Source organism: Nocardia sp. NPDC006982 (genome assembly GCF_042869435.1).
Lineage (GTDB): Bacteria > Actinomycetota > Actinomycetes > Mycobacteriales > Mycobacteriaceae > Nocardia.
The window spans coordinates 1-57671 of the sequence record NZ_JBIAFV010000014.1; the positions used below are offsets into that span (position 1 = coordinate 1).

At 66.1% G+C, this 57671-nt stretch carries 50 protein-coding genes, 1 tRNA gene and 2 pseudogenes; 27 read left to right on the forward strand and 26 right to left on the reverse strand.

Annotated features, from left to right (window positions below; translation table 11 throughout):
* Nucleotides 1-415: 415 nt before the first annotated feature.
* Nucleotides 416-928, reverse strand: a complete 513-nt coding sequence (locus tag ACFYOW_RS37125; protein ID WP_387294741.1) for a hypothetical protein — start codon at nucleotides 926-928, stop codon at nucleotides 416-418.
* Nucleotides 929-1786: 858 nt separating this feature from the next.
* Here ACFYOW_RS37125 and ACFYOW_RS37130 point away from each other — a divergent pair.
* Nucleotides 1787-2986, forward strand: a complete 1200-nt coding sequence (locus ACFYOW_RS37130) for a cytochrome P450 (RefSeq protein WP_387294742.1) — start codon at nucleotides 1787-1789, stop codon at nucleotides 2984-2986.
* Here the strand turns inward: ACFYOW_RS37130 and ACFYOW_RS37135 are convergent.
* Entirely contained in the window at nucleotides 2933-3553 is a 621-nt protein-coding gene (locus ACFYOW_RS37135; RefSeq protein ID WP_387294743.1) for a TetR/AcrR family transcriptional regulator, read from the reverse strand. The two genes, ACFYOW_RS37130 and ACFYOW_RS37135, sit on opposite strands and share 54 nt — an antisense overlap.
* A gap of 119 nt (nucleotides 3554-3672) precedes the next feature.
* Between ACFYOW_RS37135 and ACFYOW_RS37140 the strand changes: the two genes are divergently transcribed.
* The 3 genes and pseudogenes from ACFYOW_RS37140 to ACFYOW_RS37150 all read left to right on the forward strand — a co-directional run bounded on the left by ACFYOW_RS37140 (nucleotide 3673) and on the right by ACFYOW_RS37150 (nucleotide 5083).
* A complete protein-coding gene (locus ACFYOW_RS37140; protein WP_387294744.1) occupies nucleotides 3673-4002 on the forward strand; it encodes an ArsR/SmtB family transcription factor in 330 nt (109 codons plus the stop codon).
* Nucleotides 4002-4706: pseudogene (locus tag ACFYOW_RS37145) on the forward strand (cation transporter). The gene ACFYOW_RS37140 and the pseudogene ACFYOW_RS37145 overlap by 1 nt, the downstream one beginning before the upstream one ends.
* A gap of 26 nt (nucleotides 4707-4732) precedes the next feature.
* Entirely contained in the window at nucleotides 4733-5083 is a 351-nt protein-coding gene (locus tag ACFYOW_RS37150) for a DUF3703 domain-containing protein (protein ID WP_387294745.1), read from the forward strand.
* A gap of 438 nt (nucleotides 5084-5521) precedes the next feature.
* On the opposite strand, the gene ACFYOW_RS37155 is transcribed toward ACFYOW_RS37150, so the two are convergent.
* From ACFYOW_RS37155 to ACFYOW_RS37170, 4 genes are all read right to left on the reverse strand, one after another.
* Nucleotides 5522-5596, reverse strand: a tRNA-Val gene (locus ACFYOW_RS37155).
* Between the two features lie 32 nt (nucleotides 5597-5628).
* Nucleotides 5629-6108: a peroxiredoxin gene (locus ACFYOW_RS37160; protein ID WP_387295019.1), complete on the reverse strand. Its 480-nt coding sequence runs from the start codon at nucleotides 6106-6108 to the stop codon at nucleotides 5629-5631.
* 71 nt (nucleotides 6109-6179) lie between these two features.
* Nucleotides 6180-6602 carry a DUF3052 domain-containing protein gene (locus ACFYOW_RS37165; RefSeq protein WP_040688342.1) on the reverse strand — a complete coding sequence of 141 codons (423 nt, stop codon included), beginning with the start codon at nucleotides 6600-6602 and terminating at the stop codon, nucleotides 6180-6182.
* Nucleotides 6603-6761: 159 nt separating this feature from the next.
* Nucleotides 6762-7319, reverse strand: coding sequence for a hypothetical protein (locus tag ACFYOW_RS37170; protein ID WP_387294746.1), 558 nt, complete (start codon nucleotides 7317-7319; stop codon nucleotides 6762-6764).
* Between the two features lie 297 nt (nucleotides 7320-7616).
* Between ACFYOW_RS37170 and aceE the strand changes: the two genes are divergently transcribed.
* From aceE to ACFYOW_RS37210, 8 genes are all read left to right on the forward strand, one after another.
* The gene (gene aceE, locus ACFYOW_RS37175; RefSeq protein WP_387295021.1) at nucleotides 7617-10436 is read left to right on the forward strand and encodes a pyruvate dehydrogenase (acetyl-transferring), homodimeric type; all 2820 of its coding nucleotides are present in this window, start codon (nucleotides 7617-7619) and stop codon (nucleotides 10434-10436) included.
* Between the two features lie 11 nt (nucleotides 10437-10447).
* A complete protein-coding gene (locus ACFYOW_RS37180) occupies nucleotides 10448-11782 on the forward strand; it encodes a CdaR family transcriptional regulator (protein ID WP_063040466.1) in 1335 nt (444 codons plus the stop codon).
* Nucleotides 11783-11910: 128 nt separating this feature from the next.
* Entirely contained in the window at nucleotides 11911-12825 is a 915-nt protein-coding gene (locus ACFYOW_RS37185; protein WP_040688301.1) for an ACP S-malonyltransferase, read from the forward strand.
* A gap of 123 nt (nucleotides 12826-12948) precedes the next feature.
* Entirely contained in the window at nucleotides 12949-13248 is a 300-nt protein-coding gene (acpM, locus tag ACFYOW_RS37190; RefSeq protein ID WP_063040462.1) for a meromycolate extension acyl carrier protein AcpM, read from the forward strand.
* A 10-nt stretch (nucleotides 13249-13258) separates the two neighbouring features.
* Nucleotides 13259-14509 carry a KasA/KasB family beta-ketoacyl-ACP synthase gene (locus ACFYOW_RS37195; RefSeq protein WP_387294747.1) on the forward strand — a complete coding sequence of 417 codons (1251 nt, stop codon included), beginning with the start codon at nucleotides 13259-13261 and terminating at the stop codon, nucleotides 14507-14509.
* Between the two features lie 126 nt (nucleotides 14510-14635).
* Entirely contained in the window at nucleotides 14636-16069 is a 1434-nt protein-coding gene (locus ACFYOW_RS37200; RefSeq protein WP_387294748.1) for an acyl-CoA carboxylase subunit beta, read from the forward strand.
* Nucleotides 16070-16226: 157 nt separating this feature from the next.
* On the forward strand, nucleotides 16227-17594 hold the full coding sequence (gene dctA / locus ACFYOW_RS37205; RefSeq protein WP_387294749.1) for a C4-dicarboxylate transporter DctA: 1368 nt from the start codon (nucleotides 16227-16229) through the stop codon (nucleotides 17592-17594).
* 59 nt (nucleotides 17595-17653) lie between these two features.
* Nucleotides 17654-18124, forward strand: coding sequence for a winged helix-turn-helix transcriptional regulator (locus ACFYOW_RS37210; protein WP_387294750.1), 471 nt, complete (start codon nucleotides 17654-17656; stop codon nucleotides 18122-18124).
* Between the two features lie 12 nt (nucleotides 18125-18136).
* Here the strand turns inward: ACFYOW_RS37210 and ACFYOW_RS37215 are convergent, their stop codons facing one another.
* Both ACFYOW_RS37215 and ACFYOW_RS37220 read right to left on the reverse strand, forming a co-directional pair.
* The gene (locus tag ACFYOW_RS37215; RefSeq protein WP_387294751.1) at nucleotides 18137-18604 is read right to left on the reverse strand and encodes a hypothetical protein; all 468 of its coding nucleotides are present in this window, start codon (nucleotides 18602-18604) and stop codon (nucleotides 18137-18139) included.
* Nucleotides 18605-18830: 226 nt separating this feature from the next.
* Entirely contained in the window at nucleotides 18831-19526 is a 696-nt protein-coding gene (locus ACFYOW_RS37220; RefSeq protein WP_387294752.1) for a nitroreductase, read from the reverse strand.
* 155 nt (nucleotides 19527-19681) lie between these two features.
* Here ACFYOW_RS37220 and ACFYOW_RS37225 point away from each other — a divergent pair, with 155 nt between their 5' ends.
* The gene (locus ACFYOW_RS37225; protein ID WP_387294753.1) at nucleotides 19682-19930 is read left to right on the forward strand and encodes a hypothetical protein; all 249 of its coding nucleotides are present in this window, start codon (nucleotides 19682-19684) and stop codon (nucleotides 19928-19930) included.
* Nucleotides 19931-19948: 18 nt separating this feature from the next.
* Nucleotides 19949-21949, forward strand: coding sequence for an Eco57I restriction-modification methylase domain-containing protein (locus ACFYOW_RS37230; RefSeq protein WP_387294754.1), 2001 nt, complete (start codon nucleotides 19949-19951; stop codon nucleotides 21947-21949).
* A gap of 1 nt (nucleotide 21950) precedes the next feature.
* Here the strand turns inward: ACFYOW_RS37230 and ACFYOW_RS37235 are convergent, their stop codons facing one another.
* The 4 genes from ACFYOW_RS37235 to ACFYOW_RS37250 form a co-directional block, all read right to left on the reverse strand.
* Entirely contained in the window at nucleotides 21951-22571 is a 621-nt protein-coding gene (locus ACFYOW_RS37235) for a TetR/AcrR family transcriptional regulator (RefSeq protein WP_387294755.1), read from the reverse strand.
* Nucleotides 22572-22718: 147 nt separating this feature from the next.
* A complete protein-coding gene (locus tag ACFYOW_RS37240) occupies nucleotides 22719-22904 on the reverse strand; it encodes a hypothetical protein (RefSeq protein WP_063040439.1) in 186 nt (61 codons plus the stop codon).
* Nucleotides 22905-23070: 166 nt separating this feature from the next.
* Nucleotides 23071-23586: a gamma carbonic anhydrase family protein gene (locus ACFYOW_RS37245; RefSeq protein ID WP_387294757.1), complete on the reverse strand. Its 516-nt coding sequence runs from the start codon at nucleotides 23584-23586 to the stop codon at nucleotides 23071-23073.
* A 64-nt stretch (nucleotides 23587-23650) separates the two neighbouring features.
* Complete coding sequence (locus tag ACFYOW_RS37250) at nucleotides 23651-24610, reverse strand: GlxA family transcriptional regulator (RefSeq protein WP_387294758.1); 960 nt, start codon at nucleotides 24608-24610, stop codon at nucleotides 23651-23653.
* 71 nt (nucleotides 24611-24681) lie between these two features.
* Between ACFYOW_RS37250 and ACFYOW_RS37255 the strand changes: the two genes are divergently transcribed.
* The 3 genes from ACFYOW_RS37255 (at nucleotide 24682) to ACFYOW_RS37265 (ending at nucleotide 28199) form a co-directional block, all read left to right on the forward strand.
* Nucleotides 24682-25449 carry an MBL fold metallo-hydrolase gene (locus tag ACFYOW_RS37255; RefSeq protein WP_387294759.1) on the forward strand — a complete coding sequence of 256 codons (768 nt, stop codon included), beginning with the start codon at nucleotides 24682-24684 and terminating at the stop codon, nucleotides 25447-25449.
* A gap of 76 nt (nucleotides 25450-25525) precedes the next feature.
* Nucleotides 25526-26641 (forward strand): alanine dehydrogenase, encoded by a 1116-nt coding sequence (gene ald, locus ACFYOW_RS37260; RefSeq protein ID WP_387294761.1) that lies wholly within the window; start codon nucleotides 25526-25528, stop codon nucleotides 26639-26641.
* 31 nt (nucleotides 26642-26672) lie between these two features.
* On the forward strand, nucleotides 26673-28199 hold the full coding sequence (locus ACFYOW_RS37265) for a serine hydrolase domain-containing protein (protein ID WP_387294762.1): 1527 nt from the start codon (nucleotides 26673-26675) through the stop codon (nucleotides 28197-28199).
* Nucleotides 28200-28237: 38 nt separating this feature from the next.
* Here the strand turns inward: ACFYOW_RS37265 and sigJ are convergent, their stop codons facing one another.
* Nucleotides 28238-29185 (reverse strand): RNA polymerase sigma factor SigJ, encoded by a 948-nt coding sequence (gene sigJ, locus ACFYOW_RS37270; protein WP_387294763.1) that lies wholly within the window; start codon nucleotides 29183-29185, stop codon nucleotides 28238-28240.
* Between the two features lie 307 nt (nucleotides 29186-29492).
* Between sigJ and ACFYOW_RS37275 the strand changes: the two genes are divergently transcribed.
* A complete protein-coding gene (locus tag ACFYOW_RS37275; RefSeq protein ID WP_387294765.1) occupies nucleotides 29493-30410 on the forward strand; it encodes a cobalamin biosynthesis protein in 918 nt (305 codons plus the stop codon).
* A gap of 163 nt (nucleotides 30411-30573) precedes the next feature.
* Here ACFYOW_RS37275 and ACFYOW_RS37280 read toward each other — a convergent pair whose 3' ends face one another.
* Both ACFYOW_RS37280 and ACFYOW_RS37285 read right to left on the reverse strand, forming a co-directional pair.
* Nucleotides 30574-31434, reverse strand: coding sequence for an SURF1 family protein (locus ACFYOW_RS37280; RefSeq protein WP_387294766.1), 861 nt, complete (start codon nucleotides 31432-31434; stop codon nucleotides 30574-30576).
* Between the two features lie 215 nt (nucleotides 31435-31649).
* A pseudogene (locus ACFYOW_RS37285) lies at nucleotides 31650-32111 on the reverse strand (low molecular weight protein-tyrosine-phosphatase); the annotation flags it as partial.
* A gap of 44 nt (nucleotides 32112-32155) precedes the next feature.
* On the opposite strand from ACFYOW_RS37285, the gene cobC reads away from it, so the two are divergent.
* The 8 genes from cobC (at nucleotide 32156) to ACFYOW_RS37325 (ending at nucleotide 48543) form a co-directional block, all read left to right on the forward strand.
* Nucleotides 32156-33193, forward strand: a complete 1038-nt coding sequence (gene cobC / locus ACFYOW_RS37290; protein WP_387294767.1) for an Rv2231c family pyridoxal phosphate-dependent protein CobC — start codon at nucleotides 32156-32158, stop codon at nucleotides 33191-33193.
* A gap of 43 nt (nucleotides 33194-33236) precedes the next feature.
* Nucleotides 33237-34358, forward strand: a complete 1122-nt coding sequence (locus ACFYOW_RS37295) for a Nif3-like dinuclear metal center hexameric protein (RefSeq protein WP_387294768.1) — start codon at nucleotides 33237-33239, stop codon at nucleotides 34356-34358.
* 104 nt (nucleotides 34359-34462) lie between these two features.
* Nucleotides 34463-35107 carry a hypothetical protein gene (locus ACFYOW_RS37300; RefSeq protein ID WP_387294769.1) on the forward strand — a complete coding sequence of 215 codons (645 nt, stop codon included), beginning with the start codon at nucleotides 34463-34465 and terminating at the stop codon, nucleotides 35105-35107.
* A 256-nt stretch (nucleotides 35108-35363) separates the two neighbouring features.
* On the forward strand, nucleotides 35364-36101 hold the full coding sequence (locus ACFYOW_RS37305; protein WP_387294770.1) for a zinc ribbon domain-containing protein: 738 nt from the start codon (nucleotides 35364-35366) through the stop codon (nucleotides 36099-36101).
* 82 nt (nucleotides 36102-36183) lie between these two features.
* The gene (locus ACFYOW_RS37310; protein ID WP_387294771.1) at nucleotides 36184-37449 is read left to right on the forward strand and encodes a bifunctional RNase H/acid phosphatase; all 1266 of its coding nucleotides are present in this window, start codon (nucleotides 36184-36186) and stop codon (nucleotides 37447-37449) included.
* Between the two features lie 315 nt (nucleotides 37450-37764).
* Entirely contained in the window at nucleotides 37765-40239 is a 2475-nt protein-coding gene (locus ACFYOW_RS37315) for an FAD-dependent monooxygenase (protein ID WP_387294772.1), read from the forward strand.
* Nucleotides 40240-40416: 177 nt separating this feature from the next.
* Nucleotides 40417-47643, forward strand: coding sequence for an amino acid adenylation domain-containing protein (locus ACFYOW_RS37320; RefSeq protein WP_387294773.1), 7227 nt, complete (start codon nucleotides 40417-40419; stop codon nucleotides 47641-47643).
* A gap of 201 nt (nucleotides 47644-47844) precedes the next feature.
* Nucleotides 47845-48543, forward strand: coding sequence for a S1 family peptidase (locus tag ACFYOW_RS37325; RefSeq protein ID WP_387294774.1), 699 nt, complete (start codon nucleotides 47845-47847; stop codon nucleotides 48541-48543).
* 100 nt (nucleotides 48544-48643) lie between these two features.
* Here the strand turns inward: ACFYOW_RS37325 and ACFYOW_RS37330 are convergent, their stop codons facing one another.
* A complete protein-coding gene (locus ACFYOW_RS37330) occupies nucleotides 48644-49141 on the reverse strand; it encodes a GNAT family N-acetyltransferase (protein ID WP_387294775.1) in 498 nt (165 codons plus the stop codon).
* Between the two features lie 306 nt (nucleotides 49142-49447).
* Nucleotides 49448-49855 (reverse strand): hypothetical protein, encoded by a 408-nt coding sequence (locus ACFYOW_RS37335; RefSeq protein ID WP_387294776.1) that lies wholly within the window; start codon nucleotides 49853-49855, stop codon nucleotides 49448-49450.
* Nucleotides 49856-50089: 234 nt separating this feature from the next.
* Here ACFYOW_RS37335 and ACFYOW_RS37340 point away from each other — a divergent pair, with 234 nt between their 5' ends.
* Entirely contained in the window at nucleotides 50090-50509 is a 420-nt protein-coding gene (locus ACFYOW_RS37340; RefSeq protein ID WP_387294777.1) for a pyridoxamine 5'-phosphate oxidase family protein, read from the forward strand.
* A gap of 4 nt (nucleotides 50510-50513) precedes the next feature.
* Here ACFYOW_RS37340 and ACFYOW_RS37345 read toward each other — a convergent pair whose 3' ends face one another.
* The 9 genes from ACFYOW_RS37345 to ACFYOW_RS37385 form a co-directional block, all read right to left on the reverse strand.
* A complete protein-coding gene (locus tag ACFYOW_RS37345; protein WP_387294778.1) occupies nucleotides 50514-51092 on the reverse strand; it encodes an NUDIX domain-containing protein in 579 nt (192 codons plus the stop codon).
* A 36-nt stretch (nucleotides 51093-51128) separates the two neighbouring features.
* Complete coding sequence (locus ACFYOW_RS37350; protein ID WP_387294779.1) at nucleotides 51129-51413, reverse strand: hypothetical protein; 285 nt, start codon at nucleotides 51411-51413, stop codon at nucleotides 51129-51131.
* Nucleotides 51414-51456: 43 nt separating this feature from the next.
* On the reverse strand, nucleotides 51457-52449 hold the full coding sequence (locus tag ACFYOW_RS37355) for a YncE family protein (RefSeq protein WP_387294780.1): 993 nt from the start codon (nucleotides 52447-52449) through the stop codon (nucleotides 51457-51459).
* A gap of 37 nt (nucleotides 52450-52486) precedes the next feature.
* The gene (locus ACFYOW_RS37360; protein WP_387294781.1) at nucleotides 52487-53005 is read right to left on the reverse strand and encodes a TrmH family RNA methyltransferase; all 519 of its coding nucleotides are present in this window, start codon (nucleotides 53003-53005) and stop codon (nucleotides 52487-52489) included.
* 352 nt (nucleotides 53006-53357) lie between these two features.
* Nucleotides 53358-54242 (reverse strand): helix-turn-helix domain-containing protein, encoded by an 885-nt coding sequence (locus ACFYOW_RS37365; RefSeq protein WP_387294782.1) that lies wholly within the window; start codon nucleotides 54240-54242, stop codon nucleotides 53358-53360.
* The gene (locus ACFYOW_RS37370; RefSeq protein WP_387294783.1) at nucleotides 54200-54721 is read right to left on the reverse strand and encodes a DUF6879 family protein; all 522 of its coding nucleotides are present in this window, start codon (nucleotides 54719-54721) and stop codon (nucleotides 54200-54202) included. Before ACFYOW_RS37370 ends, ACFYOW_RS37365 begins: the two co-directional genes overlap by 43 nt.
* Entirely contained in the window at nucleotides 54702-55031 is a 330-nt protein-coding gene (locus ACFYOW_RS37375; RefSeq protein WP_387294784.1) for a hypothetical protein, read from the reverse strand. The genes ACFYOW_RS37370 and ACFYOW_RS37375 overlap by 20 nt, the downstream gene beginning before the upstream one ends.
* Before the next feature lie 376 nt (nucleotides 55032-55407).
* A complete protein-coding gene (locus ACFYOW_RS37380; protein WP_387294785.1) occupies nucleotides 55408-57177 on the reverse strand; it encodes an RNB domain-containing ribonuclease in 1770 nt (589 codons plus the stop codon).
* A gap of 17 nt (nucleotides 57178-57194) precedes the next feature.
* The gene (locus tag ACFYOW_RS37385) at nucleotides 57195-57527 is read right to left on the reverse strand and encodes a hypothetical protein (RefSeq protein WP_387294787.1); all 333 of its coding nucleotides are present in this window, start codon (nucleotides 57525-57527) and stop codon (nucleotides 57195-57197) included.
* Between the last annotated feature and the right edge of the window lie 144 nt (nucleotides 57528-57671).

Genomic DNA, 57671 nt, shown 5'->3' on the forward strand with positions numbered 1-57671 from the left:
TTCTCGGCGGCGTGGGGGTGGGGCAGATCGGTCAGGGTCAATCCGCCGATGCCGGCTTCGCGGTCCCGGACTGTGACGGCTCGCATGAAGGTCCTTCCAGGTTCATCGATGAACGACGTCGGAATTCGCTGGCGTAGCCATGACCCTAGCTCGACGCTATCGGTTGCAGTTGTCACCCGATCCGAACGATTCACAGGCGGCATGTGCGAATGTTCGCGGCTGGTGCTCTCAGCCGATGTGGAGATCCATTATCGGCGCTGGTTGCGGGCCTGGTGTTTCAGGGGCGGGGTTATTGACGCTGCCCACCACCACGATTCGGGCCATACCGCACGGTAGCCCGCCACGGTAGCGGGGACGCCGGCTGCCGGGCGGCTCGGTTGGCGGAGGCGAAGCCCTAGCCGACGGAGGGGAAGCCCTAGGCGATGAGCTGGCCGATGATCGCACCGACCGCACAGCCGATGATGGCACCCACCAGGAAGAACCAGATTCCGATGAGAATGCCGATGACACAACCGATCATCTCGCCGACCTCGACGACGGCGAAGTTTCCCAGTGCCTGGTGCAGCCCGGGCACGGGGGCCGACGCGGGGGTCAGCGTCAATTCCGTGCCGGTGTTGTCCAGCGCCGGCGTGAGGTTGAATGTCTGCCCGGTCTGGGCCTGCAACGTCGTCGGAATGGTGCCGACGACGGTGCCGTCGTCCGCGGTCACAGTGACCGCGTCGGGGCCGAGTGTGAATCTGCCGGAGGCCAGCCGCACCAGCGCGCTGGTGTGATCGGCTGCGAGGGCGGTGGTGTAGGCGATGGGACCGGCGTTCGCGCCGACGGTGATGTCCGAGGCCACCCCGGCCTGCCCGTTGGCCATGACGGTGGTTGTGGCGGTGGCCGCGATGGCCAAGCTCGCAGTCGCCAGGAGCTTCTTGATCTTCACCACACTTCCATCCGTTCCGATTTTTCGACCTTCACAGACGAACGGCACTGACTGGGATCGCTCCCGGCTATCTTCGCGCCTTCGGACAATATCGCATTTCAGAGCAAATCGTTGGCCTACGTACCGCTTGATAGCTATTTTGTCGCAATCATTCGTCGGTGCGCGACGGCCCGTCGACGGGCGGCGTGGAATGCCGCCATGTCGCCCCATCGCCGTTGTTGTCCGGTTTCGGTCGTTTTCGACACGACATCGAGACCCGCCGAAGGAGGCTGGCAAATACGCTGTGCGGTGCCGAGAACCGCTACCTCGAGTTCGACCTTCGGTTGGCTACCTTCGCCCGGGCGAAGGCGTCCGATAGGAATCGGTCTCTACCTGGATGTTCTTCGGTGGGTGCAGAGGGGTGCGAACCCACGACCGCTCGTGTGTAAATCCAGCACAGCCGACAATCCCTGCGCGAGCCCCTGACCACTGCGGATGCGTTCATAAATCTGTGCAGGCCAGCGTATTTCGGCGAGTTGGGTAGTCGACAGTCAACGACACGAAACGACAGGCTGAAACATGCGCCTGCTCCACGCTGCTGTTGGTCTGCTCCACGCCCGTCAAGGTGGAATGTACCCAGGAACACTCGACCGCAGGAAACAATCCGATCCGTCCCGTGCGACGACCGAACGCCTTCGATCCGGACCGTTGCTGCGGCTGCGCGAATTCTCATCGTGAGAAACAATCCGCTCGCCGTCGGCGGGTTCGTGCTGGTCGGAGCGGCGCAGTGAGGTCCGGTTCCGGGGCCGCACGATGGTGGGTCTCGCAGGTTCGGCGGGCGGTGTTGACCCTGGTGAGAGGCCGGTTCAAGGTGGGCGTATGGCGGTTGTCGATGAGGCCCTGGAGTTGTTCAGCGCCGAGGGTGTACAGAATCCGTATCCGGTGTACGACCGGTTGCGTGCGGCCGGTCCAGTGTCGCGTCTGGGCCGTTCGTCGTTTCACGCGGTGTGTGGTTGGGACGCGGTCGTGAACGCCGTCGGACGCTGCGAGGATTTCTCCTCGAATCTGACCGCCGCGATGGTGTTCCACGACGGGACCCTGTCGGAACAGCCGATGATCCCGCTCGACGCCGCCGCACAGGTGCTGGCCACAGCGGACGATCCGCGGCACCAAGTCCACCGCAAGATCATGCTGCCGCACCTGTCGGCTCGCCGCATCGGCCAGCTGCGCACGTTCGCGGCCCAGACCGCGGGCAGGCTGTGGGATCAGGGGGTGTGTGGTGGGCGGATCGAGTGGATGAGCGCGGTGGCCGACCGGCTGCCGATGATGGTGGTTGCCGAGTTGCTCGGCGTGCCCGCCGTGGACGTCGATCAGCTGATCCGCTGGAGCTACGCCAGCGTGGGGGTGCTCAACGCCATCGTCACCCCCGACCAGCTGACGGCGTCTGGGGTCGCGGCCCTGGAGCTGAGCGGCTATATCGCCGGGCACCTCGACCACGCGGACTCGGGGCTGCTCGGGGATCTGGCGACCCGCTGCGCCGCCGGTGAGCTGGATCAGCTCCCCGCGCTGGCCATGATGGTCACCCTGTTCAGCGCGGCCGGGGAATCCACCGCGTCACTGCTGGGCAGTGCGGTACGAATTCTCACCGAGTTGCCCGACGTTCAGCGGCGGGTCCGCGAGGACCGGAACCTGCTGGGGCCGTTCATCGAGGAAACGTTGCGTTACGAGCCACCGTTTCGCGGCCACTACCGGCACGTACTGTCCGATACCACCCTCGCGGGCACCGATCTGCCCGCCGGGTCGCATCTGCTGTTGCTGTGGGGCGCCGCCAACCGCGACCCGGCCAAATTCGACGCGCCGCACGAGTTCCGCCTCGATCGGCCGGCGGCCAAGAGCCACCTCGCGTTCGGCCGAGGCGCGCACTTCTGCGTCGGCGCGCCCCTGGCCCGCCTGGAAGCCGAAGTCGTGCTGGGCATGCTGCTGGAGCGCACCACCTGGATCGAGGCCGCCGAGGTCGGGCCGTGGCTACCCAGCATCCTGATCCGCCGGGTGCAGAGCCTGCACCTGAGCATCAGCTAGGGCATCGCGGGGTCCGGCGGACCCGGCCAGGACCGGCCCGAGGAACTCGCGCACCATCCGCTCTTCGAGCTCGGGATCTGGCACCGGCCAACACCACAACGCCATGACCACCCGCACCAGCCACTGCGCCGCGGCCGGATTCGAGCGCTGTGCGCCGATCATCTCCGCCGCCAGAGCCTCCACCACCGGCGAGGTCACCAACGATCCACCACGGCCGTCGCGCACCCCGCTCATCATGATCGGGCCCAGCGGATCGGACCGGATCCGCCGCAACGCCACCACCACCGCGGTGACGATACGGTCACCACCGTCCAGATCGCGGATGCTCTCACGCACGCCATCGACCACCCGCGCCGCGAACATAGCGAGCACGGCCTCCCGGATCACCGCCTTCCCCCCGGCGTGCCGATAGATCGTCGCCGGTGAGCAATGGATCTTCGCCGCCAGCGCGTCGATGGTGAACCTGTCGTACCCGTCCCGGGCGATCAATTCCGCTGCCGCAGCGTAGATGCGCTCGGATGCCACGGCGCCCCGATCCCTCCCGATCAGCCAATCACCCGACACCACACCACATCCTCTGATAAAGGAAACACTGCCCTCCTCATGATGAAAAATTCTATCTACTTCTTCTCACCGACCAATGATCCAGATCTAGCTGAATACAGAAACGGATGTATTATCGGTTCATGGAAACCGCGCTGCACAGCGACGCGCTGGCCCGCTTCGGGCACGCGTTGTCGGATCCGACCCGCACCCAGATCCTGCTGAACCTGCGCACCGCGCCGGGCTATCCCTCGGATTTGGCCGAGCGGATCGGGGTGTCACGCCAGATCCTGTCCAACCATCTGGCCTGTCTGCGCGGGTGCGGGCTGGTGGTCGCGGTCCCCGAGGGGCGTCGCAGCCGCTACGAGCTGGCCGACGCCCGCATCGCGTCCGCGTTGGAGGACCTGCTCGGGCTGGTGCTGGCCGTCGACCCGGCCTGCTGCCCGGCCTCGGATGCCGAAGGGTGCTGCTGATGGCCTCGCTCGGCATGCCCTCGCCGCCGGCGGCGGTGGCGCTCGGACCCGACCCGGGCCGCAAAGCGGTGTTGGCGCGGCGGATCCGCTGGCTGGTCGCCGCGACGATCTCCTACAACGTCGTCGAGGCGATCATCGCCCTCACCGAGGGCACCCGGGTGTCCTCGACCGCGCTGATCGGGTTCGGGCTGGACTCGGTGATCGAGGTGTCCTCCGCGGCGGCGGTGGCTTGACAGTTCGCCGGCCGGGACCCAGAAGCGCGGGAGAAGATCGCGCTGCGGATCATCGCGTTCTCCTTCTTCGCCCTCGCCGCCTACGTCACCGTCGACTCGATTCGCGTCTTGCTCGGCCTGGGCAAAGCCCAGCATTCCCCGATCGGGATCGGGCTGGCCGCAGCCAGCCTGGTCATCATGCCGGTGCTGTCGGCCGCACAGCGCCGCGCCGGGCGAGAACTCGGATCCGCCTCCGCGGTCGCCGATTCCAAGCAAACCCTGCTCTGCACCTACCTCTCGGCGGTGCTGCTGGTCGGGCTGCTGCTCAACAGCCTGTTCGGTTGGTCCTGGGCCGACCCGATCGCCGCGCTGGTGATCGCGGTGATCGCGGTCAAAGAAGGCCTCAACGCCTGGAAAGGCGACGCCTGCTGCCCGACACCGGTCGCGATCGGCGCCGCCGGGCCGACCGCCGGACACGACTGCGGCTGCTGAGACCACCCCACGGAAAAGGACCGCTGATGCCCAGCCTCCCCGACACCGCCCGCGCCCGATATCACGAGGAAATGCAGGCCGCGAAGGCCGCGGCCGCCGCCGGTCAACGGTGGGTCCACCTCGAGCGCGCGCACATTCTGTCGCAGCCCGACCCATGGCTGCACACCCGCAACCACCTCGCGATGTTCTTCCTGGCCGTGCAGCAGCGCGACCGCCGCGAAGCCATCGGCCAGGTCATCCGAATCATCGTTGCCGCCCCTGGGTCGCTGTCAGGCCGCTACCCCGAAGGCAACACCGGCCGCGCCCGCGTCGGGCTGCGCCAGCCGATGCCGACTCCACCAGATCTCTCGGCCCTGCTGCACCCCGAGGCCGCCTGACCCCGGCCAGCCCGACCGAGTCGACACAACCAGTACCAGTAACCCCAGTGCGGTGACGCCAGAACTGACCGATCGAACGACCGCCACAACCTCCCGCGGCAACTACTGCACCACACCTGTGGTGATCTGTTACAGTCGGCGCGAAAGCCACTGAGCTGCAGATACTCCTTCGATTCGGCGGTTGAACACCCCGCGAAACCCCAGAGAAGTCACCCTGCGCCAATGGGTGCCAGGGGATCCCGTCAGGCTGCCGGAGGCAAAAGCATCGCCAGCCCACCGTTGAACGGATTTATCGCTCGTGGATCTATCTAGTTGCTACTGCGGCAAACGAGGCTCGCTCGGATGTGATGTAAAGGACCTGCTCCACGTTTGCTCCACGGAATGAGCGTGGAGCAAACAGGGCGGGCCAATGAAACCGTTGTCTAGCTGCATCGACTTTGGTGGGCGCAGAGGGGTTCGAACCCCCGACCGCTGGTGTGTAAAACCAGAGCTCTACCACTGAGCTATACGCCCGGGATCCGTCGGTGGGTGACCGACGGGCCGGTCTAGGACTCTAGCGCGGCGAGCGCTTTCTCCCAAGCCGCCTGGTCACGGGGCTCGCCGGGGCCATTCATTTCGGCGAAGCGGATGACGCCGTCGCGGTCCACGACGAAGGTTCCGCGGTTGGGGTAGCCGGATTTCAAGTTGAAGACGCCGAAGGACTGGGCGACGGCGCCGTGCGGCCAGAAGTCGGACAGCAGCGGGAAGACGTAGCCCTGTTCGGCGGCCCAGATCTTGTGGGTGGGCGGCGGGCCGACCGAGATGGCGAGGATTTCCGCGGCGTCGTTCTGGAATTTGGGCAACTCGTCGCGGACCTTGCACAGCTCGCCCTGGCAGATGCCGGTGAAGGCAAGCGGATAGAACACGATCAGCACGTTCTTCTTGCCGCGGTAATCCGAGAGCGTGACGTCCTGGTTGTTCTGATCCTTGAGTGTGAAATCCGGCGCGAGCGTGCCGACTTCCAGCGGGCCAACCTCGACTGGCATCACTGATCCTCCATCGTGTCGGGCTACACCGGGCGGTGAAACACCGCCCGGCGAAACCATAGCGAAAGCGGTCAGCGCTGTTTCGAGGGTGCCTTGGGCTGCACGAGGCGGCTGCCGGACCAGGCACCGAGGCTGATCGCCGAGGTTTGCGTCAAACCCGCGGTGGGTGCCGCTTCGGCGATATCGCTCGGATCGACATGACCAGGTTGCCCGGTCTTGGGAGTGAGCACCCAGATGAAGCCTTCGTCGGCCAGCGGACTGATGACTTCCATCAGCTCATCCGCCAGATCGCCGTCGCCTTCTCGCCACCACAGTAGGACAGCGTCGACAACCTCGTCGGAGTCTTCGTCGACCATCTCCCCACCGCTGGCCTCTTCGACATCGGCCCGCAGGTCGTCGTCGGTGTCCTCGTCCCAGCCCAGCTCCTGGACAACCATGCCGTGTGTAATGCCAAGCTTCTGAGCGTAGTTCTGCGCGTCCGCCGCGGCGACCACGGTGGTGTCCTCCTCAACTCCAGACAATAGGTAGTTGCAAGCGAACATGGTTATCGCCTCGAGCGCAAGCTGATCGGACGAAATACCCATGGAATGTCGCGTTGCAACCTCGTGTCATTGGCCGATTTTCGCCACCCGACCCGGGTTCGTGGGACGAATTCAGCGTTTCGGGCAGGCGTCCTTGACCGCGTTGCGCGCGTCGTTGACCCGCTTGCTCGCCTCGTTGAGTGCGCCGACCGGGGCGGTGTAGGTCATCTTGCGGGTCTCCGCGGCGAGCTGGCGTGCGGCGGCGACGTATTCGGCGAATTTGGCCTGCAGATCGGCGGGCAGCGCGCCGTTGGCGTTGTTCACTCCGGTCTCGACTTTGGTCGCGGCGTCCTCGAGCGTCTTGGCGGCGGTATCGCGCTTGGCGTTGTAGTCCGCGGCGTTCGCATCGTGCGCATCCACGAATTCGTTGTACTTCGAAACCCCGACGCCTGTAGTAGTGGGGAATTGACCGCAGTTGTCGCTGATCGCCTGCGCCTGGGCCGCGGCCTTGCGCGAGGAGGTCGCCGCGGCGGAGGAAGCGGCCGCCTCGGTCTTGTAGGCGGCCAGCTCCGAGGCATTCGGATTGGCAACGCCGTCAACGTGTTTCGCGCATCCCGCGATGGTCAGCCCGACCACGACCGCCGCTGCCGCGCACACCGCTCCGAACCCGCGTGGGTCCAGCACCTTCATCGTCCTCCGTGCCTCTCTGTGTCACCGGCGGTCCTCGACTCACGTTCCCTGCGGAACCGTACTGCAGTTGCCCCTGACATGATGACCTGGGCCACAACTTCCGCAAGGATGGAGGTGCGCCCGAACCTTTCGTAAAACGGGTGGTCCGCCAACCAAGTGTGCCGCCCGGGGAAACAGACGCCTATCAGCTTGTCCACCCCTGTACGAGGAGCAGATTTGACCGACCTGATCCACTCTTCCGCGCCAGCGAAATCCGCCGGCACCGACTCCGCGCCGCGTGATCCGAATGGATCGCAGGTGCCGCCTACGGGCGGGCGGGTGCGGGTTATCCGCGAAGGGGTGGCGTCCTATCTACCGGACATCGACCCGGAGGAAACCTCCGAATGGCTCGAATCGTTCGATGACATGCTCGACCGGGAAGGTCCGGGCCGCGCGCGTTACCTCATGCTCCGGCTGTTGGAACGCGCCGGTGAGCGTAGGGTCGCCATTCCATCCCTGACCTCCACCGACTACGTCAACACCATCCCCACCGAGAACGAGCCGTGGTTCCCCGGCGACGAAGAGGTGGAGCGGCGCTTCCGCGCCTGGATCCGCTGGAACGCGGCGATCATGGTGCACCGGGCGCAGCGTCCCGGTATCGGTGTCGGCGGCCATATCTCGACCTACGCGTCCTCGGCGGCGCTCTACGAGGTCGGCTTCAACCACTTCTTCCGCGGCAAGGACCATTCCGGCGGCGGCGATTCGATCTTCATCCAGGGTCACGCCTCGCCCGGCATCTACGCCCGCGCATTCCTCGAGGGCCGGTTGAGCACCGACCGGATGGACGGTTTCCGGCAGGAGTACAGCCATGGTGGCCCGGGCCACGGCCTGCCCTCGTATCCGCATCCGCGGTTGATGAACGACTTCTGGGAGTTCCCGACGGTGTCCATGGGCCTAGGCCCTATGAACGCCATCTACCAGGCGCGGTTCAACCACTACCTGCACGATCGCGGCATCAAGGACACCTCCGATCAGCACGTCTGGGCGTTCCTGGGCGACGGCGAGATGGACGAGCCGGAATCGCGCGGCCTGATCCAGGTTGCCGCCAACGAGGGGCTGGACAACCTGACCTTCGTGATCAACTGCAACCTGCAGCGTCTCGACGGCCCGGTGCGCGGTAACGGCAAGATCATCCAGGAACTGGAGTCGTTCTTCCGTGGCGCGGGCTGGAACGTCATCAAGGTCATCTGGGGCCGGGAGTGGGACGCGCTGCTCGGCGCCGATCGCGACGGCGCGCTGGTGAATCTGATGAACACCACCGCTGACGGCGACTACCAGACGTACAAGGCCAATGACGGCGCCTACGTGCGCGACCACTTCTTCGGTCGCGACCCGCGCACCAAGGCCCTGGTTCAGGATCTTTCGGATCAGGAGATCTGGAACCTCAAGCGCGGCGGTCACGACTACCGCAAGGTCTATGCCGCCTACGCGGCCGCGATGGCGCACAAGGGTCAGCCGACGGTGATCCTGGCCAAGACCATCAAGGGCTACACCCTCGGCAAGCACTTCGAGGGCCGCAACGCCACGCACCAGATGAAGAAGCTGACCCTGCAGGATCTCAAGGACTTCCGTGACCTGCAGCGGATTCCGATCTCCGATGCCGAACTGGAGAAGGATCCCTACCTGCCCCCGTACTACCACCCGGGCATGCAGGCGCGCGAAATCCAGTACATGCTCGATCGCCGCAAGGCGCTCGGCGGTTTCCTGCCCGAACGGCGCGCCGCAGCAAAGCCGCTGCAACTGCCCGGAGACGAGGCGTACAAGTCGGTGCGCAAGGGTTCCGGCAAGCAGAACGTGGCCACCACCATGGCCCTGGTTCGGCTCATGAAGGAGCTGCTGCGGGACAAGGAGATCGGCAAGCGGATCGTGCCGATCATTCCGGACGAGGCCCGTACCTTCGGTATGGACTCGTGGTTCCCTTCGTTGAAGATCTACAACCGCCTCGGGCAGTTGTACACCTCCGTCGACGCGGAATTGATGCTTGCCTACAAAGAGAGTGCCGTCGGGCAGATTCTGCACGAGGGCATCAACGAGGCCGGATCGACCGCGTCGTTCACCGCGGCGGGCACCTCGTACGCCACGCACGGCGAGCCGATGATCCCGCTGTACATCTTCTACTCGATGTTCGGTTTCCAGCGCACCGGCGACGGATTGTGGGCGGCGGCGGACCAATTGGCGCGCGGATTCGTGCTCGGAGCAACTGCCGGGCGAACCACGCTGACCGGTGAGGGGCTGCAGCACAACGACGGCCACTCGCTGCTGCTGGCCTCCACCAACCCGGCCGTGGTCACCTACGATCCGGCGTTCTCCTTCGAGATCGCGCACATCGTGCGGGACGGTCTGCGTCGCATGTACGGCGGCGGCACACCGCAGCCCGGTCCCGGCGCACTGCCCGGCACGCATCCGCACGGATCCGCGGGCGGCTTCGGCGGCGAGGACATCTTCTACTACATCACCCTCTACAACGAGCCGTATGTACAGCCCGCCGAGCCCGACGATCTCGATATCGCCGGACTGCTCAAGGGCCTCTATCTGTACAAGCGCGGCGGCGAGGGCAATGTGCGCGCCCAGATCCTGGTCTCGGGCGTCACGGTGCCCGACGGCGTGCGGGCCCAGGCGCTGCTCGCCGAGGAGTGGGGTGTGCAGGCCGATGTCTGGTCGGTGACCTCGTGGGGTGAGCTCCGCAAGGAGGCACTCGACAAGGAGGTCGCCCAGCTGCGCAATCCGGGCACCGATGCGGGCGTCCCGTACGTCACCCAGGCGCTGGCCCAGGTCGAGGGTCCGTATGTGGCCGCGACGGACTGGATGCGCGCGGTGCCGGATCAGGTGCGCAAGTGGGTGCCCGGCGACTTCACCACGCTCGGTACGGACGGATTCGGATTCTCCGATACCCGCCCCGCCGCGCGCCGCGTCTACAATGTCGACGCGCAGTCGATCGTGGTCGCCGCCCTGGCCGCACTCGGCCGCACCGGCAAGATCGATCCGGCCAAGGCTGTCGAGGCTGCGGCCAAATACCGCATAGACGATGTCGCCGCCGCGCCGAAGTCGGCTCCCGGCACCGAAGATGAACTCGCATAGCGGACGATTGGATGGTGGAACGTAAACCGCCGCGGCCGCGTCGGATCTCCGAAGGCTCCTCCGAGCACGAGGTGTATCTGCCGACGGGCGCGCTCTCCCCGAACCGGCAAACTCGCGACCCACTGCCGGACACGCTGCTCAAACGCGTGAAGCAGTTCTCCGGACGTCTCTCCACCGAGGCAGTCGGGTCTATGCAGGATCGGTTGCCGTTCTTCGCCGATCTGGACGCCGCGCAACGCGCAGGCGTCCAGATGCTGGTGCAGACCGCGGTGGTGAACTTCCTGGAATGGCTACAGGATCCCGATAGCGATATCCGGTTCAGCCTGGACGCCTTCCAAGTGATCCCGCAGGACCTGGCGCGGCGGTTGACGCTGCGCCAGACCGTGGACATGGTCCGTGTGGCCATGGAGTTCTTCGAACAGTGGCTGCCCGCGCTCGCGCGCAATGATCGGCAGCTGGTCGCACTCACCGAGGCGGTATTGCGCTACGGGCGTGAGCTCGGATTCGCTGCCGCCTCGGTGTACGCGAGCGCCGCGGAATCCCGCGGCGCATGGGACACCCGCCTCGAGGCGCTGGTCGTGGACGCGGTCGTCCGCGGCGATACCGGTCCGGACATGCTGTCGCGGGCCGCGACCCTGAACTGGGACGCCACCGCACCGGCGACGGTGCTGGTCGGCACGCCACCGGGGGATCAGGGCGTCTCGATGGTCGGCTCGGTGCACACGATCGCCGCGCGGCACGGTCGCGCGGCGCTGGCCGTGGTCCAAGGTTCACGGCTGGTGATGGTGGTCAGCGGGAATCTGGGCGATACCTCTTATGCCTCCCCTTTTCTCGCGGATCTGCTGGCGGAGGTGTTCTCCGACGGTCCGGTGGTGATCGGCCCGACCATGCGCACCCTCGGCGCGGCGCATGCCAGCGCGGTGGAGGCGCTGGCCGGAATGGAGGCCGTTGTCGGCTGGCGCGGGGCCCCGCGACCGGTGCACGCTGCGGAATTGTTACCCGAGCGAGCTCTTTTGGGTGACCGAGCTGCAATCGACGCGTTGAACGAGTATCTTGTCCTACCGTTGGCCGCCGCCGGATCGGCGCTGGCCGACACTCTCGAGGCCTATCTGGATTGCGGTGGCGCGGTCGAGACGTGCGCGCGTCAGCTGTACGTTCATCCAAATACCGTTCGCTATCGCCTTAAGCGGATCGCCGAGATAACGGGCCGTGATCCGATGAATCCGCGGGATGCGTACGTGCTCCGGATCGCCGCCACAGTAGGTCGTTTGACACGAACCCGTAACGAATCGTCAACTCCTACCCCAGAAGTCACTCAGTTCCCGGTGAGTCACGAGGGCATGTAACGGATCCAGCGAATAGGTCGATCGAGGCAACCCACATGCGCTTTTGTGGGACTCCCACAAAAGCGCTCCGCAAGGTTCATTCGCGTCGACATCTCCTGCGGCGTACCTCACAGTGTTTTCTTAGAGGTGTGATCGCGTTGTTCGCCCCTGGACAGGGGTCCCAGACACCCGGCATGCTCGCGCCTTGGCTCGACCTCCCCGGCGCGACTGATCGCCTCGCCATCTGGTCCAAGGCCTCCGGCCTGGATCTGGTTCGACTCGGCACCACCGCGACGGCGGAGGAGATCACCGATACTGCCGTTACCCAGCCGCTTGTCGTCGCCGCCGCACTGCTGGCCTTCGCGGAAATCGAGCCGGATGCCCTTCCGGCCGATACTATCGTGGCCGGACATTCGGTCGGTGAACTCGCCGCCGCCGCGGTCGCCGGAGTCATCTCCGCCGACGATGCGGTGCGGCTGGCCGCCATCCGCGGTGCGGAGATGGCCAAAGCGTGTGCTCTCGAGCCGACCGGTATGTCCGCGGTGCTCGGTGGCGATGAGGCCGCCGTGCTCGCCCGGCTCGAAGAGCTCGAACTCGTCCCGGCCAACCGCAATGCCGCGGGTCAGATCGTGGCCGCCGGACGTTTGACCGCCCTCGCGGAACTCGCCGCCGATGCGCCCGAGAAGGCGCGGGTGCGTGCGCTGCCCGTGGCGGGCGCATTCCACACCGCGTTCATGGCCCCGGCCCAGGACGCTGTGACGGACGCCATATCCAAGATCACGCCGAACGAGCCGACCAGGACCCTGCTTTCGAACTTCGACGGCAAGCCGGTTACCTCCGGGGCCGATGCTGTCGCTAAGCTCGCGGCGCAGGTCACCCGGCCCGTCCGGTGGGACCTGTGCACCGAGACCGTCCGGCAAGCGGCGGTCTCGGCAGTGGCGGAGCTGCCGCCGGCGGGCACGCTCGTCGGCATTGCAAAACGGGAACTGAAAGGCACGCCAACACTGGCCCTGAAGACCCCCGAAGACCTCCCCGCGTTGGCCGGGCTCACCACTTCCGGCTAGCTTTCCCCCCGCGACCGTGTATCCCAATACGCGATCGTGACCGAGCGGACGGTAACCATCGGCTCGCTCGATTCGAAAAACAACAGTGAAGCCCTACAAAGTAGATAAGAAGGGAGCCACGAAGTGGCCGCTCTGACCCAGGAACAAATCGTCGAGGAACTCGGCAAGATCATCGAAGAGGTGACCGGTATCGAGCCCTCCGAGGTAACGATCGAGAAGTCCTTTGTCGATGACCTGGACATCGACTCGCTGTCCATGGTCGAGATCGCGGTTCAGACCGAGGACAAGTACGGCGTGAAGATCCCGGACGAGGATCTGGCCAGCCTGAAGACGGTCGGCGACGCCGTCGGCTACATCCAGAAGCTCGAGGCCGAGAACGCTGAGGCGGCCGCGGAGCTCAAGGCCAAGTTCGACGCCGAGTAGGGCCGACACTGTGACCACTCCTTCCACCTTGAACGGGAATTTCCCCAATGTCGTCGTCACGAGTATGGCGGCGACCACGTCGATCGCTGGTGATGTCGATGCGACGTGGAAGGGACTCCTCAACGGCGAGAGCGGCATCGACGTTCTCGAGGACCCCTTCGTCGAGGAGTACGACCTTCCGGTCCGCATCGGCGGTCACCTGAAGGTCCGGCCAGAGACCCTGCTGAGCCGTGTCGAATGTCGGCGCATGGCCTACGTCGAGCAGCTCGCGACCGTACTCGGTCGCGAGGTCTGGCAGAACGCGGGCAGCCCCGAGGTCGACCCGGAGCGTCTGGGTGTGGCGATCGGTACCGGGCTCGGTGGCGGTGATGCGCTCATCGACTCGGTCGACAAGCTGAAGAACGGTGGCTATCGCAAGATTTCGCCGCTGGCTGTTCAGATGGTCATGCCGAATGGTCCGTCGGCCGTCGTCGGTCTCGAATTGAAGGCCAGGGCAGGAGTGGTCACTCCGGTCTCGGCATGCTCATCGGGCTCCGAGGCCATCGCCAATGCGTGGCGAATGATCGTCATGGGTGACGCCGATATGGTCGTCACCGGTGGCGTCGAGGGTTTCATCGACGCGGTGCCGATCGCGGCATTCACCATGATGCGTGCGATGAGTACCCGCAATGACAACCCGAAGGGCGCCTCGCGTCCCTTCGACAAGGATCGTGACGGTTTCGTCTTCGGTGAGGCCGGTGCGCTGATGGTCATCGAGACCGAGGAGCACGCCAAGGCTCGTGGCGCGACGATCCACGCGCGCCTGCTCGGCGCCGGTATCACCTCCGATGGCTTCCACCTGGTCGCACCCGATCCCACGGGTGACGGTGCCGCCCGGGCGATGACCAGGGCGATGCAGACCGCGGGTCTGACGCCCAAGGACATCACCCACATCAATGCGCACGCGACCGCGACCCCCATCGGTGACACCGCCGAGGCGAACGCGATCAACAAGGCCGTGGGTAACCACGCTTCGGTGTACGCGCCGAAGTCGGCCCTCGGTCACTCGATCGGCGCCGTCGGTGCGCTCGAATCGGTGCTGACTGTGCTCAGCATCCGCGACGGCCTCGTCCCGCCGACGCTGAACCTGGAGAACCAGGATCCGGAGATCGATCTGGATGTGGTGCACGGCGAGGCCCGCCGCCAGGAGATCGAGTACGCCATCAACAACTCGTTCGGTTTCGGTGGGCACAACGTCGCGCTCGCCTTCGGTCGGGCATAGCCGCCTTATCGACTGCACAACGATCCCCGGTGGGGTCGACCAACGCCAAAGTCGGTCGACCCCACCGGTGTTCGACATACGCAGCCGCGGTAGCGGCGCATTTCCTTGAGGTGAGGAGAAAACGCGATGACGATTGTGGCTCCCGCGTTCCGACCAGACACTGCCACCGATCCGCGTGATCCGCTCGGGCGGCTCGAGCGCTTCTTCGATCCCGGAACCGTGCTACCGCTGCACCCGCGCGACAAGTCCGGTGTGCTCGCCGCGATCGGCGAGGTGGACGGTGTCTGCACGGTTGCCTACTGCTCCGACGCCACCGTTATGGGCGGTGCGATGGGTGTAGAGGGTTGCAAGCACATCGTCGACGCGATCGACACCGCCATCGATTCCGCCATTCCGGTGGTCGGCATCTGGCATTCCGGCGGCGCTCGCCTGGCCGAGGGTGTCGAGGCGCTGCACGCGGTCGGTCTGGTCTTCGAGGCCATGGTTCGCGCGTCCGGCCTGGTGCCGCAGATCTCGGTGGTGCTCGGCTTCGCGGCCGGTGGCGCCGCGTACGGTCCGGCGCTGACCGACATCGTGATCATGGCGCCGGAGGGTCGGGTCTTCGTGACGGGTCCCGATGTGGTGCGCAGTGTGACCGGTGAGCAGGTCGATATGGCCACCCTGGGCGGTCCGGAGACGCACGGTAAGAAGTCCGGTGTCACGCACATCGTCGCCGATGACGAGGCCGACGCGCTGCACCGTGGCAGGCGCCTGGTGTCGATGTTCGCCGAACAGGGCGAATTCGATCTGGTCGCGGCCGCGCACGGTGATGTCGATCTGAAGGCGATGATGCCGGAATCGGCCAAGCGGGCCTATGACGTGAAGCCGATCGTCCACGAACTGCTCGACAACGTCGACGGTGAGTCCTCGTTCGAGGAGTTGCAGGGCGGTTACGCGCGCAGCATCGTCACCGGTCTCGGACGGCTCGGCGGGCGCACCGTCGGTGTGCTCGCCAACAACCCGATCCGCCTCGGCGGCTGCCTTAACTCCGAAAGTGCCGAGAAGGCTGCGCGTTTCGTGCGGTTGTGCGACGCGTTCGGCATTCCGCTGGTGGTGCTCACCGATGTGCCCGGGTACCTGCCCGGTGTCAGCATGGAGTGGGAGGGTGTGGTGCGGCGCGGCGCGAAGCTGCTGCACGCATTCGCCGAGGCCCGGGTACCGCGGGTCACGCTGGTCACCCGCAAGATCTACGGTGGCGCCTACATCGCGATGAATGCCCGTTCGCTCGGTGCGACCGCGGTGTACGCCTGGCCCGGTTCCGAGGTCGCCGTGATGGGCGCCAAGGCCGCGGTCGGCATCCTGCACAAGAAGGCCCTCGCGGCCGCGCCGGAGGAAGAGCGTGAGGCGCTGCACGAGCGTTTGACGGTCGAGCACGAGCGCATCGCCGGCGGTGTCGAGCGGGCCATCGCGATCGGTGTCGTGGACGAGGTCATCGACCCGGCCAAGACCCGCAGCACCATTGCCGCGGCATTGGCGGCGGCACCGGTGCGCAAGAGTCACCACAAGAACATTCCGCTGTAAACCAATGGCAGAAGCGGGCTTCGGGATTTCCCGGGGCCCGCTTTCGTTCGTATTGTTCTGGGTGTCGAACCTGGGGTGACGGGCATATATCGTTCGGGTTTCCGCGCGGCAATGTAGTTGAAACTGTGGCGATACGAATAGCTCGTACGTTGCGCGCATGAGCGTGACGATCGAATCCACCGCAGCAACCGACCCGGTGCGCAAACCGCCCTGGTACCGGTCGCTATTCCTGCAACTGCTGGTGGCGATCGTGGCCGGAATTCTGGTCGGCAAGCTGTGGCCCGACTTCGGCGCGGATCTCAAACCGCTGGCCGACGGGTTCATCAAGCTGATCAAAATGGTGATCGCGCCGATCATCTTCTGCACGGTTGTGCTGGGCATTGCCCATGTCGGCGATATGAAAGCGGTAGGCCGGATCGGTGTGAAGGCGCTGATCTACTTCGAGGTGATCACCACCTTCGCACTGCTCTTCGGTTTGCTGGTCGGCAACCTGGTGCAGCCGGGTGCGGGCTTTCATGTCGATGCGCAGACCCTGGCGACCGGTGCCGAGAAGATCGCCAAGACCACCAAGAACGGCGAACTGCCGCATACCGTCGACTTCTTGCTGAATATCATTCCGGCATCGGTGATTTCGGCATTCGCGGAGAATGCGCTGCTGCAGGTGTTGTTCTTCGCGGTGCTGTTCGGTTTGGCGTTGGCGAAGTTCGGCGAGCACGGCCCGCCGGTCATTCTGGAGACGGTCGATCACATCGGGAAGATCTTCTTCACGATCATCGGCTGGATCATGAAATTGGCGCCGCTGGGTGCGTTCGGCGCGATGGCCTACATCGTTGGGCAGTATGGACTTTCCGCGCTCAGCAGCTATGGCAAGCTGATCGCCTGTTGTTATGGGGCGGCGGTGTTGTTCCTGCTGGTGCTCGCGGTGGTCGTGCGGGTTTTCGCGGGGGTGAGCCTGTGGAAGCTCCTCAAATACATCAAGGATGAGCTGTTCCTCGCGCTCGGCACCGCGTCGACGGAGGTGGTGCTGCCGCGGATCATGATCAAACTGACCGAAGCCGGTTGCTCACGAGCCACCACCGGGCTGGTGATACCGACCGGGTACTCGTTCAATCTCGACGGTGCGACGCTGTATCTGTCCATCTGCGTGCTGTTCTTGGCGCAGGCGCTCGGGGTGGATCTGAGTCTCGGCGAGCAGATCACGGCCGTCGGTGTGCTGATGTTGACCTCGAAAGGTATGGCGGGCGTGCCGGGTTCGTCATTCCTGGCGCTGTCGGCGACGATCACTGCGATCGGGCACGGATCGATTCCGGTGGCGGCGGTCGCGCTGTTGCTCGGGGCGGATCGGCTGATGGATTCGATGCGGGTCACGGTGAATCTTCTCGGCAATTGCGTCGCGACCTTCGTGGTCGCGAAGTGGGAGGGTCAGTTGGATTCGGAGCGGATGCGCAAGGTACTGGACGGGGAAGAGGTGCCGCCGTTGGAAGACAAGGATCCGATGGTCGCCTACACCGCTGAAGAAGCTTGACCTCGGTGCCCGGCGGGTAAAGCCGCCGCCGGGCACCGCGGGCTCGGTAGCATCGACAGGTGCGCTACGAGGAACTTGCTGATGAGCCGTGTTCGATCACACGGCCGCTGGTGATCCTGGGCGACCGCTGGACCCTGGTGATCCTGAAATATTCGTTCGCGGGCGTCCGGCGGTTCAACGCATTCCAGAGCGCGCTCGGCATCTCCCGGAGCCGGTTGCAGGATCGGCTCGATCGGCTGATCGAACACGGGATTCTGGTCAAACAGAAGGCGGCCGTCGGCACGCACGAGGAGTACCGGCTGACGCCGAAGGGACACGATATCTACCCGATCCTGATGGCGATCCGGGATTGGGGCGATACCTACATGGCGCCGGACGGTCCGCCGGTGCACTACCGCCATTTGGACTGCACCGGCGAAGGACACATCAAACTCGAATGTGACTCGTGCGGAACCGAACTCACCGCACGCGACATCTCCGCCGAGCCCGGTCCCGGCTGCACCTCCCGAGACGGACGTCAGACCGGCTAACCGGCGGCCCAATTATGAACCGAGGCGGGCCTTTTCGGATGGGTTGTCGCGGCTGATGCACTCCTGGTACGGGTTCGGGGTGCCGATGTGCTCCTGGCAGTCCCAGGTGGTGGTGCCGACCGTGATGGGGATGACGAAGCCGACGTCCCACAGATCCGATTGCACGGCATAGGCATTGATGACCGCGACGGCGGTGGGGCAGGCGGCGTCGCCCCTGGTGGTGACGGCCGAGACGGCCAGGTCGAAGGGGCCCGCGCCGCAGGAGATCGTGGTGGGCTCGGCGACCGCTGGGGTGGTGGCCGTGGCCGGCGGCTCGGTGGTCGGGGTTGCCGCCGCATAGGTGGTGGTGGGGTGTGTGGTTGTCGCTCGCGCGGTGGTGCTCGTGGCCTTGGCGCTGTTGTCCTCCTTGTCGCAGGCCGCCAAGCCGAGCACGAGAACCGCGGCCGCGATGACTGTCGAGAGTGCACTGATGGAACGCATAGAAGCCGACCTCCTCGTTGTGCAATCAACGGCAGGGGGTTGCCGAACCCACCCCCGATTCGTTCCGCCACCCTAGCGCGGTGGGCCGGCGCGCAAGCTACGTTCCGTCGGCGTGCAGATCGGGGTACGGGTGGGGCGGCTCAGTCCGGTCGGAGGGCTCCGATCGGCTGCCGATCGGTGGGTGCGCACGGTGTCGGGGGTGGGCCTGCGAGTCAGGATCGCGGCCTCAGGCGCTGTGCCAGGTTGCGACCTGGTCCGGGTGTTCGCGGGCGGTGCGGAAAGCATTGACCGGGTGGTCCGGGTCCGGGTAGCCGAAGGAGATCGCGGCGACCACTCGGCGGTGTTCGGGCAGGTCGAAGTAGGTGTGCAGGAAGGGTGAGTAGGAGGCGAGGGCGGCTTGGGGTGCGGCACCGAGGCCGAGGCTCTGGACCGCGAGGAGGAAGGTGCCGATGTAGAGGCCACAGTCGATCGCGCCGTAGACACCGAGGTCGGCCTCGGTGGTGACGATCGCGACGTGCGGGGCGTCGAAGAGTTCGAAGTTGCGCATGGCTTGGCGCATGGTGCCTGCCTGATCACCCTTCACGATGCCGACGCTGTCGTAGAGTTGCAGGCCGCATGCGCGTCGACGGTCGCGGTAGGCGCCGGTGTACTGCGCGGGAAAGGCGAAATCCGGTTCCGGCGCGGCGATCGCGACGTGTTCGAGCAGTTCCTTGCGGAATCGGTCGGTGCCCGCGCCGTCGGTGAGCACGATCTGCCAGGGCTGGGTATTGCACCAGGACGGGGTGCGCTGGGCCAGTCGCAGTAGCGCCTCGATGGTGTCGCGGGGGACCCGGTCGGATTTGAACTGACGGCAGGTCCATCTGTTGTCGAGGATGTGGCTCAATGCCGTGAACTCGTCGGTCTGCAGGCTGGTCGGGCTCATGGGCACCCTCTCGAGTTGGTCTTATTTCGAGACTGAACGCTAGCATCTGTGGTCTCTTTTTGGAACCGACGAGGTGGGATCATCGGGCTTATGGTGTTGCTTGCCGAAGTTGATATGGCGGTTACATTCGTGGAACCGGTTGGGGTGCATACGCATTGACCGGTCACGGTAGCGAAAATGGTTGGCCCACTTCGGGATATGTGGCGCGCCGAGCGCCGGAAGCGAGGTTCGGGCGGTCGGGGTTCGCCGGGCTGAGCCTGATCGTCGCAATTGCGGCGGCGGCCGCGATCTACCGCTGGGTGGACGAACCGCTGATGCGTCGCTTCGTCGGCCGCCGCGCCGTGCGTCCGCCCGCGACGGCGCGAGATCCGGTCGACCGCGTTACCGCCTCGGTCGGGCCGTGACGAGGCAGAATCCCAGGCATGACTCCCGGCGAGCCGGCCGCGCGCGACCGCAAACGGCACGGTAGGCACTACACGCCACCCGCCCTGGCGCGCTTTCTCGCGCAGCGGCTGCTCGAACATGCGCCGCTGCCGACTGAGGTCGGGACGTCGGGAGCCGCTCATGCAGTGGCGCCGGACGTGCGGGCTGCAGTGTCGGGACTTGGTCAGCAGGCGCGACGGGACGCGTTAGCCGGGCCCGGGACGTCGGATGGAGGGGTGCGGGACACGACAGCCCTCGGCGCCGGGGTCCGTGCGCCGAGCGCAGGGGTGCTCCGGGTGCTCGATCCGGCCTGTGGGGACGGTGAACTGCTGCTCGCGCTGGATCAGGTTGCGGGGGAGTTGGTGCCGGGGGTGCGGGTGGAATTGGTGGGGTACGACCTGGATGCGGCCGGGGTGGCGGTGGCGCGGGAGCGGGCGGCGGCCGCGGGGGTCGCGATCGAGTGGCATATCGGGGATTTCCTGACCGAGTCCGCGGGGATCGCGGCGGGGTCGTTCGATGCGATCATCACCAATCCGCCGTATGTGCGGACTCAGCAGTTGGGTGGGCCGACCGCGCAGTTGCTGAGCAAGCAATTCGGGTTGCAGGGGCGGATCGATCTCACCCACCCGTTCGTCGCGGCCGCGCCGCGGCTGCTGCGGTCGGGTGGGGTACTCGGGTTGCTGTGTGCCAATCGGTTTCTCACCACCAAGGCCGGTGCGAATATTCGCAGCCTGCTGCGCACCGAATTGGCTCCGGTCGAGCTGTACGACCTCGGTGATACGAAGTTGTTCGAGGCGGCGGTGCTGCCCGCGGTCACCATCGCCACCCGGACGGCAGCCCGCGCGGTCTGCCGCTATGTTTCGGCCTACGAGGTCGATGCCGCCGAAATCGTAGGCGGAACAGATCTTTTCGAGGCGCTGGCGGCCGAACACAGTCACTGTGTCGAGCACTGCGGGCGCACTTTCGCGGTCGAGGTCGGTACGTTGGCGACGGGCGAACAGGCTGTGATCCGTGGGTCATCCGGCGATCGGATACCGGGTGATCGAGCAAACCGCAGCGATCCGGTGGTATCGGGCCCGGTAGTCGCCTGGCGGGTCGCCGCTTCCGGTCGCGGTGACGATGTGGACGCACCGGAAACCGTTGCTTGTGACGCGGACGGGCACAGCGGCGCGTGGCGAATGTCCCGGCCGGAGGTCGACAGGTGGTTGGCCGAGGTGGAGGCGGGGACCTGGCGGACCTTCGGCGCCGTGGGGCGGATTCGGGTGGGGATCAAGACAACTGCGGATCGGGTGTTCATTTCCGATCGGTGGGCGCAGGTGCGGCCGCGGCCGGAGGGGGAGTTGTTATTCGATTTGATCACCCATCAGGATGTCGATCCGTGGCGGATCTCGCGTGAGCGCGATGTGCAGGTGCTGTATCCGTACGACACAGCGCAACCCGCGCGAATGCCGGTTGACCTGCGAGATTTTCCCGCGGCCGCGGCATATTTGGAGTCGCATCGGGAGACGTTGGCAGGCCGGAAGTATCTGACCGACAGCGGCAGACAGTGGTTCGAGATCTGGGTGCCGCAGCGACCGCATCTGTGGCGGGTGCCGAAGGTGGTCTTCCCCGATATCAGCGAGCGGCCGCGATTCGCCCTGGATCGGTCCGGGGCGGTGGTGAACGGGGATTGCTATTGGATATCGCTGGCCGATCTCGGCGTGGACGGCGCCGCGGAGCGGTTGGCGTATTTGCTGATGGGCGTCGCGAATTCGGCGCTGGGCCTGCGGTTCTACGATGCGGTGTGCGGGAATCGGCTGTATTCGGGTCGGCGGCGGTGGATCACCCAGTATGTGTCGCGGCTGCCGCTGCCGGATCCGACCACGATGCGGGCGGGTGGCGTCGTCGAACTGGTACGGGAATTCATCGACGACGGCAGGGAGCCCGACGCGAATGCGCTCCGCCTGCTCGATGAATGGGTGGCGGCCGCCTTCGGCACCCGGATGTTCGAAATGCGTTGAGTTATGCGGTAGCCCGGACGCCGACCATCGGCAGCAACGTGCGTCGCGCGAAATCCCGACCGGCCGCCACATCATCGATCGGAATGAGCCCGTCGGGCGTCAATGCCAGCGACAGTGCCAGCCGCGCCATGATCTCGGCAACGAGTTCGAAGTCGAAGTCGTCATCCGCGCCGCTGCGGAGTTCGCGCAATTTCTCCGCCAGATAGGTGCGCCCGACCGCGATGATCGGTCCGGCCTCGGTAGTCAATCGGGGCAGGATGAGATCGGGTTCGGTGCGCAGCAGCCGCCGCAACAGTTCGTTGCCCGCGATCTCGGTGATGACCGCGACGAAGATCTCGATCAGCTGTTCCTCGACGCCGTCGACCTTCTGCACCCGCTTATCGATCTCGGCGACGAAACGCTGCGCTTCGCGCACGCTGACCGCCTCGACCAGATCGTTCTTCGATTCGAAGCGGCGATACAGGGTGGCCGGGCTGATTCCGGCGCGCCGGGCGATCTCGCCCATGCTGGTGCGTTTGATGCCGAAGTCCAGGAACGCCGACAGCGCGCTCTCCAGCAGCTTCTCCCCGTCGCTGACGGGCTTTTCCAGAATGCGCTGGAGGATGGGCGGAACGGTCGGCATCGAAGCTCCAGTCGAATCGGCTCGGGACGCCGATGGTGTCTGGGCGTCGCGACGGTGCGGGTGCGTGCCATTCATTATTTCACCGGGTCGCGGCGGTTCGACCGCGGATCGGCACCAGAGCTCGACCGACGACAGACAGACGCGCGACTATGTGCGCGGCAGATCCAATTCCGCCATCTCCTTTTCGATCGCATTGGCGGCGAAATCCACCCCGCTGGAGCGCAACTCGTGCACTCGCCGCTGTAGCGCCTCGATCCCACCCGGCTGGGCCGCGATATCGGCCACGCTGATCCGCCCCGACGGCCGGTGCATACTCTGCTGCACGTACGCCACCGTGTTACCTCCTGCCTGCACGCTCTGCGGCCACCATCCCGGTGGGCTCGCCCTCCGCGCTACAGGCCACTCGACAGCTGTGTCGGCGGGAGATCCCGGGATACCGGGCACGCTGGCAGAATGCTATCAGCGATTTAGTTTGGTCAATTGATCAGTGTGGTCTGTCTCACACCTGTTTCGCGTCTCGGTGGTTGGCCATGTTGTGCAGGTAGACAGCGCTATTGAGTCGGATGCCGTCCTGCTCGGCCTCGCTCAACTCGCGGCGCACCTTGCCGGGCACCCCCGCGACCAGCGAGCCGGGCGGAATCCGCGCACCCTCCGGAATCAGGGCATTGGCGGCGATCAGACTGCCCGCGCCGATGACCGCGCCATTGAGCACCGTGGCGCCCATGCCGACGAGCACATCGTCGCCGACGGTGCAGCCGTGCAGGATCGCATTGTGTCCCACCGAAACTCCGGTGCCGACGGTGAGTGGGAAGCCGGGGTCGGCGTGCAGTACGCAGCCGTCCTGAATATTGGTGCGCGCCCCGATGCTGATCGCCTCGAGGTCACCGCGCAGAACCGCGCTGTACCAGATGCTCACCTCGGCGGCGAGTTGCACGCGTCCGATTACGGTGGCGTTCGGTGCGATCCACGCGGTCTCGTCGATTTCGGGCGTATGTCCGCTTACCTCGATCCTCATGTCGAAAACATAGGGGGACCGAAAGCGGCGGAGCCGGCGGGGTGGGCGAACGCAGCCGGCGCCGCTACTCCGCCGGGACCGGCGTGCCCGAGAACAGCGCGCGGTGCGCGGCCGGGCTGGTGCCGAGGATGCGGTGGAAGTGGTGGCGCAGGCTGACCGCGGTGCCGAAGCCGGTCTCGGCGGCAATGCGATCCATGGTGTCGGTGGTGGATTCCAGGAGCAGCCGGGCGCGGTCGGCGCGTTGTTGCAGCAACCATTGCTGTGGACTGGTTCCGGTGCGTTCGCGGAAGCGGCGGGTGAAGGTGCGTCGTGACATGAGCGCGATGCGAGCCCAATTGTCCAGGTCGATCGGTTCGCCGAGATTCGTTCGCGCCCAGACCATTGCGCGTTCGACCGGATCGTCGTCGGCGGCTTCCGGTACGGCCACCGGAATGTACTGGGCTTGGGAGCCGCTGCGGTGCGGGGCGGTCACGAGCGATCTGGCCAGTTCGGTGGCGGCCCGGCTGCCGAGGTCGTCGCGGACCAGGTGCAGGCAGCAGTCGAGTGCGGCGGCAACGCCCGCCGAGGTGACGATATCGCCGAGGTCGGTCCAGAGGGTGTCGGCGCGGACCCGGACCCTCGGATAGGTCGCGGCCAAATCGGCGGCCGCGGCCCAGTGCGTGGTGATTTCCCTGCCGTCCGCCAGACCGCTCGCCGCCACCGCGAAGGAACCCAGGCACAGGCCGACGATCCGGGCACCCCTGGCATGTGCTCGATGCAGTGCGTCGCGCAGTTCCGCCGAGATGCCCATATCGCGCTGCCAGCTCGGGATCACCACCATGTCGGCACGCTCGAAGGCGTCGAGTCCGGTCTGCACGACGATGTCGAACCCGGCGGGGGTCCGCAGGGTGCCGGGATTTTCAGCGCACACCTCGACGCGATAGTCGGGTGTGCCCTCGGTGCCGACCCGGCCGAAGACCAGCGTCGGTACCGACAGATGGAAGGGGATAACCCCGTCGAAGGCCAGAGCGGCGACGGAACGCATGGCCCGATCTTATCGCTAAGAGGCTCACGGGCCACTATTGATCGAATATCGGGACGACAAGTATTGATCCCATGACCGAGACGATTGCACGCACCACCATCGAAGCCCTGCACATCGGCGGGCCCACCCTGCGCTTCCGGTACGGCACCCTGACTTGGCTGACCGATCCCACCTTCGACGCTCCGGGTGACTACCCCGGCCCGATCACGCTGCACAAGCTCACCGGCCCTGCTGTTTCGGTGGACCAGGTGGGGCCGGTGGACGTCGTGCTGCTGTCGCACGACCAGCACGACGACAATTTGGATCACTCCGGCCGGAAATTCCTCTCGACCGTGCCGACCGTCTTGTCGACGCCGGATGCGGCCGATCGCATCGAAGGTGTTCGGGGGCTGGCGAATTGGGAGACCGTCACGTTGGGTGACGTGCGCGTGACGGCTGTGCCCGCACTGCACGGGCCCGAGGGATGCGAGTCGCAGACCGGTGTGGTCACCGGGTTCGTATTGCAGGCCGAGGGGCTGCCGACCGTGTATGTATCCGGTGACAATGCCTCGGTCGAGGTCGTCGAGCAGATCGTGGCGCGGATCGGCCGGATCGATATCGCGATCCTGTTCGCCGGTGCCGCGAATGTCGGCCGGTTCGGCGATATCGATCTCACCCTGAACGCCCGTACCGCGGTGCAGGCCGCCGAGGTGTTGGGTGATGCGGTGATCGTGCCGGTGCATGCCGAGGGCTGGGCGCATTTCAGTGAGACGCTCGAGCGCCTGGAGCGGAATTTCGGTTACGCGGGGCGGGCCGCGCAACTGCGCATTCCGAAGCGGGGTGAGACGTTCACCGTGTGAGCGCCCTCGGAAAACCGGCGGTGCGCTCAGCGCGGCGGTCATGGCGCCGGGACCGTCGGTGGTCCACGATGGCGATATGAGGATCGCAATTCCGCGGGAGGTCAAGGAGCAGGAGTTTCGAGTGGCGCTGACCCCGGCCGGTGCCGGGGAACTGGTGCGGCACGGGCACGAGGTGCTGATCCAGGCCGGTGCCGGGGTGGGGTCCGGATTTTCGGATGCGGATTATGTCGCCGCCGGTGCCCGGATGGTGCCCGCCGCCGAGCAGGTGTGGTGGGAGGGCGAGTTGGTTCTGAAGGTCAAGGAGCCGATGGCCCTGGAGTATCCGCGGCTGCGGCGGGAGCAGGTGCTGTTCACCTATCTGCATCTGGCCGCGTCGCGCGAGTGCACGGATGCGATTCTGCGGTCCGGAATCACCGCGATCGCCTATGAGACGGTGCGGGCGGCGGATGGGTCGCTGCCGCTGCTCGCACCGATGAGCGAGGTCGCGGGCAAGCTCGGCCCACAGGTCGGCGCGTATCACATGATGGCGCCGCTCGGCGGGGCCGGGCTATTGCTCGGCGGAGTACCGGGGGTGCTTCCAGCCGATGTGGTGGTGCTCGGCGGTGGTGTCGCGGGAACGAACGCGGCCACGGTCGCGGCCGGGATGGGCGCGAAAGTCACTGTGCTGGATACGAATTTGACGCGACTGCGCGAGCTCGACGCGCGGTTCGAAGGGCGTATCTCGACGGTGGCCTCGAATATGGTCGAGGTCGAACGGGCTGTGCTGGCGGCGGATCTCGTCATCGGTTCGGTGCTGGTGCCCGGCGCGCGGGCGCCGAAGCTGGTGTCCGAGGAACTGGTTGGCGGTATGCGGCCGGGGTCGGTGCTGGTGGATATCGCCATCGATCAGGGCGGGTGTTTCGCCGGTTCACATCCGACGACGCATGCGAATCCCACTTTCCGGGTGGCTGATTCGCTGTATTACTGTGTGGCGAATATGCCGGGTGCGGTGCCGCATACCGCGACCGTGGCGCTCACCAATGCCACGCTGCCGTATGTGCGCGCGATCGCCGACCACGGGTGGCGGGAGGCGTGCACGGTGCATCCCGATCTCGCACACGGGGTCACCGCGGATAAGGGGCGGCTGTTGTCGGCGGAGGTTGCGGCGGCGCACGGATATTCGATGCCCGAGCCGGTTGGGTTGGCGGGCTGAGGTGGTGCGATGGTGGTTCCGCGGACGCGCGATGAGAAGGGCGAAAGCGGTGACTGCGGAATACCTGCGGCGGGTAGTGGTGATCGCATTACTGCTGGTGTTGTTGCCGTCGGTCGGTACGGCGGTTGCGGCACCGGCCCAGGGCTTCGATCCGGCGGCCGTGGATCGGTATATGTCCGAATACCTTTCCCGGACACGGTTGCCGGGGGCTTCGATCGCCATTACCCATGGTGATCGGGTGGTGTATGTGGCGGGCTACGGTCACGATTCGAGCGGTGCGGCGATCAGCGCGACGTCGCGCATGCCGATCGCTTCGGTGAGCAAGTCCATGACGGCGTTGGCCGTGCTGCAGTTGGTCGATGCGGGCAAGGTGCGGCTCGACGCGCCGGTGCGTGAGTACCTCAGCGACTTTCGGTTGGCCGATTCGCGCGGTGATCGAATCACCGTGCGGGAGTTGTTGAATCAGACGTCGGGAATGTCGGATACCGCTTTTCCCGATCTGCGGCGGCCGCAGGCGGATTCGCTGGCCGGGGCGGTCGAGCGACTACACGCGGCGAAACTGGCCGCCGATCCGGGGACGGAATTCCACTATCACAACCCGAACTACCAGGTGGCCGCTCGGCTGGTGGAGGTGGTCAGCGGGGAACTGTTCGCGGACTATATGCGGCGAAATGTATTCGGGCCCATCGGGATGCGCGACAGCACGACGGTGAATTCGCCGCGCGAGGCCGAGGATGTGACGCACGGATACATTCGGGCATACGGCTTCGCGATACCGGTTGCCGAGCCCGATTGGTTCGTCGGTGGTAGCCACGGTGTGATCACCACGGCCGCCGACCTGGCCGCGTGGCTGATCACACAGAACAACGGTGGTGTGGCACCAGATGGGCACCGGGCGGTGTCCGCGGCGGCGGTGACCGAGATGCACACACCTTCGGGAGTCGGTGACGACGAGTACGGAATGGGTTGGCAGCGCGAACAATCCGATCAGATCGTGCACTACGGTGACTGGTTCACCTACACCGCCGCACAGGTCTTGGTGCCCGACACCGGATACGGGATCGCTGTCATAGCCGATACCGGCTTGGCGCTCGAGGACGATCCCAGGATCATCGCGCAAGGCTTGGTCGAGCTGTCTCGGGGCGAGTCACCGGATGTGCACCGCCCGTGGGGCATCTACGCCGACTGGGGCATGGCACTGCTGACGCTGGCGACTCTCGTTCTCGGTGTGCTCTGCCTGGTGCGATCGCGCCGCTGGGCCGATCGGCAGACCGCCCGGCCCAGCTGGCTGATCGCCCTGCGCCAATTGCCCTATCTCGCCCCGATCCCGATCCTCATCGCGCTACCGCAGCTCGCCGGTCTGGTCTTCCGCGGCCGTGCCCCGACTTTTCTCCAGGTGACCTACGTCTGGCCTGGTCTCGTGGTATTTCTCGGCATCACCGCGGTGGCGGGCGCGGGTGTTCTTCTCGCTCGCGGTGTCCGGCTCATCATGCTGCGGCGCAATCGATCCGGGACCGATATCGAACGAGAAGCGCCCGTGGACCGAGCGCCCGCCTAGCCGGCGGCCCGCACATTGCAATGTGCGGGCCGCGTGGGTTACTCGGCGTTCGGGCCGAGGTACCAGTCGGGGGCGCCTTCGGTGGGGAGGTCGTGCAGCTTGTCCGGATTGCGGACGACATTGATGGCGACGATGCGGCCGCTGTCGATGGTGAAGGAGAAGACGCCGGTGTGGGTGCCGTCGAAGACGACCAGACCGGGCGCGCCGTTGACCAGGACCGCGCGGCCCCAGGCGCCCGCCGCGGACGGCGCGTGGTACCAGCCGAGCAGCATCTTCGCGATGAGCTCGGCGCCGCGCACGGGCTGGCGGATAGCGGGGACCTTGCCGCCGCCGTCGGCGGTCAGGCTGACATTGGCGTCGAGCACGCCGAGCAGCGCGCTCAAATCACCCGAGCGCCAGGCGACCGCGAAGGCCGAGACGACCTTCTCCTGCTCGTCGGGCGAGGCGGGGAAGCGGGGCGTGCCGTCCTCGACGCGCTTGCGTGCGCGCGAGGCGAGCTGCCGCACGGCCGCAGGCGTACGCCCGACGACGTCGGCGACCTCGGGACCGCTCATACCGAACACTTCCTGCAGCACGAATGCGGTGCGCTCGGCGGGCGAGAGGGATTCCAGCACGACCAGCAGCGCCGTGGTGACGCGCTCGTCCTGGGTGATCCGGTCGGCCGGATCGTCCCAGGTGGTGACCTCGGGTTCCGGCAACCATTCACCGACATACTGCTCGCGCCGGGCGCGGGCCGAACCGAGCTGATCGAGGGCCAGCCGCCCGGTGACCGTGGAGAGCCAGGCCCGCAGATTCTCGATCTCGCCCGCGGTCCCGGCCTCGTACTGGCGCTGCAGCCGCAGCCACGCCTCCTGCACCACGTCGTCGGCATCGGTGAGACTGCCGAGCGTGCTGTAGGCGAGCCTGCGCAGATACGGCCGGTGCTCCTCGAAACGCCGAGCCAACTCGGCCTGATCGATGGGTTCGCGGGAGTGGTCTGCAGTCACTGGTCTCGCCGTTCGGTCGTACGGCCCCGTCAGGGGCGAGCTTATGCGTCGTCACCCTGATGACGACACAGGGCTAGCGAGTGTGACATCACCGCTCTCCGGGCGAGTTTGGCGGGTCGCGCTGCGATCGGCTGGCAGCGCAGCGGCTACCTGGACAATTCGGCGTTCGGCCCCGAGGACGCACAGGGGATCGGTCGTAAGGCCATACGAGCGGTACGCATCGGTTGCGGATGCGAGCGCCCGCGGGGCGGACACGTGCGCTGGGCGTGGGCGTGGGTAGGAGGTGGCGACGGGCTACCCTCGCCGGGTGCGAACGGGGACTTGTACGGCGGCCGGGCTGGTGCTCGGGTTCGCCCTCGACCGGGTATTCGGTGATCCACGCCGGTGGCATCCGGTGGCCGGATTCGGTACGGCGGCAAGTGCGCTGGAGCGGGTCACCTATGCCGATCGGCGTTCGGCGGGAGTCGTACACGAACTTGTGTTGGTCGGTGCGACAACGGCGTTCGGCTTCGGGCTACGGCGCGGTGGGGTAGTTGCGACCACGTTGGCGACCTGGACGGTGCTCGGCGGGCGCAGCCTCGTGCGCGCTGGACGGGAGATGGCCGACCGGCTCGAATCCGGTGATGTGGCGGGTGCGCGAGCACTGCTGCCTTCGCTGTGCGGGCGGGATCCGGAGGTGCTCGATGCGGACGGATTGGCCCGTGCCGCATTGGAATCCATTGCCGAGAACACCTCGGACGCGACGGTCGCGCCGCTGGTGTGGGGTGCGATCGCCGGGACGCCGGGGTTGCTCGGGTATCGCGCGATCAACACCTTGGATGCGATGATCGGCTACCGCAACGAGCGGTACCTCCGTTTCGGTTGGGCCGCCGCTCGTGTCGACGATCTGGCGAATCTGTTGCCCGCGCGCGTCAGCGGCATGCTCACCGCCGTCCTGGCCTCTGCCGTGGGAGGTCATCCGGCCGACGTGCTGCACGCGTGGCGACGAGATGCGGCCAAACACCCCAGCCCGAATGCCGGGGTCGTCGAGGCCGCGATGGCAGGTGCGCTCGGTGTCCGCCTCGGCGGGCGGACTCAATACCGGCACGGCATCGAACTGCGTCCAAGCCTGGGTGACGGTCCCGCGCCTCAGGTCGCGGATCTCCGTCGCGCTGTACGCATGTCGGAGGCTATCCAGGTCGGCGCAGTCCTGACCGCTGCGCTCTGGGCAGTACTGCATCGCTGACCCGCTCGCAGACCCGCTATCGGATAGTCCGGTGAATAGAATCCATGCCGATGTTCACGCTGCGGCGGCGAGGGCAGTTCCCTTGTTCAACAGTCCGAGTCCTCCGTCCAGCAGTCTGAGGATCCGCTCCCGGGACCTCGTCTCAGACGTGAGCGGCTAGTGCTCAGCGAGTACCGCCGTAGCGGTCGGCCAAGCGCTGCTCGTTGGTGGATGCCGGTGCGGGGGTTGGGGTTTCGGTCGGGGCTGGTTCCGGGGTGGCCATAGCCTTTCCCTTGCGACGCTCGCGGATCTCGGCGTAGATGAAGTAGCCGAGGCCGAGGGGAGCCATGATGCCGAAGGCCAGCCATTGCAGGCCGTAGGAGAGATAGGGGCCCGCGTCGAGTTGCGGGAGGGGGGTGGGGGTGAAGGCGCCGGGCTGGTTTTCGCTGAGCTGCAGGTAGCCACCGCGTTCGCCGGTGGGGATGACGGTGAGGGGCACCTGCAGGACGCTCATCTCCTGTGTGGTGTCCACCGAATACACCTGGCGGTAGCCGTCCTGGACCATCGGGTCCTTACCGGGGGTGACGCCCTCGGACATCCGGATTCGCGCCTCGACCTTCTGCGGTCCGGCGGGCGGATCCGGAATCTGCGGTGGGCGGGAGCCGTCGACGGCCGCGACGAGACCGCGATCGATCAGCAGGATGTGGCCGTCGTCGAGTTTGAAGGTGGCCAGCACCGAGTAGCCGGGTGCGCCGTCGAGGTGGCGCAGGCGAACCAGCACGGTCGAGTTCGGCATATAGCTGCCGGTCGCCGTGACACGTCGCCATTCGGCGTGCGAATCGGTGCTCTGGTCGTCCAGGACGGTGGCGATATCGATCGGGGCGGCGTCTACCGAATCGGCGATCAGCTGGTTGCGGTGCGAGGTCGTGGTGTTCTTGCCGAGCTGCCACGGTGCGAGCACGGTGAAGCAGAGGTAGGCGAAGGCCGCCACGAGCACGGCCAGGATCAGCCAGCTCGGGCGCAGCAGGAAGGTCAGTCGGCGCATCACAGGCGTCCGTCGGGGACGGGTTCATAAGAGACTGATTGGTCCGATTTGTGTCCAGGCTCTTCGACAACGAAGGAGCCGTCCGTGGATGCGACGACGTCTCGGGATGCGTCGACTGTCCGGCCGCGGACGGGTGCGACCGAGTGCGCCGAGCGGATGGCATCGCCCGGGTCCGCGGCTCGGCTCGTGTCGCCGGTACGCGCGGCGAGGGTGGCACGAACCCAGTCCAACAGCCCAGGGATGGCGGCTGCGATCTGATCGTGGACCAGATCGAAGTCGGCGGTGTCGCCGTAGTACGGGTCGGGGACGTCGAGGGCGTCGGCAGCGGGGTCGAAGCTGCGGAGCAGGCGGCGGCGATCCGATGGGATGCCGAGGGTGGCGAGGCGGCGTTCGTGGCCGGAGTCGAGGGCGACCAGCAGGTCGGCGTCGCGGTGCTGGTTGCCCAATTTCGCGGCGACGTGGCCGGTCGGATAGCCGTGGCGGAGCAGGGTGGCATTGGTGCGGGCGTCGGCGTCCGCTCCGACATGCCAGCCGTCGGTGCCCGCGCTGCTGACTCGCACGCGGTCGGCGAGCCCCTCGCGATACAGGTGTACCGCGAACATCTTCTCCGCCATCGGCGATCGACAAATGTTGCCGGTACAGACGAACGACACGTGCAACTCACCCACGACAGCCATTGTGGCCGGTCGTCCCGATGGACCGCCACGTAGGGTGTTTTCTCGTGTCAGCGGAGAGTGTCGATCACGCGAAATTGCGTCATCACGGTGACGTCGATGCGCGCCCCGGCATGCTCGATTTCGCGGTGAATGTGCAGGGCAGTGCGCCGCCGGACTGGCTGCGGAACCGACTGACCGCGCGACTCGACGACCTCGGCAGATATCCGAGCGCGGCCGACGAACTCGCCGCACGCGCCGCGGTGGCGGCTCGCCACGGACGCAGCACCGACGAAGTGTTGCTGCTGGCGGGCGCTGCCGAGGGTTTCGCGATGCTGCCTCGACTCGCACCGCGACTGGCCGCCGTGCTGCACCCCTCGTTCACCGAACCCGAACTGGCGCTGCGCGAGGCCGATATCCCGGTGACCCGCGTCGTACTCGAGCCGCCGTACACCCTCGATCCGGCGCTCGTTCCCACTGCTGCCGACCTGGTAGTGCTCGGCAACCCGACCAACCCCACCTCGGTCCTGCACCCCGCCGACACCATCCGTGCGCTGCGCCGACCGGGTCGGATCATCGTGGTCGACGAGGCCTTCGCCGATGCGATTCCCGGCGAACCGCAGTCACTGGCCGCTGCTGCCGGACCGGACATCCTCGTTCTGCGCAGCCTTACCAAAACCTGGGCCGTGGCGGGTCTGCGTTGTGGCTACTTCCTCGGCCCACCCGAACTGCTGGCCCGCCTGAATCACGGCCGCGCGCACTGGCCGCTCGGCACGCTGCAACTGGAAGCGATCATCGCGACCGCCGAGCCGGATGCGGTCGCCGCGGCACAACAGCGAGCACACACGATCGCCGCCGAACGCGACTCGATGATCGAACGACTGACCACTCTGGGCATACACGTCCACACCCCCGCTGCCGGGCCATTCCTGCTGCTGCGCCTGCCGGACGGTGAGCTCCTGCGAAAGCATCTGGCAGATCAGGGAATCGCGGTCCGCCGCGCAGACACTTTCCCGGGCCTCGGAGCGGATTACCTGCGCGTCGCGGTCCGCGGTCCTGCCGAGGTCGATCGGTTGGTAGCCGGAATCCGTGCGGCAGGACTTTGAGGTCGGCTGGTGCGGGCGGAAATCGGGATATGGAGGTAGGCGGATGGTGACGACGCTGGCGGATCTCATCGGGGTGCTCGACGCGGCATATCCGCCGAAGTTGGCGGAGTCGTGGGATTCGGTGGGTTTGGTGTGCGGTGACCCGGCCGATGAGGTGACTCGGGTGCTGTTCGCGGTGGATGCCACTGCCGCCGTGGTGGATGAGGCGATCGATTGGCGGGCGCAGGCTTTGGTGGTGCACCATCCGCTGCTGTTGCGCGGGGTCGACACCGTCGCCGCCGATACGCCCAAAGGTGCTCTGCTGCATCGGCTCATCCGGTCCGGGTGTGCGTTGTTCGCGGCGCATACCAATGCGGACTCCGCTGATCCGGGAGTTTCCGATGCGCTGGCCGAGACGCTCGGTCTCACCGTCACCGGACCTTTGGATTCGAAACCGCGAGCCGCCGTGGACAATTGGGTGGTCCAGGTGCCGCGTTCGCATGCGGATGCGGTGCTGGCGGCGCTGTTCGCAGCCGGTGCCGGTGGGAGCGGAACCTATCGGGACTGTGCTTTGCGGGTGCCGGGAGTCGGGCAGTTTCGTCCGGTGGCAGGGGCGAATCCGGCGATCGGCGCGATCGGGGAGTTGCAGCAGGTCGACGAGGATCGCCTCGAAGTGATCGCACCGCCCTCGGCGCGCACCGCAGTGCTGGCGGCGCTGCGTTCGGCCCATCCCTACGAGGATCCCGCCTATCACGTCACCGAGCGTGCGGCGTTGCCATCCGGGCTCGGCATCGGTCGAGTCGGCACCCTGCCCGAACCGGAGTCCTTGCGCGAGTTCACCGCTCGGGTCGCCGCCGCGTTGCCAGCGACCACCTGGGGCGTCCGTGCGGCCGGTGACCCGGACCGCATGATCAAGACGATCGCGGTGTGCGGCGGCGCGGGCGACTCCTATCTGAGTACGGTCGCCCGCCTCGGTGTCGACGCCTACGTCACCTCCGACCTGCGCCACCACCCGGTCGACGAACACCTGCGCAGCGGCGGCCCCGCCGTGATCGATGCCGCCCACTGGGCCACCGAATTCCCTTGGTGCGCACAGGCGCAGACAGCAGTGCGAACCGCCCTGCCCGACCTCGAAACCCGCATCTCCACCCTGCGCACCGACCCCTGGACGATCGCCGCCCCGTAATCCGATACCGAACCAGCCAGTGCGACGGCGTGTTCGGGGCGTGTTGCCGGACATGGTATGTGGTTCAGGTGAGTTGACGCGCCCGCTCGGGGTACAACTACCGCATGAACTACCCGGTGGACTTCGGGATCGTGCAGATCGGTCTGATGCTGATCATCCTGGTCGCGGTCGCGTTGCTGATATCGGCGCTCGTCATGGTGCGCAAGGTCGGATTGCGGGTTTTGCTCGGGCGCGGCGCCGGCGGATTAGCGCTGCTGGTCGTCGCGGTACTGCTGCTGTGGGTGATCACGCTCGTGCAGACATTCCTCGGACTGAGCGGGGAGGTCAAGGCCGCGCACGTGGTGGTGAATCAGGTTGCGGGCCAAGACCACCGGCTCGAGGTCGACCTCACCCTCTACGGCGACGAGCATCATCCGGAAAAGCACGAGAAATATCAGGTCGAGGGTGACCTGTGGGTGCTGCAGGCCAATATCGTCGAATTGAAGCCCTGGGTGAACGCCCTCGGCTTCCACTCCGGCTACAAGGTCACCCGCCTCTATGGCCAACGTCTCGACGGCGTCGCAACCACCCAGAACCAGATCTTCGTCAACGGCGACGACCAGGACTTCTTCAACGATATGCGCAACCACAAATGGTGGACCGACCCGTTCGTCCGCTCCGCCTACGGCAACGCCGTAATCGCCACCCCCGGCACCTACGACGTCTTCATCTCCCGCGATGCCATCAAGACCCGCGCCCCCGGCAGCTGACTGTCCGAGCTACCACCGTCGCGATCGGCTGGTCGAGTCGATGCGAGATTGCATCTGGCCCGCACCCGGCTCGCCGAGAGCGTGCATGACGCTGGTCGGGGCATGTTCACCCGCATAGCCAGGCCTCGGTTACACGCATTTCTCCGCCACACACCTGGCCCGGACCGGATCACCCACCATCCGGGGTACGGTTGAAGACTGGCATCGCCACCTCGCGTGCCCCCATCCGTCCACAGCGTCCAGGAGTTTGTCCGCGTTGAATGTCGAACCACCTGTCCAGGCCAAGCTGCTCCAGCTCGCCGCCGTCGACGCCGAACTGACGCGGATCGCGCATCGGCGCACCGTGCTGCCCGAGCAGCTGGAGGTGGCGCGGCTCGAGGGTGAGCGGAATGCGCACAAGGATGCGGCGGTAGCGGTCGAGATCATGCTCGACGATCTCGACCGTGATATCCGCAAGCTGGAGGGCGAGGTCGACGCGGTGCGCAAACGCGAGGAGCGCGACCGCGGCATGCTGACCGCCGGTTCGGTGGGCGCCAAACAGCTGTCGGAAATTCAGCACGAGCTGGGCAGCTTGGAGCGACGCCGTTCGGTGCTCGAGGACGAGTTGCTCGAGGTGATGGAGCGCCGCGAGGCGTCGGCATCCGATCATGATCACGCGGGTGCGCGGCTCAGCAAGACCGAGCAGGAGCTGGCCGATGCGCAGCGCCTGCGCGACGAGGCGCTGGCGGATCTCGATGTGGCGCAGGGCCGTTGCGATTCCGACCGCAAGGATCTGGTCGCGCTGTTCCCGGACGAACTGCTGAGCATCTATGACCGGCAGCGCACCCAGCACGGCGTCGGCGCCGCGCTGCTGCAGGCCCGCCGGTGCGGCGCGTGCCGGATCGAACTGGACCGCGGTGAGATCGCGCGGATCGCCAAGACCGCGCCGGATGTGATCATGCGGTGTCCGGAGTGCGGTGCGATCCTGGTGCGCACCAAAGAGTCGGGTTTGTGAGGTTTCCGGTGCGGGTATCAGTACTCGCGTCGGTCCGCTCCCAGCGACGGATGGTCGGCTGTCGAAGAGGACGAAGGAAACAATGACCGAGCACGAGGTGATCGTCGAGGCCGACGGCGGTTCCCGGGGCAATCCGGGTCCGGCCGGTTACGGCGCGGTCGTCTTCAGTGCCGATCACATCCGAATTCTCGCCGAGCGCAGGGAATACGTCGGTATCACCACCAATAATGTCGCCGAATACCGCGGGCTCATCGCGGGTTTGGAGGCGGCGGCGGAGTTGGGCGCGCGCGTGGTGTCGGTGCGGATGGATTCCAAGCTGGTGGTCGAGCAGATGTCCGGCCGCTGGAAGGTCAAGCACGCGTCCATGATTCCGCTGGCCGACCGGGCACGCAGGCTCGTCGCCGGCTTCGACAGCGTGACGTTCACCTGGATTCCGCGCGCCGAGAACTCCCATGCCGACCGGCTGGCGAACGAGGCGATGGATGACGCGACGCTGATCGGCGAGGTGCACGCCGCCGAGCGGCAGTTGCTCGACGCGGGCGCATCGGCCGCCACCCTGGCGGAAGAGGTGCGCGCGGCCGAAGAACAGCTGCTCAGCTGGACCGACGAGCCGCAGAGCTCCGCGCGCGGCGTCGAAGAGCACTTGCCGAGTCGGATCGATGCGGCCCGGGATGCGCAGTCGACCACATCGAATACCCGAGTCGCCGAAAACTCGCCCGCCTGGACCGGCGCAACGGGCCGCCCGACCCGGTTCCTCCTGCTGCGCCACGGCCAAACCAACCTCTCGATAGAGCGCCGCTACTCCGGCCGCGGCAACCCACCCCTCACCGACCTCGGCCGTGAACAGGCCGCCCGCGCCGCGAAAATGCTCGCCGCGAAGGGTGGCATCGCCGCCGTGGTCACCTCCCCGCTCGGTCGGGCCCGCGAGACCGCCGAAGCCGCCGCGACCGCACTCGATATCCCGGTGCGCGTCCTCGACGGCCTCACCGAAACCGACTTCGGCGACTGGGAGGGGCTCACCTTCCAGGAAGCGGCACAACGAGATCCGCAACTACACGCTCGCTGGCTCGGTGATCCCTCGACTCCGGCGCCGAATGGCGAGAGTTTCGACCAGGTGCGCGAACGGGTCGAGGCGGTGCGGCGCGATCTGCTCGCCCTGTATCCCGGCCAGAACATCGTGGTGGTCAGTCATGTGACCCCCATCAAGACGTTGCTGCAGTTGGCGCTCGGCGTCGGTCCGTCGCTGCTGTATCGCCTGCACTTGGACCTGGCGTCGCTATCGATCGCGGAGTTCTATCCGGACGGCGGTTCGTCGGTTCGGTTGGTCAACGACACGTCCTACCTCTGAGGAAGATGGGCATCGGACCAAACCCGAATCTTTTCGCGAACCGTGAATTATGGCGCATCGCAATGGATTCGGCCTGTCGAAACGACCCGTTTGGGTTGAATCTCACACGGTAACGTTTCAGACACGGTTATAGCGGTAGGCTTCGGTCGGTCAGGCACAGGCATCCCGCCCCGCCTGTCTGGTCGGGGATAACGAAGGTCTTCGAACAGTGCTGCTCGGGGGGATGAGAGCCGACGAGCAGCGTTGCTCGGTGGTCGCTTCGAACGATGAAGTAGTCCTGTGCGGTCGAGTGATTCGATGGAAGCGCAGGTTCGAATGAGTAGTCCGATCAAGGTTATCGTGCTCGGTGCGGGGATCGGAGGGCTCACCACCGCCGCCGCATTGCGACAGGCGGGCTTCGCGGTCGAACTCTATGAGGCCGCTGCCGAGCTGCGTGGCCAGGGATTCGGACTTTCGGTGCAGGCCAATGGGATCAAGGCGCTGCGTGCAATCGGCCTCGGCATCGAGGAGGAACTGTTCGAGCGCGGTGGCAAGGTAGAGACCTTCCGCTTCAACAACCCGGACGGCACGCCCATCCGCGTGCTTCCGGTACACCGCCAGGACGACCGGCTCGGCGCACCGAGCGTCGCCCTGCACCGCAAGGATCTGCACGCGATCCTGCTGCGCGCGATCGGCGATACCCCGACTCATGTTGGCGCACAAGCGACTCGGTTCATCGACGACGGTGAGCACGTGCGCGTCGAATTCGCCGACGGCCGCATCGCCGAGGGTGATCTGCTGATCGGCGCCGACGGCATCCACTCCGTGGTGCGCGCCCAATTGCACGGCCGCGCCGAACCGCGCCCCGGCAATTTCGTCGCCTGGTTGGCCTGCATCCCGTTCGAACATCCCGCCGTGCCGCGCGGCTACTCCGCCCACTATTGGGGCACCGGAATGCGTTTCGGCATCCACGACATCGGCCACGGCCGGGTGTACTGGTGGGGCACCATGACCATGCCGGGCGACGAGGCCGTCGATTGGCAGGGCACCAAGGAAGATCTGCGGCGGCTGTATGCCGACTGGGCGCCGGAGGTGCGCGCCTGCATCGATCAGACCGAATGGGCCGATGTGCTCGCCGTGCCCTGCCAGGACCGTCCGCCGCTGGACGGCTGGGGCCGCGGCCGGGTCACCCTGCTCGGTGATGCCGCACATCCCATGCTGCCCAGCCTGGGCCAGGGCGCCAACTCGGCCATCGAGGACGCGGTCGTGCTCGCCCACACACTGAAGTCCTCGCTGGATCCTGTTGCGGGCCTGCGCCGTTACGAGCAGGTGCGTGCCGAGCGCACCGCCATGTTCGTCAACGGCTCGTGGTCGCTCGGCAAGATCGAGCAGACGACCGACCCCAAGCTGGTGAAGGTGCGCGACACCTACTTCCGGCACGCACCCACCGAATTCTTCCTGCGCGAATTGGGCAAGCCGATGTCGTTCCCACCGCTGGAGGGACCGACCGCGCGGCTGCCGCGCCAGCTGTCCCCGGTGGAGCGCTGGCACTGGATCGCGGATCAGCTTGCGCCGCTGCATATTCTGGCCCGGGTGCGGGTGCACGGCTCGATTACCGCCGAGCAGGTGCGCACCGGTCTCGACGAAGTGCAGCACCGACATCCGCTGCTCGGTGTTGCGGTGACGGCCGAACCCGACGGCACCGCACCGCGTTTCGTGCCGGTGCCCACGCCGATTCCGCTGCGTGTAGTCAAATCCGCCGATCCGGATGCGTGGTTGACCGAGGTCGACGAGGTCGAGTTGCGCGAACCCTTCGACTGGCACTCCGGTCCGCTCGCGCGCGCCGTGCTCATCACGGATGCGACCGGTGAGACCAGCGATCTGATCGTCACCCTGCACTATGCGATCGCCGACGGCGAGAGCGCGATGTCGGTGGCCAAGCAGGTGCTGCAGGTCGCCGCGGGCGATGGCGTCGATCTCGAGCCCGCACCGGTCCGGCCGGGTCCGGAGGAACTGTTCCCGGCAAAGTTCCAGGGCGCCAAGGGCTTCGGCCGCACCGTGGGATCGCTGCTGCGCGACCAGAAGTCGCAGCTGAAGCGGCCGCGCCGACTCGAACCGACCGAACTCGCACCGCCGTCGCGGCGACGCAGCAGGGTCGTGCACCGCAGCCTGGATGCCGATCGACTCGACGCATTGTCCGCAGGCTGTGAGCGCAAAGGCGTCGGCCTGCAGGCCGCACTCTCGGCGGCGCTGCTCATCGCGGCCGCCCGCGAGTCGGGTACCTACACCGAATCCTGGTACACCGTCGGCAGTTCGGTGAACTTCCGCGGCCACCTCGACGGCGCGGTCGCCGATACCGAGGTCGGGACCTACCAGGGCATGATCGCGACCCCGGCGAAGTATGCGCCGTGGTCCTCGCTGTGGCAGATCGCCGGCGAGATCGAGCGCGAGTACGGCGCAAGAATGGACCGTCGCGACCATCTCGCGGCATTGAGCCTGCTGAAGGTCGCCGCACCGAAATCGGTGGCCGCCAGTGCATCCACGGTCAAGCTGATGGACACCCGCGGTCCAGGTCACCTGTGTATGACATATCTGGGGCGCTACGCGTTCCCGGACAAGATCGGCGCGTGGCAGCTCTCGGGCGCGCAATTCGTCTCGGGCATGTCGGTGAGCGGCTTCATCATGGCCACCGCCAATGCCACGCACGGCGAGTTGTCGTTGAACATCGGCTATGTCGAGCCCGCGGTGTCGCGTGAGCGTGCCGAACGTCTTGGCGATGAGAGTGTGCGCGCGCTGCTGTCGGTGATCTGACAGGGCTCGCACACCCATAAACGAGGGCGAATCCCGGCATCGATGTCGATGCCGGTAATTCGCGCTATCTGAAAACTGGATACAAGTGGTAACAGCTATGCGTTTCGGCGTCGTCAGGGGTGGGTCCTGGACAGTTCGCGCACGGTCTGTGCCGCGACTGTCGCGATAGGAGTGACTGTGACGTCGGAAACCAGCGCAAATCCCGAAAGACCAATCGGAGCATGGCCGGTCAGCGCATATCAGCGCGACGTACTCGGCCTGGCGTTCCGGCTGGCGCCCGAGCCCGTTGCGCAGCAGACCTATAGCCTGCGCATGGATGAGCCGCTGGATATCGAGCGGCTGCAGGCCTGCTGGCAGCGCGCTCTGATGAGCGATGACGCGTTGCGTCTGCGCTTCGCGTTCGAGAACGGCGAATTCCGCCAATGGATTTCGAATGAGATTCCGCCGGTCGAGGTCATCGATCTGACCGGAGCACCCGACCCCGAGGCCGCGACCCAGGAGTGGTTGTGGCGCGAGGTCGGCGCGCCGGAGCGTCCGGATCGGCCCGCGCGGCTGGCCGCGGTGGTGGACCGGCCGGACCGGTTCTTCCTGTTCATGTCGTTCCATCACGCGCTGGCCGACGGCTACGGCATGAATCCGGTCATCGCCACGCTCGACACCAGCTACAAGATGAAAGACGTTCCGCTCGAACAGCTTGCGGTGCCCGAGCCCGCCAACGAGCACACCGACCGTTCCGTGGCCACCTATCGGCGGATCATCGAGGACGACGAGGCGTACCGGACCTCCGAGCAGTACACGGCGGACCGCGACGGTCTGCTCGCCGCACTCGACGGCGTCGAACCCGCTCTGTTCCCCAATCGGACCAGCTCGCCGAGAATCGCCCGCGGACACTACAACACGATGATCTCGGGGCAGTACCTCGATCGCGTCCGCGTCACCGGTGTCACCGTCTTCGCCTATCTGACCGCCGCGGTAGCAACGTATCTCGCGACGATCCACCGCACCGATCAGGTGGTGATCGGCGTCCCGATGCTGAACCGGCACTCGGCGGAGACCTATCGCACGCAGGGCCACCGCGCCAATGTCGTTCCGCTGCCGGTGCGCGTCGATCGCGACGTGCCGCTCTTGCGGATCGCCGAGCAGGTGACCCAGCAGATTCGGAAGCTCAAGAAGCATCAGCGCTTCCCGTACGGCGAGCTGACCCGCGCGCTGAATCCGGATCCGGCCGCGCCGCCACTGTACGACGTCGCCTTCTCCCACACGAAGCTGCCGGATGCCGATTACGTCCACGAGCTGATCTCGAAGTGGACGGTGCACAATCCGGGTTCGGTGACCAACGCGCTCACCATCGTCACTGCCGAAAATGGCCGGGACGGCTCGTTCAGCCTCCAGTTGTTCTATGACAAAGACATTTTCGACGCGAGCTTCCCGATCGAATCGGCGCTGCGCAGCGTCGGCGAAATGGTCACCGCGTCGCTGGACGATCCGGAAACCCCGGTGGGTGCGCTGCCGCTGCTTTCGGCGCAGGCGAGTGCCGAAGTCGCGGCGTTCGAGGCTGGTCCGCGTATCGAATTCCCCTACACCACCATTGATCGGCTCTTCACCGAAAAGGCCGCCGACCATCCGGACCGGGTGGCGGTCGTATCCGCCGACTCCCGCGAACTGACCTACGCCCGATTGTCCGGTCTGGTCGACGGTTTCGCAGCCAGGCTGCATGAGCTCGGTGCCACCGGCAACGAGTGCATTCCGGTGGTGCTGCCCCGTTCGACCGATATGCTTATCGCGGTGCTCGGCATCCTGCGTGCCGGATGCGCTTACATGCCGCTCGATCCGGATTACCCTGCGGCGCGTATCGAAACGGTTCTCGCGGACTGCGAAGCGCGGTTCGTGGTCGCTGGAAGCGAGCATGCGCGGGTCTACCGAGACCTCGGTATCACCCCTATTACGGTGGCCGACACTGTGCGCGGCACGGTCGAAAACGTCTCGCATCCACACGATTTGAGCTATCTCATCTACACCTCGGGCTCCACCGGTGTGCCCAAGGGCGTGATGGTCGAGCATCGCTCGGTGGTCAACCGGCTGACCTGGATGCAGCGCCGCTACCCGCTGCTCGCCGATGACGTGATCCTGCAGAAGACGCCCGTCACGTTCGACGTTTCGGTGTGGGAGTTGTTCTGGTGGGCCATCACTGGCGCCAAGGTCGCACTGCTCGAGGTCGGCGGCGAGCGCGATCCGCGCCGCATTGCCGAGGCCATCGAGGCGAATGCGGTGACCGTCGTGCACTTCGTGCCGTCCATGCTGGCGGCCTTCGTCGACGAGTTGGAGGCCGATCGCACGATCGTGCCGCGCATCGCGAGCTTGCGCCGGGTGTTCTGCAGCGGGGAGGCGCTGCCGCCCGCGCTGGTGCGCCGCTTCCACGTCGCCTTCGCCGCGGTCGCTCAGCGGCCACCGCAATTGGTGAACCTTTACGGTCCCACCGAGGCCACCGTAGACGTCTCGTATTTCGATTGCCCGCAAGGTGATTCGCTGGATCTGGTGCCGATCGGCCGTCCGATCGACAATATCGACCTGCTGGTGCTCGACGAATCCGGTCGTCGCATGCCCATCGGCGTTCCCGGCGAGCTCAATATCGCCGGAGTCGGCCTCGCGCGCGGCTACCGCGGCCGCCGCGACCTGACCGCGGCCGCATTCGTCGACGATCTGACCGTGCCCGGCCGTCGCCGCTACCGCACCGGTGACCTGGCGCGTTGGCTGGCCGACGGCAGCCTGGAGTACCTGGGCCGATTCGATGATCAGGTCAAGATCCGCGGTAACCGGATCACCCTCGGCGAGGTGCAGAACGCCATCCTGGGCTGTGCGGGTGTGCGCGCCGCGGTCGTCGTCGACGAGCAGTCCGAAACGCATGGGCTGCATCTGGTCGGATATTTCGTCGGCGATGCCGTCACCGGTGACGAGATCGCCGACCAGATCGCGCTTCGCCTGCCCCGCTACATGATTCCGACCCGGCTGCTGCGCGTCGACCGGATTCCGTTGACGCCCAACGGCAAGGCCGATCGCAAGGCGCTGGCACGGGCCGCGGCGGTTTCGGAGCATGCGGAGTTCGTCGGCGTGCCGGTCGAACCGCGGACACCGGTCGAGGCCGAGCTGGCACAGGTCTGGCGGACCGTGCTCGGTATCGACTCCATTGGTGTACACGACAACTTCTTTACCCACGGCGGCGACTCCATACTCGCGCTATCGGTACGGACTTCAGCCGAACGCGCCGGACTGTTCTTCGATGTGGATGCCTTCTATGAGCATCCGACCATTGCCGAATTGGCTCGGATCGTCTCGGATGGACCGGACGGCAACCGGATTCGCATCGCCGATCCATTGGCGACCGTGCCGCTGATCGACCGCGCCGCACTGCATCAGGCCGAGGACGCCTTCCCGGCCACCGCGCTGCAGCTCGGCATGCTCTTCCACAGCATCGAGCGCACGGATTCGGCTACCTACAAGGACGTATTCCGCTATCGGTTCGAAATGCCATGGAACGCCGCGCAATTCCGCGCCGCATTCGACCGGCTGGTGCGCCGTCAGCCCGCACTGCGCTCCTCGTTCGAGCTGAGCAGGTATTCGGTCCCGCTGCAGGTCGTGCATACCGCGATCGAGTACGAGATGGACATCGTCGATGTCTCCGATCTCGATCCGGTGCTGGCCGACCAGGACGTCGAGGACTACACGCGGGAACGCAGGCACGCCCGGTACGACCTCGCGCGCGCACCGCTACATGCCGTCCGGGTATTCCTGCAGCCGTCCGAGGGCACCCTGCAGACCGTCGATCTGGTGCTCAGCTTCCACCACGCCATCCTCGACGGATGGAGTGTCGCGACCTCGGTGCTCGAGCTGCTGGTCGACTACCTGAACAAGCTGGGACTGATCGAAACCGGTATCGATGACACGCCGCATGCGGCCACTGTCCTCGCCGAATACGCCCAGTCCGAAATCGCCGCGGTGCACGATGACTCGGCCCGTGAGTTCTGGCGCGAGGCGCTGGCCGGAGCCGAGCCGACCGCGCTGACCGCCCTCGGTGTCCACGAGGGTGCGGGTGCGCAGGACCCGCAGGCGGCCGCCCTGGTGCCGCGTCGGCTCGCCGAGCGGGTCACCGCCTTCGCGGCCCGGCATCAGGTGCCGGAGAAGGTGGTCTACCTGGCGGCGCACTGCCTGACCCTGCGCACGGTGACCGGCCGCACCGATATCACCACCGGCGTGGTCAGCCACGGCCGACCGGATCGGGCGGGCGCGGAGAGCGTCGCGGGCCTGTTCCTGAACACGCTGCCGATGCGGCTGGACGATACCGCCACCACCTGGCGTACGGCCGTAGAGCAAATAGCGCGCCGGGATCGCGACGCCTACCCGCACCGACGCTATCCACTGCGGTCGATCCTGGCCGATGGCGGCCCGGCGTTCGAGACGGCATTCAACTTCATCAACTACCACGTCTTCGCACCGATCCTCGGTACGGACCGAGTCACCCTGCGCGACTTCGACGTTCGCGAGGACACCAATTTCCAGCTGCTGGTGACCGTGGCCCATGATCCGCGCGACGGCCGAATGTGGGTGCGGGTCAACGGTGATCACACGCTGACCAAGGACCAGTGCGAGACCGTCGCGGTGACTCAGCTGCGCATGCTGGCGGCGATCGTCGCGGATCCGGATGCGGCGATAGATCGCGGCACCGGTCCGGCCACCGCGCGCGATATCGGCACACTTGTCGCCGACGCGGCCGCACTCAATCCGCACACCATCGCTGTTCAGGGCGACGAATCCAGCCTCACCTACGACGAACTGATCGAGCGCAGCGAACGACTCGCCCGATGGCTGCACGGTTTGGGGGTCGGACCCGGCGACCGGATCGGCATCCTGATGAGCCGTCGCCCGGAATTGGTGCTGTTGGTGCTGGCACTCATGCGAATGGGCGCGGCCTGCGTCCCGCTCGATGTCAGCTACCCGCGGGCCCGGCTGAATCTGATGATCGACCGCGCCCGCCCGCACCGGGTGATCGCCGACGCCGCCTACGCCGAAATCGTCGACAATGTTCGACTGGTGCTGGACACGGCGGAGGTGTTCGATCCGACGGCCGACAGTGGCACAGAGTTCGCTGTCCCGGACTACCTTTCGCCCGATGCACTCGCCTACGTGCTGTTCACTTCCGGCTCCACCGGCGAGCCCAAGGGCGTCGCCATGCCGCACCGCGGCCTGAGCACGCTGGTGGACTGGCAGAACCGCAGCCCATCGGGCATGAATCTGGCCAGCACATTGCAGTTGGCGCCGTTGAGCTTCGACGTGTCGTTCCAGGAGATCTTCACGACCCTGGCCGCGGGGTCCACGCTGCGGGTGAGTTCGGCGGACTTGCGCGCCAATGTCGAGGAATTACTCAATACCGTGATCAGCGAAGGTATCGAGCGGCTATTCCTGCCCTATGTCGCACTGCAGGCCTTCGCGGAGGCTGTTGTCGCCCGGCGAAAGTTCCCGGTCGACCTCAAAGTGCTCGCGTCCTCCGGTGAGCAATTGCGCATCACCGACGAGATCCGCGCGCTATGCAAAGTGGTGCCGGGGCTATTGCTGGAAAACCAGTACGGCCCAACGGAATCCCACGTCGCGACGGTATTCACCCTTGCGGGCTCACCCGACGACTACCCGGCGCTGCCGCCGATCGGACGGCCGGTCGACGGCGATACCGTCGAATTGCTCGACAGCGCACTGCGTCCGGTCACCGATGGTGTGATCGGTGAGATCTACCTCGGCGGCCGTTCCCTCGCTCGCGGTTACCAGGGCCGGGCGGCACTGACCGCACAGCGGTTCGTGGCCACCCATGGCGGCGGAATTCTCTATCGCACGGGCGATCTCGGCGTGCGGCTGGCCTCCGGCGATCTCGTCTGCCTCGGCCGCAGTGACAGTCAGGTGAAGATCCGCGGTTTCCGGGTGGAGCCCGCCGAGGTGGAGCTGTGCATCCTCGGACTGGTCGAGAAGTATCCGGCCATCACCGAGGCGGCAGTGGTGGCACGGGGATTCGGCGGCATCGACGGTGCGCTGATCGCCTTCCTGGTCGGCGACGCCGAGCAGACCGATCTGGCGGCATTGCGCCACGATCTACGCGGCGTACTGCCCGCGCATATGGTGCCGTCGCGATTCGTCTTCCTCGATGAACTGCCCCGCACTCCCAGCGGCAAACGCGACGACGGCGCATTGCGCTCGATCGTCGAATCCGCGCCGGAATCGATTACCGCACAACGGGAACCGGCCGACGAATACGAGCACTCCGCAGTCGAGCTACTTGCCGAATACGCGGGTCTACGTTCCATCGGCCTCGACGACGACTTCTTCGCCGCGGGCGGCACCTCCATCGGCGCCATGCGCGTGGTGATGGGGTTGTCCCGGCGCTTCGGCGCCGAAATACCGCTGGATTTGTTCATCGGCGCGCCGACGGCCGCCCAACTCGCGGCGCTGATCCGGTCCGGAAATACCCGGCGCACCTTCGACCCGCTGGTGCCGATCACCGTCGGCGGGCACAAGCCCCCGCTGTTCCTGGTGCATCCGATCGGCGGAAATGTGCTGTGCTACTTGACCCTTGCTCGCTACCTCGATCCGGATCGCGCGATCTACGGCCTGCAGGCCGCGGGCGCGGATGCGGGCAGTACGCCGGAGAAGACGATTGTCGGGATGGCCGAGTCCTATCTGGCGGCGGTGCGTCGCGTGCATCCGGAGGGGCCCTACCACCTGGCCGGCTGGTCCTTCGGTGGCAATGTCGCACTGGAGATGGCGCGGCAACTGCCCGAGTGGGAAGTGGCCAGTGTGACGCTGCTGGACACCATGGCATTGCGTCAGCAGGCCCGCGAACCCATCGCCGAGGAACAGCTCATTCGCTGGTTCTTCCTCGAATTGCTGTGGTACGCCCGCGGAAATCAGGCCGCGCTCGTCGATTTCGAACCCGGCGTGCACGGATCCGAGGAGCTCTTCGATGCGATGCTCGCCGAGGCGATCCGGTCGGGAATTCTGCCCGCCGACAGTTCACCGCAGGCGATCCGGCGGCTCTACGAGGTGTTCTACGCCAACTACACGGCGTTGCTGGAGTACCAGCTCGAACCCTACGACCGCGATATCACCCTGCTGCGCGCCGAGGAGGGCCTGCCACCGGGTGTGGATCTCGCGCACCAGGCCGTCGGCAGCATGTTCGACAGCGCGAACAACGGGTGGCAGCAGTACGCGGCCCGGCGCTTCACGCTGGTCCCGGTGCCCGGCGACCACCTGCACATGATGACCGAACCACACGTTCGCGAGGTCGCGGTGCAGTTGGACTCGGCGCTCGCGGCGGCCGATCCGGATCCGGACCGGGAGCTCGGCGCCGAAATGCTCGACGCCTGAGCGGTGTGGCCCAACCGCTATGCCGGTAGCGGTTGGGCCGAGGCGCTGTGGTGCGGCACACAGGTAGTTGTTCACGAAGTGTGAACTAGAGTTCCGGGTGGCCGCAGCTGTCGGGGCGGCTCTCCATCGTGTGTGCGGTTGGCCAATGCCTGAGTCGATTGCGATGTCGGCCAGCGCTTTTCGAGAAGGAGAGTAGTTGCCGTGAGATTCGCAACGATCGCGCTGTGCTCGGCGGCTGTGGCCGCCACGGGATTCGCAGGTGCCGGTACCGCGCAGGCTGCCGGAAATGCGGTGGTCGGCGGCAGTTCCGGTCTGGTGTTCGATACCAACGCCGCGTGCTCGCTGACCACGATCGGCTACGACAGCGACGGGCGCCTGGTCGGACTGACCGCGGGGCACTGCGCCCCGACCGGCGCGCGATTCGGTGCCGAGCGCTTCCTGGATGCCGGTGTGATCGGCACGGTCGCATACTCCGACGAGGGCGAAGGCCTCGATTTCGCGGTGCTGCAATTCGATCCGGCCAAGGTCACGCCCGTGCGCAATGTCGGGCCGACCACCATCGCCGGATTCGGTGCGGCACCCGCACCCGGCGAACCGGTGTGCACGAGCGGGCGCAGCAGCGGATTCGACTGCGGTGTGGTCTGGGGTTCGCTGGAGGGCACTACCATCAACCAATCCTGCTCCAAGCCGGGCGATTCCGGTGGTCCGGTCACCGTCGGTGATCGACTGGTCGGCATGAATCAGGGGCGGCTGACCGGAATCGGCGGCATCGGATTCAATATCCCGTGCATCTTCCCCGCGAATCCCATTCACTCACCGGCATTTTTCGCACCGATCGATCAGATACTTCAGGCGGTCGACGCCACCGGCGGTGTCGGCAGCGGATTCCAACCCATCTGATCCGTCGACGGGGGTGCGCCGCGAGTCCCCGCGGGGATGCGGCGGTTACTCGTCGAGTGGGTAGAACAATGGCGCACCGGGGTATTCGGCGTCGCGAATATCAACTCGGCACGGTATCGGACGGCACCGCAATGAACATCTCGTTCTCCAGCCGCGGATCATCCTCTGCGCACCGCTGTTGACATCCGGTGAAGGCGAACCCGGTTCGCAGGTACAAAGACTCGGCGTGCTGATTGCCTTCGACAACCCAGAGTCGAAGTTCGCCGTGACCATGTGCCCTGGTCCAGTCGATGGTGGCGGCCAGCAGGAGATCCGATGCCCCGGTGCCGCGTGCGCTCGGATTGACCCAGACCGAAACCACGATCGGCGGTCTGTCATCCGACTTGGTGACGATGCCCGCCGAGCCGACTACCCTGCCGTCGCGCTCGGCGACGAATAGCAGCCGCGTTCCCATCCACTGCCGCCACTGCGGCTCGTTCCACCGCGCTGCCACCTCGAATGTCGAGGCAAACGTCCCTGGTGGCGATCCCGCCAGGGCATCGAGCCGGATCTCCCGGGCGACCAGCCATTCATCCCCGCCCAACTGCCGCACTCTCATCCGGCGATCGTGTACCGACACCGCTACATCGCGCAAACGCGCATGCTTTCGGACTTGCCGGTCGGTTTTGTATGTTGCCGAAATATGCACTCCAGCAACATGATTGCGATGTTCGCCGCATCGCATCCGCTGCCTGTGCCGCCACGGCGAGCCGCACCTGGGTCAGTCGGGTGCACCGGCAGAACGAAAGCGCCCACTGGATACCCGGTCCAGAGACGTCTGCTGTGGAGGCCGCGACTCCGCATGGATGTCCGGCCATGTTTGGACGTCGTGCCGATCCGGAACGATATGCGCTGAGTCGTCGGCTCAGCGTAGTCGGCCGCGACGATTCGTCAGTCGCCCATCGTGTATGGCTTGGTTGCGCAGCGATTCGATTGTCTCGGTATCCCGTTCGTGGGCGAGATCCAGCATGGCGAGTCCGGTTTCGCGGATCAGCCCATCCAGGTCGTCGAGCATCGCGGCGATCGCATCGCTGGCTGTCCGCAATTCGGCGGCGCTCGGATCCGGCCGATCGAAGACCATACGGAGTTTGTGCAGCCGCAGCCCGGTGTCGAAGAGGCGGCGCACCAGCCGATCGCTGGTATCGGTGAAAGCGGTGGCGGTTCCGGATAGCTCCTTGGTGGGGCCGAATGATCGTCGCGGCCTACGCCACGTGCCTCGGCTGCTGCCCACGCGGGCGCCGGTCCGGGAGCTCGACCGCACATCGTCGGGCATCGAAATCCTCCTGAGTCGTTGCTTCGTATTTTGTAGCCACGTTTCGGGACCCCGGAGACGTGACCATTCTAGTGCGGCCGTTTTCGGCGGCGACGAACGGCTCCTTCGGAAAACCGATACCTGTTTTATCCTTCGTACCGTGTAATTGCTTGGTAGGCAACATGATCACCGCCTGTCCGAAGTGAGGTGATCGATACGGGCCGCTTCGCATCGCGAACTGGTGGACAATGGGGTATGGCAGTAGACGGTGTGCGGGAGTCACGCGAACTGTCGGTCGATACCGCACTGCACCTGCTTGGCACGATCGGATTCGGGCGTGTCGCGTTCTCGCGCTACGCCTTACCCGCGATTCGCCCGGTCAGCCATGCGTTGGTCGAGGACCATTTGGTCATCTATGCCGACGCTGCGACGACCGGTTCGCTCGATCGTCAGGTTGTGGCCTATGAGGTGGACGCGATCGACCACCAGACCTCGCTCGGCTGGTGCGTGATCGTGACCGGCATCGCCGACGCCGTGCGCGACCAGCACGAAATCGTGCACTACCAACAGTTCTTGCCCGCTCGCACGGTCGGTTCCGGTGATCGAGTGACCAGAATCCTGCCCGACATTGTCACCGGAATCGAGTACGTGGGGCCGGATGAGGCCGATCGGTAGTCTTTCAAAGGTTCGGAATCCTTTCGGGGAGTAGCGGTTCGAGTTTCGTGAGGAAGCGCGCGAAATGTGGATCGGCGTCGGTGCGGTCGAAGGTGTCGATGTCCCACCAGCGTGCTTGTGCGAATTCGCCCGGGTCCAAGGTGTATTCGCGGGTGCGGTCGCCGCGGATGACGTACCAGAGGCTGACATCCTGGTGTCCGCTGTGGATGCCGATTGTCGTCGTGATGGTGAGGAAGAGCGGTTCGGTCCCGATGACGGTGAATTCGGGATCGATGCCCAACTCCTCGGCGGCCTCGCGTCCCGCCGCGGCAAGCGGATGTTCTCCCGGCGAGATGTGGCCGCCGGTCGGCAGCCACAGTCCGGCCAGGAGATGTCGGCCGAGCAGGACGCTGCGGGCTCGCGGGTCGACGAGCACCACATACGAGACCAGATGTCGTGGGGGAGTGTCGGGTTTGACGCGACGGAACACATCGTCGGTCGAGGCCAGCCAGGCCCCGGTGTCCTCGATATGCTGCCGCTCGAGTGCATCGAGCGGCGTGATCGCGTCGACGATATCGGCGACGGTCGCGGTCGCGAGGTTCATGGCAGGTGACTGTAGCCGCAGGCACCGACAGGTTTGCTACTCGAGCACGACCGGGCGCAGCCGGGTGGTGTACACCCCGGCGCGATCGAGCGCATCGGCGGCCGCATCGAGTTCGATCATGGTCTCTTCGAAGACTTCTCGCGCCCCGGCAATACAGTAGGCCGGCGTGGTGAGCGCCCCGATCCCTTCGGTATCGACCAATATTCCCGAGGCCTGCAACGAACCGTAATCGGCATCGAGCCCGGCCAGCTCCCCACGCAGTTCCCGCAGCCGATGAAACAACTGCTGCCGCCGAACCTCCAATGCCAGCGGATCGGTCATCGCACGCTCCCCACTTCCGAATTCCCCCGCAATCTACCGCGACCTACCTCGAGGGCTCGAACTCCAGCAGTACCGGTCCCTGCGGAAGTGGGAAGAAACTGTGATGGGTCTGCGGATCGACGGCAACCGTGTGCGCGCCGTCGGCGAGATGACTCGATCCCAGCGCGTTCGTATGCCCCGCACGCTGCTCGAACAGATTCACCCAACCGCTCTCGGCGGCCACATACAGCCGCTGCGCCGAGCCGTCATAAACCAGCACATCGGGAGTCTGGCCGACGCTGTTCTCGCCGACCACGCTGCGACGGGTGAGATCGACCGTGACGAGACGGGCATTGTCCTCACACCCCACGAACATCAGCCGATCGGCCGCATCCAAGGCCTGGCCGTGCGGTCCGCCGCAGCCGGGCAGCGGAATCCGATCGGTCACCGCCAGCGTCTCCGGATCGATGACCGCGAGATCGCCGGTGCCCTGCACCGCGACAACCATGCGATCGGCATCGGCGTCGTAGACCACATTGCCGACCTCCCCGCCCAATGGCACTGTGCCACGGACGGTTCCGCTATCCGCGTCGACGACCGTCTCGGTCCCGGCGCGTTGATCAGTGGTCCACACCGTGCCGCGTCGCGGATCGAACGCGACTCCGTCCGGATAGTCGCCGGTCGGTGTGGTCCACAGGATCGCTCCGGTCTCCGAATCGATGGCCGCGAGCCGGTTGCGTCCGGTCGCGGTCGCGTAGGTCCGCCGCCGCTGCGGGACCGCCAGCACACCGTGGACATCCGGCAGATCCGAAATTGTCCGCACCACCCGATGCGCGCGAATATCGACCTCGACAACCGCGCCAGCACCCATATGCGCCACCCAGAGCAGGCCAGATCCGGGATCGAGGCTCATGTAGTCGAATCGGACTGCCGCACCGGGCAAATCGAGCTGCGCAACCTGACGCAGCGGCAGTGCGTCGGACGGCGCGGGAGTACCGCACCCGGTCGCCACCATGACGACCGCGCAGGCCAAGCCCATCCGCCACATCGATCCCATCCGAGCCTCCCGTGGAGGTGGTTTCAGGCTAGTGAACTCAGCACAGCCCCGCGAGTTTGTAGAGCACCAGCGATCCGGCGACGGCCACGTTGAGGCTGTGTCCGGTGCCGACCATCGGGATCTCGACGGCCATATCCAGTAGTTCCAGCCCTTCCGGGGGGATGCCGGTGGACTCGTGGCCGAGCACGATGACGGTGCGTTTGCGGGCGACGGGCAGATCGGCGAGCCGAATGGATTCGTCGGTGAGTTCTACGCCAACGATGGCTGAACCCCCGTCGCGCTGACGCTGCAGCCACCGATCGACCCGCCCATCGATCCAGTGCACGCACTGGCGGTGGCGCAGCGTATTGCCGTGGTCGAGCGCATCGGGCACCCAGGGCCGTCGCGGCACCGCCATGCACGCACCGACCGCATCACAGGTGCGAAGCAGCGTGCCGAGATTGACACCGTGCTTGGGCCAAAGCGGTGCCGCGAGTAGATGATTCCAACAGCCATGCGAACGCGGACGGCGCTGACGGCGGATTTCGGGGCGGGTGCGCACCCGCGCGGCCGTCACCGGTGCGCGGGAATACCCTTCCCGAGGGAGCGGAAGCCTTGGCACACAATGAATTCCATAACAATGATGCTTCGCGGCGCATCGGGGCCATCGACGTGGCCGGTCAATCTGACGACCGGCCGTATCGTCCCAGCATACCGTCGGTCCCGCGCATAAACTCGCAGGATTGCGCGGGGGCATCGTCTGCGTGGTTCGTGCGCCTCCTGCGCCGAACTTGTCACTGAGCGGTGTTCACCGTGGATTCGTTCACACACTCGCGGAACGGCGTAGCCAACCGCCACTACGCGGCTATCGCGGCATCACTCGCGATGGCCGCACCCGCTGAGGAATCAAGCCGATAGCCCCCGGTTCGTCAGTCCGGAGGCCGTCCGCGTCGTTTGTCGAGCGCTGCGCCGATCAGCTTGCGCGCGGCTTTGCCGGTAACAGACTGTCCGGCAAGGGTTTTGAATGCGCGGCCGTAGGTCGCTATCTCGCGTGGCTGCGTGATGGTCAGCTCTGCGGCTGTTCCTTCCACCATTACCAGGCGGTTGTCGAACATGGCGAAGTTGGTGGACACCACAAGGGCCTCGGCCGTGGCCGGAACGATGCCGATAGTGACCCTGGGCATTCCGAGGATGGATGCCAGCCGGTCAAGCTGCCCGATCATGACGGCACCGGTGCCAACGGTGGTGTAGAGCGCTTGCTCAGCAATCAGGAAGTGGAACAGGTGGTTGCGCTGGTACAGGATGCGTTGTCGTTCCATCCGCTTCGACACTGCTTCGTCTACGTCGTCGGGTACCTGGTGGAACTCGATACCCCGACGTAGCTTGGCCTCGGCGTACTCGGCCGTCTGCAGCAAGCCGGGAATGATCTGCGGCTGATAGTCGCGGATGTGAGTTGCTTCCGCTTCGAGCTTCAGCGACTTCTGTTGCCGACGTTTCAGCCCGGTTCCGAGGATCTTCCGCCATTCGAGGTATGCGACCTCGATGTTGTGCAGGGTTGCCAGAAGGTCTGGCAACTGGTCGTCTGCGTTCGCGTGGTGACAGTACGCCCGGATGTCGTCATCAGACGGTTTGATCCGTCCGAATTCGATCTTGGACACCTTCGACTCATGCCAGCCTGACAGTTGAGCAAGCTTGCGGTTGGTGAGCCCGGCCGTACGGCGAAGCTCCCGGAGACGCACCCCGAGAGCTTCCCTCGCATCGTGGACACTGCTCACTTGCCGACGTACTCCGCGTACGGGGTAGCCAACTCCCACAGCCGTTCTTTCACACTCCGGGAGTAGCCGACGATTCCCGGGTCAGCGGTCACAGCCAGACCCGCTGGCTTCCCGTTCTCGCCAACTAGGTTGTAGACAACGCGCTCGTTGTCGATGAGCCACCAGTCATCCGGGGGTACTTCCCCGGCGAGATGCCGGGGCACGTACCGGATGTCCTCACCTGCCGCTGTGTTCGTATCGGTCACTGAGAGCAACCAACGGTGATAGTCGGTGTGCGGGACCGTGACCACGCGTACCCGGCTGATGGTCACACCCCGCCCGGTCGTCTCCCGGATGAGATCGTTCCAACGGTTCTTGTGCTCGTCCGGCAACGCGGGCTCTCCGGCGAGGAACCGGCGAAACCGGTCCGACTCGGTCGGCACGGCGTAGGCGTCCCGAACTTCGAGGTGGAACGCTTCGGCCTTGCAATCGCGGAACAGAGCGCCCCAGTCCGGCGGCTCATGCTGAAGGTAGAGCACCGTAGAACGTCCTCCTGATCTTCGGAACTTCGATCGCTGTCTCGTTGGTTGCAAGGTCGAGCTGAGCCAGGGTCTCAGGCTCGGTGACCGGTCGGCCGGACAGGGTGAACGTGCCCCCGCCGGTGTCCGTCATGGTGGCGCCGATGAACGTATCGGCTTGAGCGAAACCCGTCAGCAGGTGGGGGATTTCGATGGAATCCGCTTTGGCTGTCTCCCATCCCTGGACGAGATAAGAGCCTTGGTCCGTGGCGTACAGCGTCGGGCACCCTCCGACGTCCGAACCACCTTTGCCGAGGAACTGTAGGCGCATCGTTCTGCCCCCTGTCTAGTTCTGAGCACGAGTTTTCCCGTGCTATCTACATGATTCCCCGGCTCCGCTGGCTTTGCACGCAGACAGGCGAATCTGAGCACAGTTGTGCACACTCCTGGCTGTCATCCGCTGCGGCTCCATAACGTCTGACTTGCACCCCGTGACATGTGACGCCATACCGGTCGCGGGGTGCCTGCCAACACCGGACTACAGGAGTCGAGATCAGCCACCCCGGCCATTCGGCCATGATCGAAGTAGGCCCCGGTTTTCGCCGGGGCTTACTGCCGGTTGGGGGCGTCCAGACTGGACACCCACGCCCGTTGGGCGGCAATCCGTTTCGTGGACGTGGATGGCGCATGAAGCCGACGCGACGGCGTCAGATGGGATAACCGAAGCTGATCTTGCGGGTGGTGGGGTCGGCGGCGACCAAGCGGACCTGGACTTGCTCGCCTTCCGGGGGTGCGCCGATGCAGGGGCCGACTACTGGTGGGTCGGCGATGAAGACCTCGGCGGGGCGGGTGCCGTTGGCTTCGCGTACTACTACGGCTTCGAAAATCGCGCCGCTGCGCTCGGCGAGCAGGGTGGCTTCGGTGAGGTCGATGCAGGCGCGTTCCACTTTGCCCGCGATGCTGTCGCTGCGCTTCATCGACTCGGCGGTGGGGACCAGGCCATCGCGGACCCATTGCGGCACTTCGGTTCCGGCGCAGCGGGCCAGGCAGATCTCAGTGGCGAAACGGTCGGCGAGGCGGCGCAGCGGTGCGGTGACGTGCGCGTAGGGCGCGCCGATTGCGCTGTGCTGCAGATTGTTCACAGTCCGAGCGACGCTCGCCGATTTGGCGCCGGTCCGCCCGCCGCCCGCGCCGGTACTGCCTGGCGCGCCCGCGCCGCCGACGGAATCCGAACTGCTTGGCGCGCCCGTGCCGCCGACGGGATCCGAACTGGCTGACGCGCCCGCGCCGCCGACGGAATCCGATCCGTCTCGCGAGCCTGCGCCGCCCAGTGAGCCCGCGCCGCCCGGCGACTCGGCATAACCTCCCGACCGCGAATCGCCCTCCAGTTCGGCGCCGCCCGCCGCCCGCGCACCATCCGCCGACTGAGCACCGACCCCAGAACCATTCACTCCGGCACCGGCCACCCCATCGAGCACCGTATATCCCGCACCGCGCAGCAGCCCGGTCGCCTCGGACATCAGCACCAACGTCGCAGGCGCATTCGGATCGAGCCCGGCAAGCATCCGACCGACGGACTGTTCCGCAGGCCAAGCAACCCCCAACGCCGCAGCGGTCCTGCGCATCGAATCGATCGCCGAAACAATGGGCGGCGGCATCGTCCGCAGCAATGCGATGCGCTCACCAACACTGGGCGCACCAGCGGATCCGGTGCCGTTCAACATGATTTGCGCCGCGCACATGCCGGTCAGCAGGGAAATCTGCTCGTTCCAGTCGTCGGCGGCGGTGCGCGGTTCCACCACCAGACGCCAGTGGCCGACGGCCTTGTCGTCACGGATGACGCTCTGGGCGGGCAGGCGCAGCCCGATCGCGCCGCGTGCCAGCCCGGCCTCGATGCGCCGCTTGCCGAATTCCGGCAGGGCCGCGATCGAGGGATGCAGGCGGTTCGCGTCGGCGTCGGCTTGGACGCTCGCGTAGTCGAGTCGGGCGCGCGATCGCACGGTGGCCCGGATCACCGAGAATCGCTGCGGCTCCGCGTTCTCATCGCATTCGATGGTCCAGAGCGCGGCCGGCCTGGTCTGGTCGGGCAGCAGGCTTGCGGAATTCTCCGACAGGATCGGCGGGTGCAGCGGCACGGTGCCGTCGGGGAGATAGAAGGTCTGGCCGCGCACGCCCGCTTCCTGGGCCAGCGGGCCTGCGGGGTCTACTACGGCGCCGACATCGGCGATCGCGTAATGGACGGTGAAACCGGAAGAGGTGCGTTCGATATGCACCGCCTGGTCCAGATCCATGGCGCCGGGCGGGTCGATCGTGACGAATGGAATATCGGTGCGATCGGCGCGAGTGCCCGCGAACGCGTCGATCGCGTCGCGGGCCGCCGCGGTGGCCGCGGCGGGATACGCCGAGGCCAATCCGAATTCGGATCGAATGGCGCCGAAATCGACCGGCGCCGACACGATCCGCTGGTGGAGTTCCACGCTGTCGCAGTCGGTCTCTACTGCAGTGCCAACATGGTGCCGTTCAATTCATTGAGCGGGCCGTACACGGTAAAGGTCACCCGGCCACCCGGGACGCTGGTGGAAACGCCGGCCGCCGCGTCCAGCGCCTCGCCGAACGACGCCGCCGACGGATGCGGCAGAACGGCAATGGTCTGCCCGATATGGTTCTGGTACACCCAGGCGGTGTCGGCCGGGTTGAGGTCGACCTGGACCCCACCCGCCAGCGGGGTGACCGCGACCGCCGAGGCGGATCCGGTGCCCAGCATGGCGAAAACCGATGCGGCCCCGGCGATCAGCGCACCGGCGACCAGTGAACGAACAATCCGCATAGAGTTGTGACCTGCTTCCGTGATCGAAGAATGTGATTTTCGTGGCGGACCGGCAACGGGTCTTACCAACGGCGCCTACTCTATGACGTCGCTCACGTTCTAGGCCAGTTCCCACCGAATCGCCATGCCGGACACGCCGAGCCC

Bases quoted from the DNA above. Each gene is read 5' to 3' on its own strand.
- ACFYOW_RS37130 (WP_387294742.1), top strand. From the start codon at position 1,787: ATGGCGGTTGTCGATGAGGCCCTGGAGTTGTTCAGCGCCGAGGGTGTA.
- ACFYOW_RS37345 (WP_387294778.1), bottom strand. From the start codon at position 51,092: ATGAACCTCGCGACCGCGACCGTCGCCGATATCGTCGACGCGATCACG.
- ACFYOW_RS37315 (WP_387294772.1), top strand. From the start codon at position 37,765: ATGAGTAGTCCGATCAAGGTTATCGTGCTCGGTGCGGGGATCGGAGGG.
- ACFYOW_RS37340 (WP_387294777.1), top strand. From the start codon at position 50,090: ATGGCAGTAGACGGTGTGCGGGAGTCACGCGAACTGTCGGTCGATACC.
- ACFYOW_RS37235 (WP_387294755.1), bottom strand. From the start codon at position 22,571: ATGCCGACCGTTCCGCCCATCCTCCAGCGCATTCTGGAAAAGCCCGTC.
- ACFYOW_RS37280 (WP_387294766.1), bottom strand. From the start codon at position 31,434: ATGCGCCGACTGACCTTCCTGCTGCGCCCGAGCTGGCTGATCCTGGCC.
- ACFYOW_RS37335 (WP_387294776.1), bottom strand. From the start codon at position 49,855: ATGCCCGACGATGTGCGGTCGAGCTCCCGGACCGGCGCCCGCGTGGGC.
- ACFYOW_RS37295 (WP_387294768.1), top strand. From the start codon at position 33,237: ATGGTGACGACGCTGGCGGATCTCATCGGGGTGCTCGACGCGGCATAT.
- ACFYOW_RS37310 (WP_387294771.1), top strand. From the start codon at position 36,184: ATGACCGAGCACGAGGTGATCGTCGAGGCCGACGGCGGTTCCCGGGGC.
- ACFYOW_RS37180 (WP_063040466.1), top strand. From the start codon at position 10,448: ATGGTGGAACGTAAACCGCCGCGGCCGCGTCGGATCTCCGAAGGCTCC.
- ACFYOW_RS37170 (WP_387294746.1), bottom strand. From the start codon at position 7,319: ATGAAGGTGCTGGACCCACGCGGGTTCGGAGCGGTGTGCGCGGCAGCG.
- ACFYOW_RS37200 (WP_387294748.1), top strand. From the start codon at position 14,636: ATGACGATTGTGGCTCCCGCGTTCCGACCAGACACTGCCACCGATCCG.
- ACFYOW_RS37230 (WP_387294754.1), top strand. From the start codon at position 19,949: ATGACTCCCGGCGAGCCGGCCGCGCGCGACCGCAAACGGCACGGTAGG.
- dctA (WP_387294749.1), top strand. From the start codon at position 16,227: ATGAGCGTGACGATCGAATCCACCGCAGCAACCGACCCGGTGCGCAAA.
- ACFYOW_RS37385 (WP_387294787.1), bottom strand. From the start codon at position 57,527: ATGCGGATTGTTCGTTCACTGGTCGCCGGTGCGCTGATCGCCGGGGCC.
- ACFYOW_RS37300 (WP_387294769.1), top strand. From the start codon at position 34,463: ATGAACTACCCGGTGGACTTCGGGATCGTGCAGATCGGTCTGATGCTG.
- ACFYOW_RS37245 (WP_387294757.1), bottom strand. From the start codon at position 23,586: ATGAGGATCGAGGTAAGCGGACATACGCCCGAAATCGACGAGACCGCG.
- ACFYOW_RS37140 (WP_387294744.1), top strand. From the start codon at position 3,673: ATGGAAACCGCGCTGCACAGCGACGCGCTGGCCCGCTTCGGGCACGCG.
- ald (WP_387294761.1), top strand. From the start codon at position 25,526: ATGAGGATCGCAATTCCGCGGGAGGTCAAGGAGCAGGAGTTTCGAGTG.
- ACFYOW_RS37250 (WP_387294758.1), bottom strand. From the start codon at position 24,610: ATGCGTTCCGTCGCCGCTCTGGCCTTCGACGGGGTTATCCCCTTCCAT.
- ACFYOW_RS37330 (WP_387294775.1), bottom strand. From the start codon at position 49,141: ATGAGAGTGCGGCAGTTGGGCGGGGATGAATGGCTGGTCGCCCGGGAG.
- ACFYOW_RS37375 (WP_387294784.1), bottom strand. From the start codon at position 55,031: ATGCGCCTACAGTTCCTCGGCAAAGGTGGTTCGGACGTCGGAGGGTGC.
- ACFYOW_RS37215 (WP_387294751.1), bottom strand. From the start codon at position 18,604: ATGCGTTCCATCAGTGCACTCTCGACAGTCATCGCGGCCGCGGTTCTC.
- ACFYOW_RS37355 (WP_387294780.1), bottom strand. From the start codon at position 52,449: ATGGGATCGATGTGGCGGATGGGCTTGGCCTGCGCGGTCGTCATGGTG.
- ACFYOW_RS37220 (WP_387294752.1), bottom strand. From the start codon at position 19,526: ATGAGCCCGACCAGCCTGCAGACCGACGAGTTCACGGCATTGAGCCAC.
- ACFYOW_RS37150 (WP_387294745.1), top strand. From the start codon at position 4,733: ATGCCCAGCCTCCCCGACACCGCCCGCGCCCGATATCACGAGGAAATG.
- ACFYOW_RS37160 (WP_387295019.1), bottom strand. From the start codon at position 6,108: ATGCCAGTCGAGGTTGGCCCGCTGGAAGTCGGCACGCTCGCGCCGGAT.
- ACFYOW_RS37265 (WP_387294762.1), top strand. From the start codon at position 26,673: ATGAGAAGGGCGAAAGCGGTGACTGCGGAATACCTGCGGCGGGTAGTG.
- ACFYOW_RS37350 (WP_387294779.1), bottom strand. From the start codon at position 51,413: ATGACCGATCCGCTGGCATTGGAGGTTCGGCGGCAGCAGTTGTTTCAT.
- ACFYOW_RS37255 (WP_387294759.1), top strand. From the start codon at position 24,682: ATGACCGAGACGATTGCACGCACCACCATCGAAGCCCTGCACATCGGC.